The organism is Streptomyces longisporoflavus (assembly GCF_014649775.1).
In the GTDB taxonomy this organism is placed as follows: domain Bacteria; phylum Actinomycetota; class Actinomycetes; order Streptomycetales; family Streptomycetaceae; genus Streptomyces; species Streptomyces longisporoflavus.
In genome coordinates this window covers 169,393-224,744 of sequence record NZ_BMTR01000002.1, presented here as the reverse complement: position 1 = coordinate 224,744, position 55,352 = coordinate 169,393, and the positions used below count along the sequence as shown (strand labels likewise).

Annotated in this window: 52 protein-coding genes, 1 pseudogene and 1 riboswitch (2 of these 54 only partly in view); of the genes and pseudogenes, 23 read left to right on the top strand and 30 right to left on the bottom strand. The window is 70.5% G+C overall.

All coding sequences use genetic code 11. The features are described 5' to 3' along the window. A protein-coding gene (locus tag IE226_RS05045) for a cytochrome P450 family protein (protein ID WP_190079772.1) crosses the window boundary here: on the bottom strand, positions 1-406 show its start. It extends 827 nt beyond the left edge of the window; only the first 406 of its 1,233 coding nucleotides appear in the window; the start codon lies at positions 404-406; its stop codon lies beyond the left edge, outside the window. Between the two features lie 220 nt (positions 407-626). Here IE226_RS05045 and IE226_RS05040 point away from each other — a divergent pair, with 220 nt between their 5' ends. After that, positions 627-1,463, top strand: coding sequence for an LLM class flavin-dependent oxidoreductase (locus IE226_RS05040; RefSeq protein WP_190079771.1), 837 nt, complete (start codon positions 627-629; stop codon positions 1,461-1,463). 43 nt (positions 1,464-1,506) lie between these two features. Next, on the top strand, positions 1,507-2,058 hold the full coding sequence (locus IE226_RS05035; RefSeq protein WP_190079770.1) for a nucleoside deaminase: 552 nt from the start codon (positions 1,507-1,509) through the stop codon (positions 2,056-2,058). 91 nt (positions 2,059-2,149) lie between these two features. Here the strand turns inward: IE226_RS05035 and IE226_RS05030 are convergent, their stop codons facing one another. The 10 genes and pseudogenes from IE226_RS05030 to IE226_RS04990 form a co-directional block, all read right to left on the bottom strand. Beyond that, positions 2,150-2,602, bottom strand: a complete 453-nt coding sequence (locus IE226_RS05030) for a cupin domain-containing protein (protein WP_190079769.1) — start codon at positions 2,600-2,602, stop codon at positions 2,150-2,152. A gap of 63 nt (positions 2,603-2,665) precedes the next feature. After that, the gene (locus IE226_RS05025) at positions 2,666-3,931 is read right to left on the bottom strand and encodes an MFS transporter (protein WP_190079768.1); all 1,266 of its coding nucleotides are present in this window, start codon (positions 3,929-3,931) and stop codon (positions 2,666-2,668) included. A gap of 11 nt (positions 3,932-3,942) precedes the next feature. Further along, positions 3,943-5,238, bottom strand: coding sequence for an ATP-grasp domain-containing protein (locus tag IE226_RS05020; RefSeq protein WP_190079767.1), 1,296 nt, complete (start codon positions 5,236-5,238; stop codon positions 3,943-3,945). Then, complete coding sequence (locus tag IE226_RS05015) at positions 5,235-6,617, bottom strand: ATP-grasp domain-containing protein (RefSeq protein ID WP_190079766.1); 1,383 nt, start codon at positions 6,615-6,617, stop codon at positions 5,235-5,237. Before IE226_RS05015 ends, IE226_RS05020 begins: the two co-directional genes overlap by 4 nt. Continuing rightward, positions 6,614-7,888 (bottom strand): pyridoxal-phosphate dependent enzyme, encoded by a 1,275-nt coding sequence (locus IE226_RS43980; protein WP_373306891.1) that lies wholly within the window; start codon positions 7,886-7,888, stop codon positions 6,614-6,616. Before IE226_RS43980 ends, IE226_RS05015 begins: the two co-directional genes overlap by 4 nt. Positions 7,889-7,945: 57 nt before the next feature. Next, a pseudogene (locus tag IE226_RS43975) lies at positions 7,946-8,830 on the bottom strand (ATP-grasp domain-containing protein); the annotation flags it as partial. A gap of 82 nt (positions 8,831-8,912) precedes the next feature. Then, positions 8,913-9,512: a serine O-acetyltransferase EpsC gene (gene epsC, locus IE226_RS05005; RefSeq protein WP_190080078.1), complete on the bottom strand. Its 600-nt coding sequence runs from the start codon at positions 9,510-9,512 to the stop codon at positions 8,913-8,915. Positions 9,513-9,533: 21 nt separating this feature from the next. Then, on the bottom strand, positions 9,534-13,586 hold the full coding sequence (locus tag IE226_RS05000; protein WP_229870501.1) for an amino acid adenylation domain-containing protein: 4,053 nt from the start codon (positions 13,584-13,586) through the stop codon (positions 9,534-9,536). A gap of 1,247 nt (positions 13,587-14,833) precedes the next feature. After that, the gene (locus IE226_RS04995) at positions 14,834-16,792 is read right to left on the bottom strand and encodes an acyl-CoA dehydrogenase family protein (RefSeq protein WP_190079764.1); all 1,959 of its coding nucleotides are present in this window, start codon (positions 16,790-16,792) and stop codon (positions 14,834-14,836) included. Positions 16,793-16,886: 94 nt separating this feature from the next. Continuing rightward, positions 16,887-17,927: a helix-turn-helix domain-containing protein gene (locus IE226_RS04990; RefSeq protein WP_373306890.1), complete on the bottom strand. Its 1,041-nt coding sequence runs from the start codon at positions 17,925-17,927 to the stop codon at positions 16,887-16,889. Between the two features lie 290 nt (positions 17,928-18,217). On the opposite strand from IE226_RS04990, the gene IE226_RS04985 reads away from it, so the two are divergent. Continuing rightward, positions 18,218-18,556 (top strand): hypothetical protein, encoded by a 339-nt coding sequence (locus tag IE226_RS04985; protein WP_190079763.1) that lies wholly within the window; start codon positions 18,218-18,220, stop codon positions 18,554-18,556. Between the two features lie 126 nt (positions 18,557-18,682). Here IE226_RS04985 and IE226_RS04980 read toward each other — a convergent pair whose 3' ends face one another. Next, positions 18,683-19,468 (bottom strand): alpha/beta fold hydrolase, encoded by a 786-nt coding sequence (locus IE226_RS04980; protein WP_190079762.1) that lies wholly within the window; start codon positions 19,466-19,468, stop codon positions 18,683-18,685. A 134-nt stretch (positions 19,469-19,602) separates the two neighbouring features. Between IE226_RS04980 and IE226_RS04975 the strand changes: the two genes are divergently transcribed. After that, positions 19,603-20,217 (top strand): TetR/AcrR family transcriptional regulator, encoded by a 615-nt coding sequence (locus tag IE226_RS04975; protein ID WP_190079761.1) that lies wholly within the window; start codon positions 19,603-19,605, stop codon positions 20,215-20,217. A gap of 22 nt (positions 20,218-20,239) precedes the next feature. Here the strand turns inward: IE226_RS04975 and IE226_RS04970 are convergent, their stop codons facing one another. After that, a complete protein-coding gene (locus IE226_RS04970) occupies positions 20,240-21,187 on the bottom strand; it encodes an RNA polymerase sigma-70 factor (protein ID WP_190079760.1) in 948 nt (315 codons plus the stop codon). A gap of 238 nt (positions 21,188-21,425) precedes the next feature. On the opposite strand from IE226_RS04970, the gene IE226_RS04965 reads away from it, so the two are divergent. Both IE226_RS04965 and IE226_RS04960 read left to right on the top strand, forming a co-directional pair. Next, positions 21,426-22,190, top strand: a complete 765-nt coding sequence (locus IE226_RS04965) for an SDR family oxidoreductase (protein ID WP_190079759.1) — start codon at positions 21,426-21,428, stop codon at positions 22,188-22,190. A 140-nt stretch (positions 22,191-22,330) separates the two neighbouring features. Further along, positions 22,331-22,738 (top strand): hypothetical protein, encoded by a 408-nt coding sequence (locus tag IE226_RS04960; RefSeq protein ID WP_190079758.1) that lies wholly within the window; start codon positions 22,331-22,333, stop codon positions 22,736-22,738. Here IE226_RS04960 and IE226_RS04955 read toward each other — a convergent pair. Both IE226_RS04955 and IE226_RS04950 read right to left on the bottom strand, forming a co-directional pair. Further along, entirely contained in the window at positions 22,698-23,159 is a 462-nt protein-coding gene (locus tag IE226_RS04955) for an SRPBCC family protein (protein WP_190079757.1), read from the bottom strand. The two genes, IE226_RS04960 and IE226_RS04955, sit on opposite strands and share 41 nt — an antisense overlap. 184 nt (positions 23,160-23,343) lie before the next feature. Further along, the gene (locus IE226_RS04950) at positions 23,344-23,562 is read right to left on the bottom strand and encodes a hypothetical protein (RefSeq protein ID WP_190079756.1); all 219 of its coding nucleotides are present in this window, start codon (positions 23,560-23,562) and stop codon (positions 23,344-23,346) included. Positions 23,563-23,745: 183 nt separating this feature from the next. Between IE226_RS04950 and IE226_RS04945 the strand changes: the two genes are divergently transcribed. Together IE226_RS04945 and IE226_RS04940 are read left to right on the top strand one after the other, a co-directional pair. Further along, positions 23,746-24,492 carry a hypothetical protein gene (locus IE226_RS04945; RefSeq protein ID WP_190079755.1) on the top strand — a complete coding sequence of 249 codons (747 nt, stop codon included), beginning with the start codon at positions 23,746-23,748 and terminating at the stop codon, positions 24,490-24,492. Between the two features lie 85 nt (positions 24,493-24,577). Beyond that, entirely contained in the window at positions 24,578-24,781 is a 204-nt protein-coding gene (locus IE226_RS04940; protein WP_190079754.1) for a hypothetical protein, read from the top strand. 41 nt (positions 24,782-24,822) lie between these two features. Here the strand turns inward: IE226_RS04940 and map are convergent, their stop codons facing one another. Both map and IE226_RS04930 read right to left on the bottom strand, forming a co-directional pair. Next, complete coding sequence (map, locus tag IE226_RS04935) at positions 24,823-25,599, bottom strand: type I methionyl aminopeptidase (protein WP_190079753.1); 777 nt, start codon at positions 25,597-25,599, stop codon at positions 24,823-24,825. 65 nt (positions 25,600-25,664) lie between these two features. Further along, the gene (locus tag IE226_RS04930) at positions 25,665-26,630 is read right to left on the bottom strand and encodes a helix-turn-helix domain-containing protein (protein WP_190079752.1); all 966 of its coding nucleotides are present in this window, start codon (positions 26,628-26,630) and stop codon (positions 25,665-25,667) included. Positions 26,631-26,909: 279 nt separating this feature from the next. Between IE226_RS04930 and IE226_RS04925 the strand changes: the two genes are divergently transcribed. The 3 genes from IE226_RS04925 (at position 26,910) to IE226_RS04915 (ending at position 29,498) form a co-directional block, all read left to right on the top strand. Next, complete coding sequence (locus IE226_RS04925) at positions 26,910-27,734, top strand: alpha/beta fold hydrolase (RefSeq protein ID WP_190079751.1); 825 nt, start codon at positions 26,910-26,912, stop codon at positions 27,732-27,734. A gap of 115 nt (positions 27,735-27,849) precedes the next feature. After that, positions 27,850-28,692, top strand: coding sequence for an alpha/beta fold hydrolase (locus IE226_RS04920; protein ID WP_190079750.1), 843 nt, complete (start codon positions 27,850-27,852; stop codon positions 28,690-28,692). Between the two features lie 14 nt (positions 28,693-28,706). Continuing rightward, on the top strand, positions 28,707-29,498 hold the full coding sequence (locus IE226_RS04915) for an alpha/beta hydrolase (RefSeq protein ID WP_190079749.1): 792 nt from the start codon (positions 28,707-28,709) through the stop codon (positions 29,496-29,498). A 69-nt stretch (positions 29,499-29,567) separates the two neighbouring features. Here the strand turns inward: IE226_RS04915 and gdhA are convergent, their stop codons facing one another. Next, positions 29,568-30,926 (bottom strand): NADP-specific glutamate dehydrogenase, encoded by a 1,359-nt coding sequence (gdhA, locus tag IE226_RS04910; RefSeq protein WP_190079748.1) that lies wholly within the window; start codon positions 30,924-30,926, stop codon positions 29,568-29,570. Positions 30,927-31,080: 154 nt separating this feature from the next. Here gdhA and IE226_RS43970 point away from each other — a divergent pair, with 154 nt between their 5' ends. Further along, positions 31,081-31,278, top strand: coding sequence for a hypothetical protein (locus tag IE226_RS43970; protein WP_229870499.1), 198 nt, complete (start codon positions 31,081-31,083; stop codon positions 31,276-31,278). Positions 31,279-31,314: 36 nt separating this feature from the next. Here the strand turns inward: IE226_RS43970 and IE226_RS04900 are convergent, their stop codons facing one another. Further along, entirely contained in the window at positions 31,315-31,923 is a 609-nt protein-coding gene (locus IE226_RS04900; RefSeq protein ID WP_190079747.1) for a HutD/Ves family protein, read from the bottom strand. A 185-nt stretch (positions 31,924-32,108) separates the two neighbouring features. Continuing rightward, positions 32,109-32,786: a hypothetical protein gene (locus IE226_RS04895; protein WP_190079746.1), complete on the bottom strand. Its 678-nt coding sequence runs from the start codon at positions 32,784-32,786 to the stop codon at positions 32,109-32,111. 291 nt (positions 32,787-33,077) lie between these two features. Between IE226_RS04895 and IE226_RS04890 the strand changes: the two genes are divergently transcribed. The 3 genes from IE226_RS04890 to IE226_RS04880 are packed head-to-tail and all read left to right on the top strand — an operon-like array spanning position 33,078 to position 34,787. After that, entirely contained in the window at positions 33,078-33,323 is a 246-nt protein-coding gene (locus IE226_RS04890) for a hypothetical protein (RefSeq protein WP_190079745.1), read from the top strand. Beyond that, the gene (locus IE226_RS04885) at positions 33,320-33,889 is read left to right on the top strand and encodes an RNA polymerase sigma factor (protein ID WP_190079744.1); all 570 of its coding nucleotides are present in this window, start codon (positions 33,320-33,322) and stop codon (positions 33,887-33,889) included. The genes IE226_RS04890 and IE226_RS04885 overlap by 4 nt, the downstream gene beginning before the upstream one ends. Further along, complete coding sequence (locus IE226_RS04880) at positions 33,870-34,787, top strand: ANTAR domain-containing protein (protein ID WP_190079743.1); 918 nt, start codon at positions 33,870-33,872, stop codon at positions 34,785-34,787. The genes IE226_RS04885 and IE226_RS04880 overlap by 20 nt, the downstream gene beginning before the upstream one ends. Before the next feature lie 28 nt (positions 34,788-34,815). On the opposite strand, the gene IE226_RS04875 is transcribed toward IE226_RS04880, so the two are convergent. Continuing rightward, positions 34,816-35,376, bottom strand: a complete 561-nt coding sequence (locus tag IE226_RS04875) for a cysteine hydrolase family protein (RefSeq protein ID WP_190079742.1) — start codon at positions 35,374-35,376, stop codon at positions 34,816-34,818. Between the two features lie 205 nt (positions 35,377-35,581). On the opposite strand from IE226_RS04875, the gene IE226_RS04870 reads away from it, so the two are divergent. Both IE226_RS04870 and IE226_RS04865 read left to right on the top strand, forming a co-directional pair. Continuing rightward, positions 35,582-38,548 (top strand): helix-turn-helix transcriptional regulator, encoded by a 2,967-nt coding sequence (locus IE226_RS04870; RefSeq protein WP_373306877.1) that lies wholly within the window; start codon positions 35,582-35,584, stop codon positions 38,546-38,548. Next, on the top strand, positions 38,545-39,657 hold the full coding sequence (locus IE226_RS04865; RefSeq protein ID WP_190079740.1) for an ABC transporter substrate-binding protein: 1,113 nt from the start codon (positions 38,545-38,547) through the stop codon (positions 39,655-39,657). The genes IE226_RS04870 and IE226_RS04865 overlap by 4 nt, the downstream gene beginning before the upstream one ends. Positions 39,658-39,705: 48 nt before the next feature. Here IE226_RS04865 and IE226_RS04860 read toward each other — a convergent pair whose 3' ends face one another. The 6 genes from IE226_RS04860 to IE226_RS04835 form a co-directional block, all read right to left on the bottom strand. Continuing rightward, positions 39,706-40,632, bottom strand: coding sequence for a ferredoxin family protein (locus IE226_RS04860; protein WP_190079739.1), 927 nt, complete (start codon positions 40,630-40,632; stop codon positions 39,706-39,708). After that, positions 40,629-41,840, bottom strand: a complete 1,212-nt coding sequence (locus IE226_RS04855) for a cupin domain-containing protein (protein WP_190079738.1) — start codon at positions 41,838-41,840, stop codon at positions 40,629-40,631. The genes IE226_RS04860 and IE226_RS04855 overlap by 4 nt, the downstream gene beginning before the upstream one ends. Further along, entirely contained in the window at positions 41,837-42,169 is a 333-nt protein-coding gene (locus tag IE226_RS04850; protein WP_190079737.1) for a BatC protein, read from the bottom strand. Before IE226_RS04850 ends, IE226_RS04855 begins: the two co-directional genes overlap by 4 nt. Positions 42,170-42,321: 152 nt before the next feature. After that, complete coding sequence (locus IE226_RS04845) at positions 42,322-42,747, bottom strand: DUF6299 family protein (RefSeq protein WP_190079736.1); 426 nt, start codon at positions 42,745-42,747, stop codon at positions 42,322-42,324. Positions 42,748-43,107: 360 nt separating this feature from the next. After that, positions 43,108-43,515: a rodlin gene (locus tag IE226_RS04840; protein WP_229870496.1), complete on the bottom strand. Its 408-nt coding sequence runs from the start codon at positions 43,513-43,515 to the stop codon at positions 43,108-43,110. Positions 43,516-43,931: 416 nt separating this feature from the next. Continuing rightward, complete coding sequence (locus IE226_RS04835; protein WP_190079735.1) at positions 43,932-44,375, bottom strand: hypothetical protein; 444 nt, start codon at positions 44,373-44,375, stop codon at positions 43,932-43,934. Positions 44,376-44,820: 445 nt separating this feature from the next. On the opposite strand from IE226_RS04835, the gene proP reads away from it, so the two are divergent. Beyond that, positions 44,821-46,374 carry a glycine betaine/L-proline transporter ProP gene (proP, locus tag IE226_RS04830; RefSeq protein ID WP_190080074.1) on the top strand — a complete coding sequence of 518 codons (1,554 nt, stop codon included), beginning with the start codon at positions 44,821-44,823 and terminating at the stop codon, positions 46,372-46,374. A 16-nt stretch (positions 46,375-46,390) separates the two neighbouring features. Here the strand turns inward: proP and IE226_RS04825 are convergent, their stop codons facing one another. The 3 genes from IE226_RS04825 to IE226_RS04815 all read right to left on the bottom strand — a co-directional run bounded on the left by IE226_RS04825 (position 46,391) and on the right by IE226_RS04815 (position 49,033). After that, positions 46,391-46,942: a carboxymuconolactone decarboxylase family protein gene (locus IE226_RS04825; protein ID WP_190079734.1), complete on the bottom strand. Its 552-nt coding sequence runs from the start codon at positions 46,940-46,942 to the stop codon at positions 46,391-46,393. Between the two features lie 301 nt (positions 46,943-47,243). Continuing rightward, positions 47,244-47,843 carry a DinB family protein gene (locus tag IE226_RS04820; RefSeq protein WP_190079733.1) on the bottom strand — a complete coding sequence of 200 codons (600 nt, stop codon included), beginning with the start codon at positions 47,841-47,843 and terminating at the stop codon, positions 47,244-47,246. Between the two features lie 473 nt (positions 47,844-48,316). After that, complete coding sequence (locus IE226_RS04815; RefSeq protein ID WP_190079732.1) at positions 48,317-49,033, bottom strand: transglycosylase SLT domain-containing protein; 717 nt, start codon at positions 49,031-49,033, stop codon at positions 48,317-48,319. 2 nt (positions 49,034-49,035) lie between these two features. Further along, positions 49,036-49,192, bottom strand: a riboswitch (cyclic di-AMP (ydaO/yuaA leader). A 782-nt stretch (positions 49,193-49,974) separates the two neighbouring features. Between IE226_RS04815 and IE226_RS04810 the strand changes: the two genes are divergently transcribed. The 5 genes from IE226_RS04810 to IE226_RS04790 all read left to right on the top strand — a co-directional run. Then, a complete protein-coding gene (locus IE226_RS04810) occupies positions 49,975-51,840 on the top strand; it encodes a glycoside hydrolase family 15 protein (protein ID WP_190079731.1) in 1,866 nt (621 codons plus the stop codon). 181 nt (positions 51,841-52,021) lie between these two features. Continuing rightward, positions 52,022-52,999: an esterase/lipase family protein gene (locus tag IE226_RS04805; RefSeq protein WP_190079730.1), complete on the top strand. Its 978-nt coding sequence runs from the start codon at positions 52,022-52,024 to the stop codon at positions 52,997-52,999. Between the two features lie 39 nt (positions 53,000-53,038). Beyond that, positions 53,039-53,911 carry a helix-turn-helix domain-containing protein gene (locus tag IE226_RS04800; RefSeq protein ID WP_373306876.1) on the top strand — a complete coding sequence of 291 codons (873 nt, stop codon included), beginning with the start codon at positions 53,039-53,041 and terminating at the stop codon, positions 53,909-53,911. Between the two features lie 165 nt (positions 53,912-54,076). Further along, positions 54,077-54,940: an ABC transporter ATP-binding protein gene (locus tag IE226_RS04795; RefSeq protein WP_190079729.1), complete on the top strand. Its 864-nt coding sequence runs from the start codon at positions 54,077-54,079 to the stop codon at positions 54,938-54,940. A gap of 137 nt (positions 54,941-55,077) precedes the next feature. Then, positions 55,078-55,352, top strand: partial view of an iron-siderophore ABC transporter substrate-binding protein gene (locus tag IE226_RS04790; protein ID WP_190079728.1) — the 5' portion only. 787 nt of this gene lie beyond the right edge of the window; the window shows 275 of its 1,062 coding nt (coding positions 1-275); its start codon is at positions 55,078-55,080; its stop codon lies off the right edge, out of view.

Genomic DNA, 55,352 nt, shown 5'->3' with positions numbered 1-55,352 from the left:
CTCCGGCGGGAATGTCGGCGAACTCGTCGAGCAGCGTGCGGGATATCTCCTCGATGCGCGGCTGCAGGGCGGCGATGCGGCGCGCGGTGAACGCCGGGCTGACCAGACGCCGCAGCCGGCGGTGGTCGCCGCCGAACGCGGTGAACATGTTGTCGACGGCCACCCACAGCGCGAGCGGCCAGATGCCGAGGATCTTGTCGGGGAACATCGGCCAGTGCTGCCGGGGATCCTTGGAGACGCGCGGGTCGGTGAGGAGCTGTTTGAGCAGCGCCGGGTCGGTCACCGCCCACGCTTCGACGCCCAGGACGTCCACGCGGGCAGCGGGGCCGCGCGAGCGCAGCTCGGCGTCTTCGGCGTGCCGGTTGCTGCCGGCAGCGTCCAGGACAAGCATCTGCGGCTGGTTCATGCGAGGGCTCCTTGGTGCTGGAACGGACGTGGCCATGGCCCTCCGCCCGGTCAGAATGGGCGGAGGGGAACGGGGTGGTCGTGGGGCGCGACAGGACAAGGACAAGCACAGGTCACCCTAGTCGCCGACACCGCTCCTGCCAGGGACTTCAGTCATCGCGTGGACCAACTGGGCCGACAGATACGGGCGTTGCCGACCGCCCATTGCTAGGGTGGCGGCCATGCGGATCGGTGTGAACGTCCCCAACTTCGGGCCCGGGACGAACCCGGACAACCTCGCGCGCTGGGCCGAAACCGCGGAGGACCTCGGCTTCGATCTGCTGATGATGTCCGACCATGTGGCGATCACCCCGGATGTCGCGGCCCAATATCCCGCGCCCTTCTACGAACCGTTCACCACGCTTGCCTGGATGGCCGGCATCACCAGCCGGATCAAACTGGGGACGACCGTTCTCATCACTCCCTACCGGCACCCTTTGCTGGTCGCCCGCATGGCTGCCAACCTGCACGAGCTCAGCGGCGGCCGACTGGTGCTCGGTATGGGGGTCGGCTGGGCCCGCGAGGAGTTCGAGGCACTCGGTGTTCCCTTCGAACGGCGGGGCGCGCTGACCGACGACCATCTGCGGACGCTGCGCGCCGCATGGGAGAACGACGCCGACTACCGGTCCGGGCAGGTTCCGATCTGGATCGGCGGCAACAGTGACGCGGCGATGCGCCGCGCCGTGCGCTTCGGTGCTCCGTGGCATCCGCTGCGGTTCACGATGCCCTGGTTCAGGGATGCGCTGGTGCGGCTTGGGGAGGTGTCGGCCCAACTGGGCCTGCCCGTACCGGGACTGGCGCCGCGCATACGTCTCAGGCTCACGGACGAGCCGGTCGAGCATGCGGATCGCCGGGCCGGAGAGGGAACCGTCGAGCAGTTCCTCGATGACGTCGAGGAACTGCGCCTGGCCGGTGCCGAAAGCGTGCTGCTCGACCCGTATCACGGCGATCCGAACGAGACCCTGCGGCCCGAGGCGGCCTGGCAGGCGCTGACCACGGTGGCCGACCACCTGACGTAGTGCGGCAGGCATCTCTCCGGCACCCCTACGAGACGGAGCATCAGTGACACCTCACGAGTACGACCTCCCGGCACCCGACGGCGCGTCCGCCGCCGAAGTCGGCGAAGCCGACCTGCCCTACCTGCGCCGCTGCGTCGAACTGGCCGCCGAGGCGCTCGCGGCCGGGGACCTGCCGTTCGGGTCGGTGCTCGTCGACGCGGGCGGCAGCGTCAGGGCCGAGGACCGCAACCGCGAGATCACCACCAACGACCCGACGGCACACCCGGAGTTCGCCCTCGCCCGGTGGGCAGCGGCCCACCTGAAACCCGACGAGCGGGCCGCGGCGACCGTGTACACATCGGGCGAGCACTGCCCGATGTGCGCGGCAGCGCACGGGTGGGTCGGTCTGGGCCGCATCGTGTACGCGAGCTCGTCCCGCCAGGCCCGGGAGTGGAAGGCCGAGTGGGGTGTGCCCCTCACCTCGCCCCTGAGCCCGCTGACCGTCCAGGATGTCGTGCCCGGCCTGGAGGTGGCAGGACCGGTTCCCGAACTCGCCGCCCAGGTACGTGAGTTGCAGTGGCGGCGGCTGCGTGCGAAGCGGGCTGCGGGGGAGTGACGGCACACAGGTGCGGGGCCCGGCAGCAGATGTGCCGCCGGGCCCCGTTCGTTGCCGTACGTGCGTAGGCCGATGTTCGGGCCATGGGCACTCAGACCATGAACTGGTCGTACTTGGCCATGTGTTCGCGCAGCTCGTCCATGCTGGGGTTGCGCCCGTTGGCCGTCAGGCGTCCCAGGCCGCGGAAGTAGTCCTCACGGTCGTAGATCGGGTAGAACATGATCAGTAACGTGGCGTCCTCGGTGCCCCGGTTGGTGAAACCGTGCGGCTCGCCCTTGGGGATGTAGGCGAAGGCGCCCGGCTCGCCGACCACCTTGCGGTCGCCGATGGTGAACTCGATCTCGCCCTTGACCACGTAGAACATCTCGGTGGACTGCTTGTGGATGTGCGGGGACGCGCCCTTGGCCTCCGGGGCCATGTGATGCTCGAAGAAGCCGAACTCCCCGTTGGACTGGGGCGTGGTGAGCTTCAGGTACGTCCTCTTCGTGTCCCGGATGTCGACGTATTCGCCTTCACCGGCGGGCACATACAGCGGAACGGACATGGTTTCCTCCTGGGGTGACGTGCGAGTTGACGACCCGCTCACCGGTGCGGTGCGCGGGGGCGATCACGTGGCCTCGGCCAGGGCCGCATCCTGGTGCGGCCGGCGTTCGGCCTGTGCCCCGGCCCGCCGGCCGATGGCCGGAGCCGCCAGGCCGCAGAGCGAGAACAGCGCGGCCAGGACCACCCATCCGGCGGTGCCGGTGGTGATGATCAGGCCGATGACGAGCGGCGCGGCGATCTGCTGGACGGCCACGCCCAGCCAGAAGACCGAGAGGTAGACGCCCTCCTGGCCGGGCGCCGCGAGCAGATACGAACCGCCCCAGCCGCCGGCCGACTGGAACAGCTCCCCGGCGGTCAGCGCGACCATGGCAAGGAGCAGCACGCCGACGGCAAGGACGACGGGCGGCTTGGGCGCCGCGATCAGCAGCAGACAGCAGACCGTCAGGGAGATGCCGGCGCGCACCAGTGCCCGCGCCGAGCCGGCGATGGTCTCGGTGCCGCGGCTTGCACGTACCTGCAGGGCGACCGCGAGCACGGTGTTGACCGCCACCAGGGGCGAGATCACCGCGGCCGGGGCCTTGGTGTGCTCGACGATCCACAGCGGGATGCCGATGCTCAGCAGCGTCATGTGCATGGTGAGCACCGCGTTGATGCCGGTGAACGCCAGGAACGGCTTGTCCCGCAGCGCGGCGACCGAGAAGCGGCGGCGCAGGCTCTTGGCCGGCGTGCCGAGGAGCGGCAGCCGATGGGCCAGGGTCGCCAGAACGGCGAAAGAGGCGGCGTTGAGCAGCAGGATCGCGCCGTATCCGACGCGGGTGTCGATCAGCAGCCCGAGACCGCCAAGGAGGGCGCCGACGGTGAAGCCGACGTTGCGCAGCGAGCGCAGCACCGCGACCACCTTGACCCGGTCATCGCTGGCCGTCACCTGTCCGACCAGGGCCTGTTCCATCGGTGCCGCCGCCTTGTCGACCAGACCGAGCAGGCACACCACGGCCAGGAACTGCCACAGGTTCTGCACGAACGGGTAGAGCACGAAGCAGGCGCAGCGCCACAGGCTCACCCCGACCAGGACCTTCTTCGGTCCGATGCGGTCGGCCAGGATGCCGATCGGCACGGCGGTGGCCAGGGCGATCGCGGCAGACAGGGTCAGGCCCAGACTCAGCTCGCCCACCGACAGGCCGACGGAGCGGGTGATGAAGGGCACGGAGACGGCCAGGAAGGCGCCGGTGCCGACGGCGTCGATCATCGCCATCACGGACAGCCGCAAGCCGACCGGCCCGCCGGGGACGGACATGCGCCGGCCGCGGACGCGCTGCCAGAGAACAGACATCTGCTGCTTCCTCAATCCGTGGGGGTCTGGGGGGAGGTGGTGATGCGGATGGCGGCGTCCGCGTCCAGGACGCGCCTGCGGGTGGTCTCCGCGTCGGGGCCGATCGCGATGACGTGTCCGGCGCGGTTCCAGGAGGAGGCCCATGGCCGGACCTCGTGGCCGGCCTCGACATCGACCTCCGCGGCTTGGACGCCGGGCAGGGCGAGCGCCGTGTCCGTCCCGGCGACCTGCGTCACGGTGCCCGGCTCGGCGGCCAGGAACCGGATGGCCGAGGTCTGCCGGGCGGTACGGGGCAGGGCGACCGGGCGGCCGGCCAGCAGGTCGATGAGGCTCAGCCGGATGCGCGTGCCGTAGGCCAGGTCGTTCAGGTCGATCAGGTAGTCGCCGGGGCAGCGTCCCGCGCACTCCACCAGGGCCGGTCCTGACGAGGTCAGGATCCACTCGGCGTGCAGGATGCCGGTGCGGTAGCCGGTTGCCGCGATCAGGGCGCGCATGGCCGTCTCGAAGGCGGCCCGGGTGTCCGCGCCGAGCGGCGCGGGCAGCAGATGGCCCAGTTCCACCGGGTAGGGCCCGGGGACGACCGTCTTGGCCGTGATGTTGTGGAAGATGATCTCGCCCTGGCGCACCAGCGCCTCGACGCTGAACTCGGGCCCTCGCAGGCGTTCTTCGGCCAGGAAGCGCCACGTCAGATGCCGGTCGGGCACCTGCTCGTACTCGGCGGCGGAGGAGGTGCGCTCCCAGGCCAGGGCCGCGGAGGCCGCGTCGACCGAGTCGAGGAGCTGGACGCCGACACTGGCCTGCCGGTTGGCGGGCTTGACCACCACGGGGCCGTCGCCGGCGAAGTCGAGAAGGTCGCCGGGCCCGTGGATCTCGCGCCAGCGCGGGCCGCGGACGCCGCCGGCGTCGCAGGCCTCGCGCAGCCGGACCTTGTCCCGCAAGGCCTGCGCGGCCTGTTCGGTGGCGCCGGGAAGACCGAGCTTCTCGGCAAGGGCGGCCGCCGCGGGCACCGCGTACTCCAGACCGGGCACGACGGCGGCCACCGGACGCCGGGCCTCCAGGTCGGCCGCCAGATCGAGGGCGCCGGCGGACTGCTGGTAATCCACCGGAACGATCCGCTCCAGGCAGTCGAAGCGGGCCGCGGCGTCCCGCAGTTCGCGTTTGCGGATGATGTCGGGTTCTTCGAGTACCACGACGCTGCCGTCGGGAACAGTCCCGTCGATGGCGCGCAGGTAGGCCGCGTTGTAGCCGACGAACACCACCTGCGCGTCGGTGTCGGGGCTGGTCATGGCCCCGTTCTGGCGGGTCATGACGACCTCCTGGCGGTCGACGGGGAGTACTGCACGGCCGGGGCCTTTCTGCGGTGCGGGGAAGGGGTGACTGACGGCGCTCGTGCTGGTGCGGGCGCAGCGGAAGGTCCGCCGGTCCGGCCGTCCGCTCGTACGGGCGTCCCGTCGATGACAAGCTCGATGGCGGCGAGCGCCTGGTCGCACCGCCGGCGGGCCTGATCGGGTGTGGCGCCGGAGACGATGACGTGCCCGTGGCGGCCCTTGGAGTCGCGCACCTGGTGCACGGTGTCGCCGGGGTGCAGCCGCAGGGTCAACTCGTCGACATAAGGCAGCTTTCGTACCGTCTCCAGGCCGCGGATCGCGTCGATGCGACCGGGCGGGAAGGTGAAGAACCGCACGGCGGCCGTCGCCGTGGGCGCCGGCACTTCGGCGGGCGAGCCCGCGAGTCCGGCGAAGACGGCCCGCTCGATGTCGAGGCCGCAGGCCAGCTCGACGAGCCGGGGGATCCGGTCCCCGCCGAGGCGGGGCTGCGACTCCACGATGCGCGGGCCGCGCGTCGTCCAGATGACCTCGGTGTGCGCGGGGCCGGAACGGTATCCGCACAGGGTGAGGAAGCGCAGGGTCAGTTCCTCGACGGCGTGCTTGCGGTGCGGGGCGAGCGGCGCCGGATGGACGTGCCCCACCTCCACGAACAGCGGTGGCGCGCCGAGGAGTTTCTCGGTGATGCCGACGACGTGGTGCCTGCCGTCATGGCTCAGCGTCTCCACGCTGTACTCGGGGCCGCGCAGGTACTCCTCGACCAGGAACGGGCCGTCGTAGCCGTACGCGTCGACGAGGTCCGTCCAAGCCGCCTGGTCCTGCGCGCCTTGCCACAGGAACACGCCGCGGCTCCCGGCGAGTGCGGTCGGTTTGACGACGGCCGGAAGCCCCACCCGCCCGACCGCGGCCGGCACGTCCTGCCGGGCCGCCACGGCCTCGAAGGACACCGGGGACAGACCGTGGTGCGCCAGCAGATCCCGCATCGCGTGCTTGTCGGCCAGGAAACGGATCGCCGTTGCCGGGTTGACCTCGGCGTGCAGCTCCTCGGCGACCTCGTGGGCGGCGACCATCGTCTCCTCCCGGCCGATGTGGTAGATCACCGAGGCACGGTGCTCGCGGGCCACCTCGCGGATGGTGCGTCGCAGAAGTTCCGGATCACCGAAGTCCGCCGTCACGAACACGTCCGCCAGGGCGCGTACGTCGTCGAGATACTCCGGCGTCTGTAACTGCGGGTCCCAGATCGCACCGACCCAGAACCCCTCGGCCCGCGCCTTCTGTACGAACTGGCGGTAGGGCATCACCATCAGCAGGCGCGGACGGTCGTCGGGGGGCAGGCCCTTGTCGGGCGCGGGCGCCGTCATCGGGCACCGCCCGGCGTACTCTCGCGGCCCAGCAGGCTCAGATACCGCTCGCCGGTGTCGGGCAGCAGGGTCACGATGCGCCGGCCCCGGTACTGCGGGCGGGCGGCCAGGACGCCGGACGCGTGGACGACCGCGCCGCCCGAGACGCCGGCCAGCAGACCGGCGCGCGCTGCGAGCCGCCGGGTGGTGTCCAGGGCGTCCGTGTCGGAAACCGTGATCACCTCGTCGATGAGGCTTTGCTGCGTGGTCGGCGCGATGAAGCCGCCGTTGAAGCCCGGGATGCCGTGCGAGCCGGGCTTGCCGCCGGACAGCAGGGGCGAGCCGGCCGGCTCCACCGCCACGATCCGCACCGCGGGGTGACTTTCGCGCAGGTAACGCCCCGCGCCACTGAGCGTACCGCCGGTTCCCACTCCGCAGACGAACACGTCGATACGTCCGCCGGCGTCGTTCCAGATCTCGGGCCCGGTCGTCTCGTAGTGCGCCCGTGTGTTGTCCGGGTTGTCGTGCTGGCGGCAGAACCACGAGCCGGGGGTCCGCCGGTGCAGCTCCTCCGCCTTGTCGACCGCCGCCTGATAACCGCCGGAGTGCGGGGTGCGCACCACCTCCGCGCCCAGCGAGCACAGCATCGCCACCCGCTCGGGAGTCGCGTTGTCCGGCAGTACGATCACGCAGCGGTAGCCGCGGTCGGCCGCGAGGGCGGCCAGCGAGATGCCGGTGTTGCCCGAGGTCGCCTCGATCACGGTGCCGTTGCCGGGGGCGAGCAGCCCCTGTTTCTCCGCGCCGCGCAGCATCGCCAGGGCGGCCCGGTCCTTGCTGCTGGACCAGGGGTTGAACAGCTCCAGCTTCGCCAGGACCTCGGCATCGGCCGGGGCGCCGTCCACGACCTGCTCCATCGGCAGCCGCAGCAGCGGTGTGCCGCCGATCAGGTCGAGGAGGGAGTCCGCGACCGGGCGCCTGGAGACCGGCTCGGTGCGGATACCGATCTCCTGAGCCGCGGCCTCCGCGGTGCGGGCGGCGAGTTCGGCGGTCTCGGCCACCACGAGCACATGGCCCGCCCGGTCGCCGTTGCGGCGCAACTCCCGCACGACGGAGCCCGCCTGGGGCTTGACGACGACCTCCTCCACGCCGGGCAGCGCGGCGGCCCTCCGCTGTCCGGTGACCGACACCACCCGGCCTGGCTGTGCGGTCAGATAGCGGATGGCGGCGCCGGCGACCGGCCGCTGCGGAAGGGCAGGGACCGGCAGCGGCTGACCGAGGTACTGACGGGCCACCAGTTCCAGGGACTTGATGCCGAGGGCCCGGTCGACCAGGTAGGTGATCTTTCCGCCCGCGGGCCGCGGATTGATCTCGATGAGCTTGGGGCCGGACGCGGTCACCTTGACCTCGACGTGGGCCATGCCCAGGTCGAAGCCGACCGCGCGCAGCGCCTGGACGGCCACATCGCCGCACGCCCGCACGAGGGGTGCGGGCAGGGCGGAGGGGAAGGTGTGGGCCAGCTCGACGAAGTAGCCGAGGCCGACGACGGACTTGTCGGTGACCCCGAACACCTCGTAGCGATCGCCGTCGGCCAGGACCTCCACGCTGACCTCGGGGCCGGTGAGGTACTCCTCGACCATCAGCTCGTGGTAGCGGGCCTGGCCGCGGGTGTTCTCGGCGCGGGACCGGATCAGGGCGACGTGCTCGCCGGCCTGCTCGGCGGTGTCCACAAGGCGGACATCGGCACTGCTGGTCTCGTCGGCGGGCTTCACCACACAGGGCAGGCCGATCTCCGCGGCGGCCCGGGCGGCCTCGGCGGGTGTGCTCACGGTGCGGAACTCCGGTATGGGTACGCCCAGTTCGGCGCAGCGGCGGCGCATCAGCGCCTTGTTGCGGGCGGTGGCGACTCCGTCGACGCTGACGGTGGGCAGCCCCAGGTGGACCGCGATCTCGGCGGCCACGACCACGTCGTACTCGGCCAGGGTGAGGAAGGCGTCGAAGGGCTGCTCGGCTCCGGCCGCCTCGACGTGCGGCAGAAGCTCCTCGTAGACATTGGTCTCGCATCGGACGATGTCGTCGACGTAGCGGTCGAAGTAGTCCGGGCCGCCCGGTACGGCGAGGTAGCGGTCCAGGTCGCGGGTGAAGAAGGTGACGCGGCAGTCGAGTTCCTTGATGATCTGCAGGCCCTCGAAGCCGGAACCGGAGAGATTGCTCTCCAGGACTCCGACGTGAATCATCTGTGCCTCCGTTGCGATGCCGGCGCGTGGCCGGGTCGGGATGGATCGGTTGCGGGCGAACTGCGGGCGGGGCGGCGGCTGCTCACCAGCACCCGGAGGTGGCCAGGGTGCGCAGCAGTTGCTCGGACTGCGCGCGTTCGGCGGCCGACAGGGGTACGACGACACCGGCGGCGGGAGCCGACACCCGGGCGCGGGGCGGTACATCGCTCAGGACGAGCGAGCCGGCGCCGACCAGCGCGTCGTCGCCGACGGTGACGGGGCCGAGCACGATGGCGTTGGTGCCGAGCACCACCCGGTCACCGACGACGGGGTGCCGCCGGGCGCCGGGCGCGCGGCGTTCGTCGCGCCACCAGCCGACCGCGCCGAGCGTGACCTGGTGGAAGATCGTCACGTCGTCGCCGATCTCGGCGGTCTCCCCGATGACCACGGCGGCCCCGTGGTCGACGAACACGCGCCGGCCCAGGCGCGCACCGGGATGGATCTCGATGCCGCCGGTCACCGCGCGCGCCAGATAGGCCAGGAGCCGGGCGAGTTGGCGGTGGCCGCGGGTGTACAGGACGTGAGCGGTGCGGTGGGCCCACAGGGCCGGCAGGGCGGGGTGCAGCAGCGCCTCGGCGCGTGTGCGGATCGACGGATCGCGTGTGACGATCATGGCGAGGTCCTCCCGCACCCTGGTGATCATGTTGCGCATGGGTCCACCGCCTCAGTAGTCGGGACTCTTGACGAGATGGCCGGGGTCTTCGACGATCTCCGGGATGTAGACCCGCTCGTTCCACACGTCCTGCGCCACGGGCTCCAGGGCGATGGAGACGACCCCCTCGTCGACCGCGAAGGCGGTACGGACCGCGCTGGTGATCGCCTCCACCAGAGCCGAGATCCGGGTCTCCTCGAGGTTGTCGGGGAAGTGCTTGATGTTGACGTGGGGCACTTGGATGACCTTCCTGGTGAGTCGTGCGGCCCGGAGGGCAGTGACGAGTTCGTCCACGCCGTTCTCGCGCAGCAACGCGTAGTGATCGGCCCGTAGTCGGCTGGTCCGGGGAGGCGTGCGGGTCAGGGCGTGGCCCTGGTCGATGAAGGAGGGCCGGTCGCCCGCGGCCCGGAGCACCGTGACCGGGGCCGTGAGCCGGTGCCCGGTGTGCCCGGTCAGATCGTCGGGCGCGTACTCGAACAGGAACGTCTGACGCACGACGCCGACGATCCTGCGCACCAGCTCGCGTTCCAGATGCTCGAACTTGTCGCAGACGCAGGCGATGAAGGATTCCTCGTCGTGCGTCGATGCCAGGCATGCGGCGACGGCCGATGGCTCCAGGTCGGCGGCGAACACGGAGTAGAGGATCGAGACGAACGCGGGGTCGGTGAAGCCGGCCGTCGCCGCGGTGGGCGATGCTTTGCCTGCTTCCACGGGAGGTTTGCCGGGGGCGAGGAGGATCACCTCGTCGACCTTCTGGCCGGCCTGCTCCAGCTGCCGGGCCGTCTCGAAGGCGACCCGGGCCCCGAAGGAGTAGCCCCACAGGGTGTAGGGGCCGGCGGGCTGGATCTGCCGGATGAGTTCGAGGTCCCTGGCGACCATCTCGTCGAACGTCGGGTAGGCGATCTCGCCCGGGTTGATGCCGTGGGCCTGGACGCCGAGGAACGGCCGGTCGAGGTCGAGGCGGCCGGCAAGGAGCCGCAGGCTCATGGGGTAGCCGCCGAGACCCGGCCAGCAGAAGACGGGCCGGCCCTCCCTGCCGCGCAGCCGCACGAGGCGGGACAGCGCGGCGGCGGGCGTCCGGTCGACGAGCCGGGCCAGGCCGGCGACGGTCGGCGCGTCGAACAGGACCTGCAACGGCAGGGAACTGCCCAGTTCCCGGTTGATCCGGCCGATCAGGTTGACCGCGGTCAGCGAGTGGCCGCCGACGGCGAAGAAGTTGTCCCGGATCGAGACCCGCTCCTGGCGCAGTACCGTGCGCCACAGTGCGGCGACGGCCTCCTCGGTGGGGGTGCGCGGCGGGACGACCGGTGCGTCGGCGTCGTCCACGGCGGCCTTGTCGAGATCGCGCAGGGCCTGGTGGTCGATCTTGCCGTTGGGGGTGAGCGGGAAGGAGTCCACGACGGTGACCCGGTTGGGCACCATGTAGGGCGGCAGGTACTCGGCGAGGTTGTCCTTGACGATCTCGGCCGGGCCCCGCATGTGGACGGCGTCCTCCTTCATGCCCTCGCTGAGCCGCTGCTCCGCGCTGACCCGTCCGCCGACTGCGAAGTAGGAGGCACTGTCCGCACCGGCGGCGGCCGGCTCCGGGCCGGAGCACAGGAGGCCGGTGATGCGCCGGGCCGAGGCCAGCGGGTTGCCGGTTTCCGAGCTGTAGCCGGAGGACATCAGCCCCAGGCCGAGGTCGTTCAGCTGCAGGCGCTGCAGCTCCCGGCCGAGGTCGACGTAGCGCTGCCACGGTGCGGGCGCACTGCCGATCATGCTGATCCCGAAGCTCGACCGTTCGTAGACCTCCTGGTTGATGGCGATGACGTCCTGCTTGCGGATCAGGGAGTCGGACACCCGCTCCAGATCCCCGTCGCGGTAGCGGTACTGGCCCTCGGGCAGATCCGCGATCCGTCCGGGATGCGCCTGGACGTACAGGTCGACCGGGCCGGGCACAGGTGCCGCGGTGGCCGTCTCCACCTCGTAGGTCCCCAGGTAGTGGTCCTCGTCCGGGCAGTCCAGGGTCTTCTTGATGCCGGGCTCGTCCGCCGGGGCGCCCACGCGCAGTCCGTACTCGGGCAGTACGTGGTCGAACAGGCCGACCATGTGGCCCGCTTCGAACCGGAGGACTTCCTGGATGTTGTTCTGGTAGACCGGCTCGATGGCCGAGCGGCGCCCGACGAAGTGGAGGCGCAGCCTGTCGCGGCCGGCGGGAGCGGGGCTGATCAGCGTGAGCCGGTGGCTGACCGGCTGGTAGTAGTAGTGGCCCGCCTCCAGGCCTGCGATGCCGGAGAGTTCCAGGTAGAGCTGGGTGGCGTACAGGGAGCCGGGTGAGGCGTAGCCGTACTTGGGCAGCAGTCGCTCGCCGCTGGGGAACTGGCCGAAGTAGCGCAGCAGGGAGCCGAGTTCGTCCAGGGTGAGGGTGCCCGGGTCGCGGGGCGCGGCCGACAGCGTGGCCGGCCGGGCAAGCAGGGCCAGGAGGTCCTTCCGGGCGACGGGGCCGCCTTCGTAGAACCGGTAGGTCTTGCGGGCGAACACCGTGCGCCGCTGCCGGGTCGTCGGCGTGCGGCCGGGCAGCTCGATGGAGCCGAGCCCGTCGTCCTTGCGGGTCCCCAGATTGCCCAGCTGCGCCTTGAGTTGCAGCCTGCTCTGCTTGGACTGGTGATGGGTGCCGTGGTTGCCCTGGTCCATCAGCGCCGCCCGGGCGGGGTCGAGTTCGACGAAGGCGACGAGGTTGGCGCCGGTCCGCGTGTCGTCGCGGACCAGTACGACGGCGGACTTGACCCAGTCGTGCTTCTCGACGGACACCTTGATCTCGTCCAGCTCGACCCGGAAGCCGCGCAGTTTGACCTGGCTGTCGGTGCGGCCGAGGAACTGCACGGTGCCGTCGTCGTTCCAGCGCGCCAGGTCACCGGTGCGGTAGAGGCGCCTGGAGCGGGCATCGCCGCTGAAGGCCCTGGTCACGAACCGTTCGGCGGTCAGTTCGGCGTTGTTCAGATAGCCGCGGGCCAACTGCGGCCCTGCTATGTACAGTTCGCCGGACTCACCCGGCGCGACCGGCTGCCGGGCGGTGTCGAGTACGTGGAAGCTCATGCCGCGCACCGGCCGCCCGATGGAGATGTGGTCCGGCCCCTGCTGGACGGACTTCCGCTCCACGCGGTGGGACGACGCGTTGATGGTGCACTCGCTGGGGCCGTACAGGTTGATCAGTTCGCAGTCCGGCAGCGCGTCGAGGAGCTCGACGGAGAGGCTTTTGGTGAGCGCCTCACCGCCGCTGAAGACCTGGGTGAGCGAGGTGCAGTCGGACAGCCGTCCGGTGTCGGCGAGCGCCTGGAGCAGCGTGGGCACGCCCTGGAGGGTGGTCACGCCGTTGGCCAGGACCAGGTCGATGAGCCCGCCGGGGTCGGCGTAGACGCCCGGTTCGCTCATCACCACGCCGGCGCCGCAGGCCGGCGCGAGGATCTCCCACTGGGCGGCGTCGAAACTCAGCGGGGTCTTCTGCAGCACCGTCTTGCTCTGGTCCAGCCCTTGTTCATCGGCCAGCCAGCGCATCTGGTGGACGATGCCGCGGTGCTCGATCCCGATGCCCTTCGGGTTGCCCGTGCTGCCGGACGTGTAGATGACGTAGGCGAGGTCGTCGGCCCGTACAGGTGCGGCGGCCGGCGAACCACCCGCCCCGGCAGGGGTGTTCGCCGCTGCCACCTGCTCCGCCCCTGCCGGGGCGAGAGTGACGATCTTCGTGTCCGGCGGAGTCATCGCCGCGAGGCGGGAGACCAGGGACTCGTCCGTCAGGATGACCTTGGTCCGTGAGTCCGTGACCATGTAGCGCACGCGCTCGTCCGGATATTCGGGCGACAGCGGCAGATAGGCGGCGCCCGCGCGCAGGACGCCCCAGACGCTCACCATGAGGTCGACGGAGGGCGGCAGGAAAATACCGACCGGTTCATCCGCCGTCGTACCGAGGTGCCGCAGCCGGGCCGCCGTGTTCGCGCTCCGCTCACCGAGCTGCCGAAAAGTCAGTCTCTCCGCGCCGCAGGAGACGGCGACACGGTCGGGCCGGGCGGCGATGGCCGCGCTCAGCATGTCTGACAGGGACAAATCTTTGGGCCCCGTGGGGTTCGTCATCATTTCCTGACCTGGAATCCGTTAAATCGTCGGTCGGGCACATCACTGCAAAGTCTTCGAGGAAGCATCATGAAGCCGGACCGGAAATGGTCGTGCCGAAATGGCAGCGCAAATCATCCGCCGGTCATTGACTGCCGTACGAGGACAGTCAGGGAAGGCTGGAAAGAAAATGGGCGTGACGAATTACGGCGCTCGGGTTCCGTCCCAGCCGGAAGTCGCCCAGGGCGCGCCCAGAGCGCATGCCGTACGCGGCATGCGGAGACGGGCGGTCACCTGCGACGAAGGGGAACGCGCGACCGCGCGTTGCCCCTGTTAGCACTCAGAAGCTCTCAGCAACGTGGAACTATGAGCTGAGTCACCTCGAGAAGTTTCTCGAACATACCTTTACACTCTCCCCGTTTTGACCGGCCGGTCCGCGATCAAATAGTCCGGACCAATGGGCCCGGAGGTGAATTTCTGATACCGGCTGGTCGTCTCTTTCTAGGCGCTCACACTAAATGCTGAGAAGACGCCTTGTAAAACATTAATTCTGTTACAAAACCCGCGGGTTGGCCTGAGTGTGCAAGTTGCGGATGGTAGATCGGCATCCGGTTTGCCACCGCTCGACGGCCGGCGGTACGCGCGTACTGGCGAAACGGGCCGCCGGCTTTACAGACGTCACCTTCCGGCAAGTGGCGGCCGGTTGGCCGAAAAGGGGAGTTGACTCGTCGCTCGGCATCGTTCTCAACCGTCACTCCCGGCTCGGTGCACGCCTTGAGTACGTGTGTCCCCGGGCAGCGGAGAAGCGCCGCGCGGCAGGGCGGAGATCGGGGAGGGGGCCGGAGCCGACCGGCGGCCTGGTGCGGCGGGCGGTCGCACTCCGGCGGAGACACCGGGCCGACAGGGGGCGAGCGAGGCGCTGACCTAGGCGAATGGGGTTCTTCCTGCAACCTGTCTGCCGGGCCGGACGGTTGACCTGCCGGGAGGGGATGCCCTGGATGCCCCTTGCCGACCCCTCAGGCCGTGTCCGGCCGCACGTCATGACGTCACGCAGAGCTACTCTATGACCGGAGCCACCCGATCGAGCCAGCCCGAACCGGGTAGCGCGCCGCCCCGAACCGGGTAGTGCTCCGGCCCGACCCGGGTAGTGAGCCGACTGGTCCGGGGGAGGGCGCAGTGCCCCACGAACCAGTGGACACCGACCCGCCCGGGCCCCGCCCGGCAGGTCACCCCACCAGGTCGGGGGAGCGCAGCAGCTGCGGTGGGATGTTCCAGGCGTCGACGAAGTCGGCCGCGAGAGGGCGGACCTTGCGGCACAGGTCGTTGACCTCACGGCGGATCGCCTTGGAGCGTTGCAGCGTCAGCCGGCCGTGTTCCATGAACCAGGCGCGGTCCGCCTCGATGGTGGAGAGGGCGAAGAGGTCGCACAGCAGCCCCAGCGCGACCTTGTTGTCACCATCGGGCAGTTGGCGCATCTTGTCGACGAACGCCTCGAGCACCAGCCGCTCGACGTGGGCGTGGGCCACCGCGATGACATGGTCCTGCACCCGGGAGAAGACGACGCCGGGGTGGACCTTCTGGTCCATCCCGCGCTTGAGCCGGCGCGCGGCACCGGCGAGCATGTGCTCCTCGCGGTAGCGGAGCATGGCCAGCTGGTACTCCGAATCGAACAGGCCCGCTTCCTGATCCCATTCGTCCCCGCCGGGCAGCAAGTCGCGTACCCGCTCGAGCAGTTTGTGGGCCGAGGTCTTCTCGATGACCGTTTCGACGGCGAGGTTGGTGACGTAGCGGACCATGCCGAGCTGGTCCATGCTCTCGAACTCGCTCGCGTAGTGGGTGAGCAGGCCCTTGGCCACCAGCTGGAGCAGTACGTGATTGTCGCCCTCGAAGGTCGCGAAGACGTCGCTGTCGGCCTTCAGCGCGGCGAACCGGTTGACGGCGAGATAGCCGGCGCCCCCGCACGCCTCACGGCACTCCTGGATCGTGCGCGTGGCATGCCAGGTGCCGAGCGCCTTGGTGCCTGCGGCCCGTGCCTCCAGCTCACGGCGTGCGTGCTCGTCGTCCACGTCCCCCGAGAAGACCTCGTGCAGTTGTGTACGCAGGACGTCCTGGGCGAAATGCAGCGCGTAGGTGCGTGCGATCAGCGGGAGCAGGCGGCGCTGGTGCATGCCGTAGTCGAGCAGCACCTGCTCTTCGCCGTCCGATGCCGCCTCGAACTGCCGCCGCCGATCGGCGTACTTGGTGGCGATGGTCAGAGCGACCTTGCTGGCGTTGACGGCGCCGCCGGCGACGCTGACCCGCCCCTGCACCAGCGTGCCGAGCATGGTGAAGAAGCGGCGGCCGGGGTTGTCGATCGGGCTCTGGTAGACACCCTCGGGCGTGACGTCGGCGAACTTGTTGAGCAGCGCCTCGCGCGGCACCCGCACGCCGTCGAACCAGATGCGGCCGTTGTCCACGCCGTTGAGCCCCATCTTGCGGCCGTCGTCCTCGATCCGGACGCCGGGGGCCACCTCACCCCCGACGCGGACCGGCACGACGAATGCGTGCACGCCCTGGTGCTCGCCGCCCACCTCCAGCTGGGCGAAGACGACCGCCAGCTCGGCGTGCCGGGCCGCGTTGCCGATGTAGTCCTTGCGCGCCTGGTCTCCGCCGGTGGTGATCACGAACTCCTGGCTGTCGGCGTCATACCGGGCCACGGTGCCGAGCGCCTGGACGTTGGAGCCGTGCCCCGTCTCGGTCATCGCGAAGCAGCCCATCAGCTCCCCGGTGATCAGACGCGGCAGGTAGGCCTCGTGGTGGCGCTTGGTGCCCAGGTGCAGGATCGCGCCGCCGAAGAGTCCGAACTGCACGCCGACCTTCACCAGGACCGAGAGATCACCGAAGGCGAGCGTCTCGAACGCGGCGATCGACGCGCCGATGTCGCCGCCACCGCCGTACTCCTTGGGGAAGCCCATGCCGGTCTGGCCCGTGGCCGCCATCTCCACGACGAGCTCGCGCACGCGCTCCCGGAACTCGTCGAAGCCGAGCTGCTCCGCTTCCTCCAGAACGCCCGCGTACGTCGTCAGGTTGGTGCGGACGAGGTCGCGGACCTCGGCGTATTCGCCGTCGAGCAACTCGGCGAGGGCCTGGACGTCGATGACGGGCTGCACGTAGCCATTCGGGGAGGCGGCGCTTTCGGTGACCATGTCGCCCTGCTACCCGGCCGCGCGGTGATCAAATCGGTCCTTTGGTCCATCCAGCGGCGCGGCGCGGCCGGGCTGCCGGCCGCGGCAGGGGCCGTCAGCCCTTCTTGATGCGGAACTGCTGGTCCGCCGCGCCGGTACAGCGTTCCGCGATCGCCTCGGCGCCCGCGGAGGTGTCGTCGCCGGCGATGCCGATACACCTGTTGCCCGGGCTCGGGCGCAGCCGGACCTTCTCGGCGCCTTCGGTGGTAGCGGCTTCGACACGGAACAAAGTCGCCTGGCCGCACTTCTGCCGCGGCTCGAGCATGCCCTTCACCGGGCCGCTGCCCATGATCGCCAGGCAGCCTTTCCCGTGCTGGGGGTGGTGCCACTGGATGCGGTAGAGGCCCTCACCGGCCGGTTCCAGGTAGACGCGGGGTACGGGGGCCTGCGCGCAGGGGAGCTGCACGGCGACGGCGCTGTCGTAAGCGCCTTCGCGGTCACGTCCGTCGGTCAGACACAGGTCCGGCGTACCGGCGGGCCGGATGGTCACCCAGCCGCCGTCGAGAGGGACGGAGGTGGTGGCCGCGGCAGCCGGGGCGCCGGAATCACCGGAGCTGTCGGGGAGTAAAGCCCAGGCACCCAGTGCGAGCAGCGGGACGACGAGCAAGGTCGCGAGCAGGGCTGTGCGGCTCTTGAACCGGCGCGCCCGCACGCCCGCGGCTTCGTCGCCCTGACGCTGAACCCCCGCCTCCGGGCCGGGCGCCGCGACGGACATCTCGGCAGCGCTATCGGCCGCGGTCGCGGCGGTGACGGCAGCGGTGCCGGCCGTGGCGGCAGCAGTGTCCGTAGTGTCCGGCGCGGCGGCAGCGGCCTCCGCCGCGATCCGGCCCCTGGCATCGAGCCAGGAGGCGACGTCCTGTCCGTCCCCGCAGGCGCGGATGAACGCGGCCAGCACATCGGGCCTCGGCAGGCTCGTCCGTCGCAGTACGTCCGCCAGCGTGCTGCGTGCCAGCACGTCGCCGTTACGGGCGGCCCGCTCCTCCAACTCGCGATAGGTCAGCCCCGAACGTTCCTTGAGCTTCCGCATCAGCTGGATGAAGCCGGCAGTATCGCGGGCTTCGTACGGCGACAACTCCCCTGGATCTCTCACGAACATCATCCTGCTGCCGCGGGCGCATCGGGGGAACGGTGGATCTAGCCGGGTCCGGGCTGTCCGGGACGTAATCCGGACAAGGCCCTGACCAGCCCGGACAGTCGGCTCCCATCCGGGACAGCCGGATGCTGTTGCCCCGGCCGATCCGCCCGCAGCAGTCTCATGAGTGCCTGGTCGGCCCACCAGCCACTTCCGCACAGCGGGATGCCGCCGTCGGCCGGATCCGGGCGACTCCACCTTTCCCCGCGGCTCAGCAACCTGAGCCGCGCCGTATTCAACTGAAAGAGAGTCCCATGCGTATACGACAGGCCCTCGCGGTAGCCGTCACCGGAGCCGCCCTCTCCCTCGGCGCGTCCATGCCCGCACAGGCTGCCCCGTCCGCCCCGCAGAGCGCGGCAGGCATCCCGTCGTGGTGTGTCGGGGGTGCTCAATGGTCGGACCGCAGCACCTACGGGGCGTCCTGTGACGTGGCCTTCGCGTACTACGCGAAGGTGAAGTGCTCGAACGGAAGCACGACGAAGACGGCCAGGGGTGTGGTCACCAACGACGGCCGCACGTCCTACGCCTACTGCACCGCCTTCGGGACGAGCTACCGGGTGGTGCCTGGCTCCGGTGGTCCCGTCAAGGCCTGACGCCATGCCAAGGCCTGACGCCATGTAGAGCTCGTGCGCCGTCGTGATCGGCGAGGGGGGATCACGACGGCGGCACGTCTGCATCCGGGTAGGTACGTGTCCGGATGCAGACGTGCCGCGGGGCTCTCAGTTCCGTGCGAGGAAGTCGGTGATGAGCTTCTGCCACTCCCGGGGGTGTTCGGCGAACGGCAGGTGCCCGGAGGGCAGTTCGGCGACCTCGGCGGTGGAGATACCCGCGGCGAGATCCCGCTGCAGGGCCGGGGAGACGAGCGGGTCGTTGGTGGTGACGACCACGAGAGTCGGCACCGCGATCCCGGCCAGGTCGGCGCGTACGTCGATGCGGCGGACGAGGTCGACGTGGTCTCCGGTACCGATCGGGATGTCGTGTGCGAGCTGCTCGGCGGACGCCTGGACCCGGGCGGGGGTCAGCGAATTCAGGGCGCTCTCGCTGAGGGCCATCAGGTTCAGGTAGCGGGCCAGCAGAGTGTGCTCGCCGGATTCGTAGAGCCGCTGCCATATGGAGGCGGCGAGATCCGTGCGGGTGTCGGCGTGGGCGAATGTCGCGCTCAGGACGAGTGCGGAGACCCGCTCCGGGTGCCGTGCGGCGAGCCGGATCGCGATGGCCCCGCCCAGCGAGTAGCCGCTGACCGCGAAGGTGGCGAGCTCTTCGGCGTCGGCCGCGGCGACCAACTGGTCCGCCAACTCGTCGGCATCCAGAGGGGCCCGGGCTTTCGGCGTCTTGCCGGTCCCCGGGAAGTCGACTCCGACGACGGTGTGCTCCGCGGCAAGACCGTCCAGGATCGGTCCGTAGTTGGCCTCGATCCCGCCGCCCGCGCCATGAGCGAGCAGGAGGCCGGGACCGGTGCCTCGGGTGGTGCGGGCGAAGTCGGCGAGTGCGGGTGCGGTGGTCACGGGTGGCCCCTTTCGAGAAGGCGTGGGATGCGCAGCGACGCGAACGCTTCTTTAGTGATCGCTAAAGCTGTGACGTCCGGGACGTTAGCAGATCCGCTGTAGCGATCGCTACAGCTGCGGTAGGCTCTGTTTCCGTGAGCAGTGAGAAGAACGCCGCGCCGTCCGCGTCCCGGCGAGCCCGGCGCGCGTTCGACCGCGACAAAGCCCTGGCCATCGCACTTCAGGAGTTCTGGACGCACGGATACGACACGACGTCCGTCGCCTCGCTCACCAAGGCGATGGGCATCAACCCGCCGAGTCTGTACGCCGCCTTCGGCGACAAGAAGCAGCTGTTCGACGAGGCGGTCGGGCTGTACACACGCACCTACGCGACCGGCCCGCCACAGGGCCCCGACGCCCGCACGGCCATCACGCGGATGCTCCGCCACCTCGCCGCCGACTACACCGACCCGGGCCACCCGCCGGGCTGCCTCATCATCACCGGAGCGACCAACTGCGCCCCCGGCTCGCAGGACGTGAAGGACAAACTGCGCGCCATGCGCGAGGAGTCCAAGGCGGCCATCGCCGACTGCATCCGCGCCGACATCGACGCCGAGCGGCTTCCGGCGGACACGGACGCCGACGGTCTCGCGGCCTTCTACGCCGCGGTCATCCAGGGAATGAACCAACAGGCATGGGACGGGGTCGGACAAGCGATGCTGGAGCGAGTCGCCGACGCGGCGATGGCCGCGTGGCCGGCGACGCGATGACCCTCGGCTCGTGCTCTCGAGGTCAGCGGCTGATGGCTGTCTCGTGCGTCAGGTGCGACAGCTTCTCGGGGTTGCGGACGTGGTAGGCGCCGGTGACACAGCCGTTCTCGACGCGCACGGCCAGGACGCCGTCGACCTGTCCGTTGACCCGGACCAGAAGAGCCGGACCGCCGTTGATCTGCACCGGTTCGAGCGACCTCGCGGCATCGCGTTTCCACCAGCCGCCGGCCAGGAGGCGGGCGACCTTGTCCGCGCCCACGATCGGCCGTAGCAGGGCATGGCGGACTCCGCCGCCGTCGCTGAGGGCGACGACATCGGGGGCGAGAATGTCGAGCAGGCTCTGCAGTTCGCCGGTCTCGACCGCTTTCTGGAAGGCCTGGAGCGCGGCCCTGGTCTGAGCGGGCGACGCGGTGCCGCGCGGTCGGCGCGCGGCGACGTGCGCCCGGGCCCGGTAGGCGAGCTGGCGGACCGCGGCCGGGCTCTTGCCGACGGCGTCGGCGATCTCGTCGTAAGCGAGGTCGAACACCTCGCGGAGCACGAACACCGCCCGTTCCACCGGCGCGAGCGTCTCAAGGACCAGCAGCATCGCCATCGAGACGCTGTCGGCCAGTTCGATGTCCTCCGCCACGTCCGGCGCGGTCAGCAGCGGCTCGGGCAGCCACGGTCCCACATAGGACTCCTTGCGCCTGCCGAGTGCGCGCACCCGGTCCAGCGCCTGCCGGGTGGCGATCTGCACCAGGTACGCGCGTTCCTTGCGCACCATCGCCGGATCGACGGCCGTCCACCGCAGCCAGGTCTCCTGCAGGACGTCCTCGGCGTCGGCGGCCGAACCGAGGATCTCGTAGGCGACGGTGAACAGCAGGTTGCGGTGGGCCAGGAACACCTCGGTGGCGCCCTCCGGCCTCTCTGCCGGGGCGCCCTGATCCAGCGGCCCGGGTGTGTCCGCGATCCGTCCGCCGCGCTCGTTCATGTCCCGCTCCCGCCTGTTCGCTTGCCCGCAGTGCTCCGCCATGGTCCGTGCACTGGACGCCGGTCGGTCCCGTTGCGTAACGCCCTTGCCGCGTGGCCTGCATCACACGGCCGCGAGTGTTACGGGCGGCGGGGGGGCCGACGTCTCGTGAGCGTCAGGACGCCGCGCGTACGCACAGCCAGTTCCGTGCGCCGACGTCCCGCACGGACACCTCCGGCACCCGAGAAAAAGGTGGAGCATGAGCATCACGAAGTTCGCCGTGGCAGGAGCAACCGGACGCCTGGGGCGCCACGTTGTGGACGTCCTCACGGAACGCGAGTACCAAGTGGTGTCGATGTCACGTGCCACCGGTGTGGACGTGATCACCGGCGAGGGACTGGCCGACGCGCTCACCGGTGTCGACGTCATCATCGATGTCGCGTCATGGCACGCATCCGAGCAGGAGGCCGCCACGGAGTTCTTCCGTACCGCCACCGGCAACCTGCACGAGGCCGGCCGGCGTGCGGGAGCCGACCGGATCGTCGCCGTGTCGATCATCGGCGCGGACAAGGCCACCGCGGGTTTCGTCGCCGCCCAGCAGGTGCACGAGGAGGCCGCCCTCGCCGGGCCGCTCGACGCCCGCATCCTGCGGGCCGCGCAGTTCCACGAATTCGTCGGCCAGCTCCTGGACTGGCAGCAGGGCGAGGTCGCCTACATCCCCGCTCTGCCCACTCAGCTCGTGGCCTGCCGCACCGTGGCCGAGACGCTGGTGGACCTGGCCGCCGACCCCGACGCCGCGCAGCCGGGCCCCGGAGTGCCGATCCCCGAGATCGCCGGGCCCCGCAAGGAGAGCATGTTCGAGGCGGCCGGACTTCTCGGCGCCCGCCGGGGCATCAAGGTGGTCGAGGTCGACGGCTCCGGTATGCCCGACGCCGAGATCGCGGCGGCCGGCGGGTTCCTGCCCGGCCCGCACGCCAAGCTCGCCGGCCCCACGTTCCGGGAATGGCTCGACGCCCGGTCCTGATGAGCCAGGCACAGCTATTTACGGCAAGTCCGGCATCCCGTACGTGACGCGCCGCCAACCCGAAGAGAGAAAAGGGGACTTCGATGCACGACACCTCTTCCCGGGGGGAGCCCCGCCCTGCCGGGTCGGGCGCTGGGGGGATGACTGCCAGGGGCGTGAAAGGCGGGGGCGCGCTCGCGCTGTTGCGAGTGGTAGCCGCCCTCGCCTGTCTCGAGACGCTGGTGCAGGGCCTCCTCGCCGGAATGCTGCTGAACGGCGACGTTGCCTCCATCGACCCGCACGGCATCAACGCGTACGTCTTCGAGTTGCTGGTGTCCCTCCAGGTCGTGGCGGCTGTCCTGGTCTGGCGCGGCAACCGCCGGCTGACGTGGCCGCTGAAGGCCGCCGTCGGCATCCTGGCGGCCACGTTCACGCAGACCGCGCTGGGACTGGCGAGCTCGCTCGCCGCGCACGTCACCCTCGGCGTGGCGTTGTGCGCGATGGAGACGGTGTTGGTCGTGCGGGCCTTCACGCTCCGTTCGGACCACCCGGTGTCGATACCCGCCTGAATGCCCGTGGGGGTGGGGCCGAGTCCCTCGACCCCACCCCGCCGCGGACCAGGCGTCGCAGCGCACGCCTGGCCACGGGCGCGTAGACCACAACCACCGGCGTCGGGCCTTCGATGCGCAGCTCGGCGATCGTGCCGGACGGGTCGCGGGGGAGTACGGCGTGCCACAGGCGCATCCGCACCGGGCCAAGCCGCACCCGCCACTGCCAGGTGTGGGCTTCATGGTCGACCGCCTCGACGACGAAGGCGACGCCCGGCCCCACCACGGGGCGCACCCGGCCGCGCATTCCCGCCCGCAGGTTCCGCTCGGCCTCCACCGAGCGGATCTGCGGAGCCCACGTCGACCAGGCCGTCGTGTCCGCGTACCGCTGCCACACCGTTCGCACACTCGCCGCGCCCGCGGCCCGCACCGTCCGTCGCATCTGCCCAGCCTGTCCCTACGGGGCAAAAGGCGCACTCCGCATCGCAGGCGCCGGCACGCCCATCCGCTGTTTGGCGGCGGCAACCTATCCGCTGTCACGAGGCGCGAGGCGCGAGGCGGTCCGCGACGGCCACGGCGTGGTCCCGCGGGCCGGCGACCCTCCCGGGGCCTCCCGGGCCCGTATCTCAGGCGCGCGGTCGGCGTCCCGGCCAGTCAGGATCTTCCTCGGCCACCGGCAGATCCCGGTGGCCTTCGTCCCAGGGGTTCGTCCAGCCGCAAACCCCGCAGGCGTAGCGCCCGCTGATGCCCGAGACCTGGGTGCCGCAGCCGCGACAGTCCGTCGTGGTGATCTCCTGTGACTCCAGGAACGCCATGGCCAGCGTGAGGGGTTGCTCGGGCGTCATGGCCTCGACCCTACCCGTGCAGGCGGTTTTCACCCGGCCTGCGATCGGCCGTGCCCTCGCCGGGCCGGGAGCGCCGGACCCGCAGGGCGGGCCGGGTCCCGATGCGCCGACCTGCCGCGCGGCCGTCGCGGGCGATCGTCTAGCCTGCCGCGCAGGCAGGAACTACGGGGGAGCGAACAGCACATGAGCAGGAATACGACCGTGCGCCGATCGGCGCGGATCATGGCCGGCGCCATGGCTTTGGGCGTACTGGCGGCGTGCGGCGGCACTGAATCGGACGGCGATGCGGCGATGGCGAGTGCCAGCGCTCCGACCGGGACGTTGACCGCCGAGGAGATCGAAGCCGCCATGGTCGACGGCGGTGACGTGCCGGACCATCAGGTGGGCGCCCGCGAAAAGGCCGACCGGTACGAGGAATCCGAGGTGGGCGCGACCCAGCCGGAGTGCGTGGTGCAGGCCAGGATGGCGCTCGGCATGAGCATCGGTGACCCGGTGGCAACGGCGCAGCGCACCGCGATGGGCAATCCGCGGGGAGCGAAGACCGTGGGGGGTGACCTCGTCAAGACGACGGTGACCTTGGCGACGTACAAGGGAAAGGGCAAGGACGAGGCCCTGTACGACATGGGCACTGCCAGTACGGCGTGTCGGCAGGGCTTCATCCTGAAGCTCCGCGGCAAGCAGACCCCGTTGCAGTCGCCGCAGCAGCAGATCGACCCCGAACGGCTCGACTTCGCCGAGGAATTCGGGTGGTACGTGCTCACCGGCGGACCGGGATCGGACGTCCCCACGCGCAAGGTGCTGATCGTGGGCTCCGGTCATACGCTCGGCTTCTTCAGCCGCACGTATCCCGGCGCGGACGCAGGTCCGGAGATGATGCCCTTCCCGGTCGACGTGGCGCGGGCCCAGTGGAAGAAGCTCGCCGCCGGCTGACGGGCCATGCGGCCTCGGCTCTCGCGGGGTCACCTGTATGGCGGGGTCAGCGCAACTTGAGCACTGTGTGATCGTTCAGGTGGGCATGAGGAACGCCAAGCGCGCCGCCGCTGCCCTGACCCTTGCCGCCGCTGCCCTTGGCGTGGCCGGTCCCGCCAGTGCGGACGAGGCCCCCCGGGAGGGGGGCCAGATCAACCTGCCCGACGATCCCGGCGAGGTCGTCGACGGGGTGCGCACGGGTCTTGATGTGGCGGCCATGGCCTGGGAGACGGCTGCTCGGTCCCGCTGAGCGGCCGTGCCGCATCCTGCCGTGCTACGTCCTGCCGTGCTTCATCCTCGCTTCGGCAGGGTGAGGATCTCGGCTCCGTCGTCGGTGATGGCGATCGTATGCTCGCTGTGTGCGGTCCGGCAGCCTGTCGCGCTGCGGAGCGTCCACCCGTCGGCATCGGTGACGAGTCGGGCGGTGTCCGCCATGACCCACGGCTCCAGTGCCAGCAGCAGACCGGGGCGCAGTTTGTATCCACGGCCGGGCCGTCCGGTGTTCGAGACGTGAGGGTCCTGGTGCATCGTTGACCCGATGCCGTGGCCTCCGAACTCGGTGTTGATCGGGTATCCCGCCTCGCTGAGGACCGTGCCGATGGCGTGGGAGATGTCGCCGATGCGAGCGCCGGGGCCGGCGGCGGCGATCCCCGCGGCCAGCGCGCGTTCGGTCGTATCGATCAGCGTGACGCTCTCCGCGGGCCGTGCGTCGCCCACGATGAAGCTGATGGCGGCGTCCGCGGCGACTCCGCCCTTGGAGACGGCGAGATCGAGCGTCAGCAGGTCTCCGTCGGCAAGCGTGTAGTCGTGTGGCCGTCCGTGGAGCACGGCGTCGTTGACGGCCGTGCAGACGTAGTGGCCGAACGGGCCGCGTCCGAAGGACGGCGCGTAGTCGACGTAGCAGGACTGTGCCCCCGCCTCGGCGATCATTTTCTCGGTCCACCGGTCGATGTCCAGCAGGTTCGTGCCGATGGTGCTGCGGCTCTTCAGCGTCTGCAGGATGTCGGCGACCAAGGCGCCGGTGTCTTTCGCCCGTGCCAGTAGGGTGGGGTTCAAGATCTCGATCATGTGGCGCCCTTCTCACGCAACCAATAACTATACCGGTAATACTATACCGGCTGCGGGGCGCCTGTTCACGTACCGCCACCCGCCGAGTGGTGCATGCGCCGCCATTGGCGGGGCGTCGCGCCGTACGTCTCGCGGAAACGGCGGGAGAAGTAGGCGGGGTTGGTGAAGCCCTGGGACCGGGCGATGGCCTCGATCGTGCGGTGGGCATGCTCCAAGGCGGACAGGTCGTCGCGGGCGCCTTCCAGTCGCCGGCGGACGATCCATTTCTCCAGGCTCAGGCCGCCCTGCTCGCACAGCCGGTAGAGGGTTCGTACGGAGATGTTGTGAGCCGCGGCGATGCGGTGCGGGTTGAGACCGGGGTCGGTCAGATGCGCGCGGATGTAGGCGAGGACGCGGGTCAGGAGAGTGTCCTCCGCGACCTGGTGCCGGGTGCGTTCGCCGGCGGCCACCGAGACGATCAGGGCGCGGGTGAGTTCCAGGGTGGCGGAGGCGAGCGCCTCGGCGCCGGGTCCGGCGCTGAGCTCATCGGCGTGGTGGTGCAGATCCCGTATGTGGCGCAGGAGCAGCGGTGCGACGCTGCTGTGCCGCAGGAGGGGTATGGCGGCGCGGATCTGCTCCTCGGGCAGGCCGAGACGCTCGGTGTCGACCATGAAGGCGACGGACAGTCCGGTCCCGGACCAGGCGTACTCGTAACCGGCGGTCTTGTGGGCCAGTGCCAGGGCGTCGGCCCCCACATGCTGCTGATGGCCGTTCCAGGTGAAGGCCCCCGTCCCCTCGCTCTGGGTGATGATCGAGACGGTGTTCATCGAGTCGAAGCGTGCGTGCCGCGGGGTGCGCCAGACGCGCATGCCGGAGCCGCGCGTGGCGAACAGGGTCAGCGGACCGAAGTTCCAGACCTCCAGCTTCTTGCGGACACCGGCCTCCGGATGCTCCTGCTCCACCGAACAGCTGCCGCTCTCTCCCACGGCCGCGGCCTGGAAGGCCTCGATCCGGTCGGCGGCAGGCAAGTTCTCCGTGTCCAGAACCAGCATGGTCCCCCCCAGGGCGAGAGCAGCGGCCCGTCCGCTGCCGAGCGGTCGTCAGGATTCTTCAGCACCGCGGGCGGCTTGGACAGGCGGGTTCACGTTCCGCCGGGCCACCCGGGACCGGTCCGTCACCTCGCGCCACACCAGTCACGGCACGGGCGGCGTGGCGGGCAGGGAACAGTTCTCGGCGCGCACGGTACAGAACCCCGCCCGCGGCGCTGGCACGATTCCCCGCATCCGAGTCGGGCACCACGACCGACACCGGCCGCTGGAGGGAGCGCTCCCATGCGCAATTTCGTCACGACGCAGGACGGCACAGGGATCTACTACAAGGACTGGGGCACCGGCCGACCGGTGGTGTTCAGTCACGGCTGGCCGCTGAACGCCGATGCCTGGGACGACCAACTGCACCTGGTCGCCTCGCACGGCTACCGGGCGATCGCGCACGACCGGCGCGGCCACGGCCGCTCGGATCAGCCGTGGAACGGCAACGACATGGACACCTACGCCGATGATCTGGCCCAGCTGATCGAGCAACTCGACCTGCACGACGCGGTGCTGGTGGGCCACTCGACGGGCGGCGGCGAAGTGACCCGCTACATCGGCCGGCACGGTACATCCCGGGTCGCCAAGGTGGTCCTGCTGGGTGCGGTGCCGCCCCTCATGCTCAAAACCGACGCCAATCCGCAGGGCCTGCCGATCGAGGCGTTCGACGCCATCCGCTCGGGTGTCTCAGCCGACCGGTCGCAGTTCTACAGGGAACTGAGTCTGCCCTTCTACGGATTCAACCGGCCCGGCGCGACGGTGTCACAGGGCATGTCGGACGCGTTCTGGCTGCAGAGCATGCAGGTCGGGCTCAAGGGCGCCCTCGACTGCGTCCGCGCGTTCTCCGAGACCGACTTCACCGCGGACCTGGGACGCTTCGACGTCCCCACGTTCATCGCCCACGGCGACGACGACCAGATCGTGCCGATCGAGGCCGCGGGGCTGGAGTCGGCCAAAATCGTCAAGGATGCCGTGCTGAAGGTCTATCCGGGTGCTCCGCACGGCCTCGTGGGGGCGTTCAAGGACGAGTTCAACGCCGACCTGCTGAGGTTCCTCGCCACCTGACGGCGTTCCCCTCGCCATCTGGCGGCGTTCCTCGTACCTGAGGCGCAAGGCCTTCCTTCCGCACCATCCGCCGGTAGCTCAGCACCGTCCGACCCTCCGTCCGAAAGGGTTCGTCATGCGTGTTCCAGCACCGCGCCGTCTGCTGCCGGCACTGACCGCCGCGCTTCTCGTCGTCGGCGCGGCCTCCGCCGGGGCAACCTCCCCGGCGGCCTCCCGTGGGCCCGTACAGGCCGACAAGAAGGAGCCGAAGCCGACCGTCGTGCTCGTGCACGGAGCGTTCGCCGACGCCTCCGGGTTCGACGACACGATCGCTCTGCTGCAGAAGGCCGGCTTCCCGGTCATCGCGCCCGCCAACCCGCTGCGCGATGCCGCGGGCGATGCCGCCTACATCGCCGGCGTGGTGGACTCCTTCCCCGGCCCGGTCATCCTGGCGGCGCACTCCTACGGCGGCTTCGTCATCACCAACGCCGCCCGCGGCCACGACAACGTCAAGGCGCTGGTGTACATGGGGGCGTTCGCGCCGGACGAGGGTGAGAGCGCGCTGCAACTGGCGCAGCAGTTCCCCGGCAGTGAGCTGGGCGCCGCCCTGATCACCAGGGAGTACCCGGTGCCCGGTGGCGGCGATCCGGGCACCGACGGCTACATCGATCCCGCCAAGTTCCGGTCCGTCTTCGCCGCCGACCTGCCCGCGTCCCGGACCCGGCTCATGGCGGCCACCCAGCGCCCCGGCAGCGTGCAGGGCCTGAGCGGCGCCGGCGGGGCTCCCGCCTGGAAGACGATCCCGTCCTGGTATCTGATCCCGACGGCGGACAAGGTCATCCCGCCCGCCGCCCAGCGGTTCATGGCCAAGCGCGCCGGCAGCAAGGTCACCGAGATCCGGTCCTCGCACGTGGTCATGATCTCCCACCCGGACGCCGCCGCGAAAATCATCAAGTCGGCCTACACCGCGACCCGTTGAAGGGGCGAACGCTCATGAAACCGGACACCATCGTCCTCATCCACGGCTTCTGGGTGACGCCCCGCAGCTGGGAACACTGGATCACCCGCTACCAGTCCCAGGGCTTCCGGGTCCTCGCCCCGGCCTACCCCGGTTTCGAGGTGGAGGTGGAGGGGCTCAACGAGGACCCCACCCCGATCGAGGAACTCACCGTCCCCTCGATCATCGCGTCACTGGAGAAGCTGATCGACGGCCTGGGTACGCAGCCGATCATCATGGGCCACTCCGCCGGCGGCGTCTTCACCCAGATCCTGCTCGACCACGGCTACGGCCGGGCCGGAGTGGCCATCAACTCCGCGCCCACCGAGGGCGTGGCGACGATTCCGCTGTCACAGGTCAAGGCGGCGTTCCCGGTCCTGAAGAACCCGGCGAACCGGCACAGGGCGGTCGGCTTCACCTATGACCAGTGGCGCTACGCCTTCACCAACACCTTCCCCGAGGACGAGTCGCGCGCCCTGTACGAGCGCTATCACATCCCCGCCTCCGGCCATGTCTTCTGGGGCAGCGCCCTGGCCAACATCCACCCGGGGCACGCCGACTCGTACGTGAACTACCGCAACGACGACCGGGCTCCGCTCCTCTTCGTCTCGGGCGAGCACGACCACCTGATGCCGCCGAAGATCCAGCAGTCCAACGTCAAGCACTACAAGTCGGACACCGTCACCGAGATCGTCGAATATCCGGGGCGATCCCACCTGATGCCCGCCCAGGAAGGCTGGGAGGAGATCGCCGACCACGCCCTGGCCTGGGCTCTGGACCACACCTGACCGGCCGGCCGTGGTGCCCGGTCCGCCGGGCGCCACGGCACCAGAAGGCGCGTACGACGAAGGTGCGGTTCAGATGACGCCCTGGGCCAGCATCGCGTCCGCCACCCGCTCGAAGCCCGCGATGTTCGCGCCCGTCACGTAGTCGCCGGGGGCGCCGTAGCGCTCCGCGGTCTCGTGGCAGGTGGCGTGGATGTCGTTCATGATGTGCGTCAGCTCTTCCTCGACCCGCGCCGCCGTCCACGAAGTACGGGCGTGGTTCTGCGCCATCTCCAGTGCGCTGACCGCGACCCCGCCCGCGTTGGCCGCCTTGCCGGGCCCGAACGCGACACCCGCCTGCTGGAACAGGCGCACCGCCTCGGGGGTCGTGGGCATGTTGGCGCCTTCCGAGACCACCTTCACGCCGTTGCCGATCAGAGCGGCGGCGTCGGTGTCGTTCAGTTCGTTCTGGGTGGCCGAGGGCAGCGCGATGTCGGCCGGGACCTCCCAGACACGCCCGCCCGGCACGAAGCGGGCCGATGCGCCCCTGCGTTCGGCGTACGCGTCGACCCGGCCGCGCTCGACCTCCTTGATCTGCTTGAGGAGTTCGAGGTCGATGCCCTTCTCGTCGACCACGTAACCGGAGGAGTCCGAGCAGGTCACGGCGTTGGCGCCGAGGGCGGCCAGCTTCTCGATGGTGTAGATGGCGACGTTGCCGGAGCCGGAGACGACCGCGGTGCGCCCTTCCAGGTCCTCGCCGCGCTGGCGCAGCATCGCCGCCGCGAACAGGACGTTGCCGTACCCGGTTGCTTCGGGGCGGATCAGCGAGCCGCCCCAGCCCTGGCCCTTGCCGGTCAGGACGCCGGCCTCCCAGCGGTTGGTGATGCGGCGGTACTGGCCGAACAGGTAGCCGATCTCCCGGCCGCCGACGCCGATGTCACCCGCGGGCACGTCCGTGTGCTCGCCGATGTGCCGGTGCAGCTCCGTCATGAACGACTGGCAAAAACGCATGACCTCCGCGTCGCTGCGGCCGTGCGGCTGGAAGTCGCTGCCGCCCTTGCCGCCGCCGATGCCGAGGCCGGTCAGCGCGTTCTTGAAGATCTGCTCGAAGCCCAGGAACTTGATGACGCCGAGGTTGACCGACGGATGGAAGCGCAGGCCGCCCTTGTAGGGGCCCAGCGCGCTGTTGAACTCCACCCGGAAACCGCGGTTGACGTGGACGCGTCCCCGATCGTCCTGCCACGGCACCCGGAAGAGGACCTGCCGCTCCGGCTCGCACAGCCGCTCGATCAGTCCGGGCTCGGCATACTCGGGGCGCGCTGCGATGACCGGTGCGAGCGTCTCCAGGACCTCGTGGACGGCCTGGATGAACTCCGGCTGGGCCGGGTTGCGGTGCTCGATCTCGGTGAGCAGCTGAGCGAGCGTGGTCTTCGTCTCGGATCGCGTGGTCAATGGAGCCCTTTCTTGCACGGCTGGCACCGGGAATCCGGTACGGGGCGCGGCGCACTCCGGTACAGCCCGTTCGGGACGCTCGGCGCCGTTGCCGCGCGCGGGACACGCAAGTGTTACGCGCATGTAAACATACTGACCAGCATCGGGGTCCAGGGTGCGACCACTATCCGAGACCAACCTCATAGCCCGCTTGGCGGCGGACCCATCGGTGGCAGGGTGGTGCGACAGCTACGTCGTCGGCCTGTCGCTCGGACTTCCCGAGGCGAAGGCTGTCATGAGCAAGGCCATGCCCATGCTGACGGGGGAGTTCACCAAGCAGGAGGTGTCGGTCGCGGGCGGCCCGGGGCTCTGACGACCGGCTGGCCGGGCGGGCGCCGGCTCGTGGTCGTCAGTGCGGCGCGGTGATCCGGATTTCGGCCACCGTGCCCTCGCCGCGCAGGGCCAGTGCTCCCGGGCCGTGGTGACGTACGCAGTCGAGTCGGCCGAGGGCGCTCGCGCGTCCGTCCGTTGCACCGAGCGTGATCCCCTCGGTGGTGGCCATGACGAGCAGAATCTCGCCTGCGGCGCATGTCGGCTCCGGCTCCCTGGCGGCGGTGACGCGGAGGATCTGTACGCGGGCCGAGGCCCGGCCCCTGCGGGTCATCACGTTCATGTTGCGCACCGCGCCCGCATCGAGCCGGCAGTCCGTCGTCGCGTCGCCGGAGAAGGCGAAGGGGCTCAGCGGTGGGACCAGTTGCGCGGTGCCGTCGACGGTCAGCACCATGCCTTCGCCCTCTACCGGGGTGATCACACGGTCGATGCCGGGAAGCGGGGAGAAGGGGCCCGCCGCGGCCACGTCCGCGATGCTCACCCGCCAGTCGAAGCCGTCCGCGGACTGCGCCGGTGCCGGGACCGAGGGCGCTTGCACGGTGCCCGAGGCGACCTCCCGGGTCGTACCGCCGCCGTTCTTCCACGGCATGCTGCGGTACTGGCTCCAGCGCAGAACGTCTCCGCCCATCCGGTGCGGCCTCCTTCTTCCGTCGCCCGGACCGTTCGCGCGGGCCCGGACACATGATCACCGAGTCCGGGGTCAGCGTACGTGCCGACCGGACGCGCAGAGCGAGGTGCCGCACCCGACGGGCGGAGTCACGACGCCCGGCGCGAACCCGGGCGCCGGGCTTCGACGCGTCCTGCCGGGTCGGTTCAGTTCGCGGCCGCGGTCTCCGGCTGCGGTGCGTCGGACTGCTGCGACCGGTCGCCCGAGGTGTAGAAGACCGAGGAGCCCTGCTTGGTGCGCTGCACCCGGCCCCTGGCGACCAGGTTCTCCACGGTGGTGCGCACGACGGTGGTCTTGATGGAGCGGTCCGGGTGTGCCTGGCTGAGGGCGGCGGTGATCTCGGCGGCGGAGCGCGGCTCCTTCTGCTGTCCGAGGTGGGCGTCGATCAGTTCGACCAGCGTCGGCCCCGCTGCCGGTGCGTCCTGCTTCTTCGCCGCGGCCGCAGTTGTGCTCGCGGGGGCTGCCTTCGCGGCGGACTTGGGTGCGTTCTTGGTCGCTTTGCCCTTGGTGCCGGTGGCCGTGGACTTCTTGGCCCGGGCCGCACCGGCCTTGTCCGCACCCGCGCGTGGGACGGGCACATTCCTTCTGCTGCGGGAGGGTGCCTTGGCGGTGGCGGTCGCCGGTGAGCCGGAAGAGGAGCCCAGCGCCTGCTGCATGCTGAGCAACACCGCGTGGTCGTTCTCCAGCGTCTGCAACTGCTCCTGCAGTGCGGCCACTTCGGCTCGGACGTGTTCCTGCTCCTTGCGGTTGGTCTCCAGGTCCGCGGCGACTTGGGCGGCGTACTGGGTCTGCATTTCGGTGGTTCCAGGTTGTGTGTCTGACATGACGGTGGCCTTTCTTCGGTGCCCGCTTCGGCGCGGCTGGCGAATGGTGCTCAGGACCGAGCTCTTGTGCGTGGGGCCGTCGGCGCAGATTCGCCCGGACGGCAACTGCCCAACCTGCAACGGCAGCAACTCGCGGGCGGTTATGGGGAAAAGAGTACGAGATCGGCCGCCGATAGCACCGGGCAGAGGAAATGTTCCTTCCGGCCCAACCCGAGCGGCCGGTGATGACAGTTACCGGTAGCGACGTCGTAGATCATGCCCCCGCCCCCGATCGTAAAGGACAACCGGAACATGGGGAGTACTGCGATTACCCTGATCAGCACATTGACCGCGCTGCAATTGGGCCGTGCCGTCCTGCGCATTGTGCGGAACACCCTGTACGAGCGCTCGCGCCGTGCGACGCTGACGGCGGTACTGGGCCTTGCCCGCGAGGACGCGGTCCGGCTGCTGGTCCACCACGATCCGGTGAACTGCGACGTCCGGGTTGTGCAGGCCCGTCCGTCCGCCACTCTTCCCGAGCACACGACGGGATCATGACCGAACCAGCCGCTGAACCACCGGCCCCCTCGACGGACGAATCCTTTGATGAGTTGTTCGAAAACGGATTCACGCGGTTAGTGCGCTCGTTGGTGCTCCTGGGAGCCGGTCGGGCCACAGCGGAAGACCTCACACAGGATGCCTTTGGCGCCGCCTACGAGAAGTGGGCCGAGGTCGCCCACTACGGCCATCCGATTGCCTGGGTAGCAAGGACCGCGCTCAACATGTGGCGCCAGCACTGCCGCACCGCGCAACGCCGCGATGCCCTGCTCGCGAGAGCGGACCCCCGGCAACTGGTCAAGGAGTACAAGGACTTTTCCGAGGTGGACAGACGCCTCGACATCCAGCGCACCCTGGCCCGACTTCCCCTGCGACAGCGCGAGGTGGTGGTTCTGCACTACATCCTGGACCAGCCCGTCAGTGCTGTTGCCCGTACCCTGGAAGTGGCCGAGGGCACGGTCAAGTCGCAGCTGTACGACGCCCGCCGCACCTTGGCCGGTCTGCTGGCCGGAGAGGACGCGGAACGCGATCGGGAAGGGGGCTCCAGTGGACCGGACCGAGTGTGACACGGAAGACGACCAGGTCGCGCGTGCCCTTGCGGAGCCCGTGCGGGACATCGCCCACACGCCGCGGGAACTTGCGTCTCGCCTGGCAGAGCTGAAGTCGGGGTCCGCCGGTTCATCCCCGGCCTCCACCGAGGACGAGCAGGACCATCTCGCCCGCGTGCTGCGTGCGGCACGCGAGGTGTTCGGCGAGCGGGGCTACGGCGCGCCGATGGAGGATGTGGCCCGGCGGGCCCGGGTCGGTGCGGGCACCGTCTACCGCCGATTCCCCACCAAGGACGCGCTGGTGCGCAGCGTGGCCCTGAAGGAGACCGTCCTGCTGGCCGAGCAGGCCCGGGAGGCCCTCGCATGGGAGCACGAGCCGGGCAAGGCACTGGCGAGGTTCGTGCGCGTGGCGGTGGAAAGCGGCTCCGGCCGCCTCGTTCATCCCGACGCGATGGCCGGCCCGCCGTCGGAGGAGCCCGCTGTCGTCGTACTGACGCAGCACACGGAGGAACTGCTCAATGAGGCGGTTGCGGCCGGCGAAGCGCGGGCCGACATCACGGTGCAGCACGTCCTGGCGCTGATCGGCAGCTCTCCGCCCGCGCATCCCGATCCCGGCGTCCGGGCGGCGTCGTCCGCTCGATTCCTCGACATCATGCTGACCGGCCTGCGCGATGAGCAGAGGTCGGCCCGCACCGTATCTGACCAGCTGTCAGCCGCACTGCGGAGCCGGGTGCCCATCGAGCAGGCCAAGGGCCGCCTGGCCGAGCGGTTCGGCATCGACGACGGTCAGGCTTTCGACCTGCTGCGCCGCCACGCTCGCAGGCATCGGCGGAAGTTGTCCGACGTGGCCTCGGAGGTCATCGAGGGGACGTCCGACATCGGATCCCTTGCCGGGCCTCGCCCCGAGCGTCACTGAGCCAGTGTGCCGCTGCTCCCACCTGCCGCTACCGGGATACGAGCGACTTGACCCAGTCGTCGGCGGTGAGCACGTCCGCCCACTGCGGGAACAGCCGCTCGGTGAGGACGCGGTGTACCTCCGGGTCGGGGTCCAGGCAGGCGTCGGAAAGGACGGTGAGGCCGAAGTCCAGGTCGTTCGCCCGGCACAGGGTGGACAGGACCACGGCGCTGGTGGCGATGCCGGTCAGTACGAGGCTGTCGATACCGCGCGCCCTCAGCACCATGTCGAGATCGCTGCCCGAGAAAGCGCTCGCCCGCTTCTTGGTGACCACGACGTCGCCCGGCCGGGGCGCGACGTCGGGGTGGATCTCGGTGCCGGGGGCGCCCTCGACGTAGAGGCCGGCTTGTGCGATGGCGGCGAGAGGCCTGTTGCGCGTGCCGACCTCGGGAAAGCCGGGGCGCAGGGCGATGACCACGTAGATCACGGGTATGTCTGCCGCACGGGCCCCGTCGATCGCCCTGCGCAGGCGTGGCAGGTATCCGGAGCCGTCGTCGACGGCGGCCACGATGTCGCGTTGGACGTCCATCACGAGTAGTGCGCTGCTCATGTCGCCTCCAGGAACGTTGTCGGTACGGCGCCGGGGACTTGCGGGGTCGGACGGTGGTTTGAGCCTACGCGGGCACATTCCGGTGCCGGTTACCGCAGTTGCCGCGGTTGGCGTGCCCGGCGGCTTGCGTTCGGTGCGATGGTGCTCCGTTCGCGGCACCTCTGGTCCGGCAGGCGTACCGAACCCATGTGCCAGGATGTGGCTTGTGCCGCACACCAACTCCCTGTTCACCGGCCAACTCGTCGGCCGGGAAGACGAACTCGACCGGCTTTCCGGGGTGCTGGAGCGTGTCCGCGCCGGCGAGGCCCGTGCGGTATTGGTCTCCGGGGACGCCGGAGTGGGCAAGACGCGCGCGCTGGACGAGCTGGCCGGGCGGGCGGCCGCCTCCGGGATGACCGTGCTCATCGGACACTGCGTCGACCTGGGCGATGTGGGGCTGCCGTATCTGCCGTTCACCGAAATCCTCGGCACGCTGGCCGCGGACGAGCGGTTCGCCCCGGTCCTGGCCGGTCACCCGGTGACCGAGCGCCTGCTCGGCGGCGGTACGGACGCCGCGGGGGACGTGAACAGGCGATTGCGGCTCTTCGAGGACGTGGCCGCTCTGCTGGCGGAACTCGCCGACATCGCGCCACTGCTGCTGGTCCTGGAGGACCTGCACTGGGCCGATCAGTCCTCACGGGACCTGCTGCGGTTCCTGCTCAGCCGCAATGTCCTGCAGCGGTCGACCGGCGGCCCGCACGACCACCGGCTCGCGGTGTTCGCCTCGTACCGGGCGGACGACCTGCACCGCCGTCACCCCCTGCGCCCCCTGCTGGCCGAGCTGGTGCGACTGCCCGCCGTGGAACGCCTTGAACTCCAGCCGCTGCCCGACGCGGATGTGGCCCGCCTCGTGCGCTCCCTGCGGGATCAGCCCCTGTCCGACGCCGCCGTGCACCGGATCGTCGAGCGCGCCGAGGGCAACGCCTTCTACGCGGAGGAGCTGGTCGCGGCCACGGACGCGCCGGCCGGCAGTGTGCCCAGCGGTCTGGCCGACGTACTGCTCATCCGTTTCGAGCAACTGTCCGAGACGGCCCAGCAGGTGCTGCGCACCGCGGCGGTCGCCGGGCGCAGCGTCGGGCACGAGCTGCTGCGCGACGCTGTCGGGCTGCCCGAGGAGGGGCTGGAGGCCGTGCTGCGCGAGGCCGTGGGACGGCAACTGCTCGTGCCCCGGGACGGCGACACGTACTCCTTCCGGCACGCGCTCGCCCGGGAGGCGGTCTACGCCGATCTCCTGCCCGGTGAACGGTCCCGGTTGCACGGCATGTTCGCCCGCCTGCTCGCCGGGCGGGACCGTCAGTCGGCCAGCGCGGCCGAGCGCGCCCATCACTACCGCGAGAGCCATGACCTGCCCGAGGCCCTCGCCGCTTCGCTGGAGGCCGCCGATCACGCCCAGCGCGTCGGCGCGCCCGCCGAGGAACTGCGGCACATCGAGGCGGCCCTCGATCTGTGGTCGGCGGTCGAGGCCGCAGGCCGGCCTGCCGGGACCGATGCCGTGACACTCACGCTGCGCGCCTCGGCGGCGGCCGCTCATGCCGGGGAATCGCACCGGGCCGTCTCTCTCACTCGGTCCGCGCTCGCCGGTCTCGGTCAGGACGCCGACCTGGAGCTTGCCACCCGGGTCCGCTACACGCTCGCCGGGAACCTGCTGAACGTCGACAACCTCCCGGCCGCCCTCGCCCACAGCCGGGAAGCCCTCGATCTGATCCCCGCCGACCCCCCTTCGGCGACATGGGTGTGGGCGGCAGCCACCTACGTGATGGTCGCCGCCCGCATGGCGGACGGGGACGAGGACGAGGGCGCGCTGCGGGTCGGCACACAAGCGCTGCACGCCGCGGCCGAACTGGGCGTCGACGACGCGCGAGCCGACCTCCTGATCTCGATGACGTTCCACGGGGGAGAGTGCAATCGCCGCACCCCCGAGGGCAGGGAGCAGCTGCGTAAGGCACGGGAGCTGGCGCAGCGGTCGGGCAGCGCTCCCGTGGAGATGCGCGCCCTGTTCAACCTGGCCGTTGGCGCCATCGAATCCGGTGACCTGGAGGGTTGCCTGCGATGGGCGGCGGAGGGGTTGGACCGGGCCCGTCGCTCAGGCCTGCTGTCCTCGCCGTATCCGCGGGAGATGCGGTACTTGCGGCTGCTGGTGCAGTACACGCTCGGCCACTGGGACGAGTGCGCGCGTGACGCGGCCGAGGACGCCGAGGCGTTGTTCAGCGCGGGCGGCGCCGGCCCCGGCCTGTTCGTGGCGCTGGCACGCGGCGATTTCACCGCGGTCGAGCGCGCCAGGGCGCTGCTCGAAGAGCCGTTCGACTGGATGAACACGCTGGTCGCGGGAATCGTGCGGACCGACGCGGCTGCCTGGCGGGGGGACGCGGAGGAGGCCGTGCGGGCGATGCGTTACACCCTGGAGGCGCTCACCGGCGACGCGAGCACGCCACCCGACGTCACGGTCCGGCTGGCGGCTCTGGCCCTGTCCGCGGTCGCCGACTCGGCGGTCGGGCTGCGCACGCGCGGGGACGAGCGGGAGGCGAAGCGTCTTGCGGACACGGCGGGTGAACTCGTGCAGCAGGCGCGGGCGTCGGCAGGCCGTGGCGAGGACGGCACTCCGCAGGGTCCGGAGGGGCAGGCGTGGCTGGCTCGCGCCGAAGCCGAATGGGCGCGAGCCGTCTCCGGGCCGGACGCGGCGGCCTGGGAGAAGGCGGTGAGCGCCTTCGCGTACGGCAATGTGTACGAGCGCACGCGTTGCCGGCTGCGTCTCGCGGAGGCGTTGCTGGCGGCCGATCGCCGCGAGGAAGCGGCCGCCGAGGCCGATGCGGTGCGCCAGGAGGCCGACCGTCTGGGTGCCACCCTCCTGCGTGAACAGCTGGACGCGCTGGTGCGCCGGGGGCGGCTGACGGTGCCCGCCAAGGACGGCGGCGCCGTACTGACCTCCCGCGAGCAGGACGTGTTGCGGCTCCTCGCCCTGGGACGCAGCAACCGGCAGATCGGCGAGGAGCTGTTCATCAGCCCCAAGACGGCAAGTGTCCACGTCTCCAACATCCTCGCCAAGCTGGAAGCGGCGAGCCGCACGGAGGCGGTCAGCGTGGCCTACCGGCAGGGACTGATCACCGCGGAATCGATGGGAGACACGAGCGCATGAGTACGTCGCCGTCGTTGCCGAACGCCGCGCAGTATGACGGGCCGTCAGTTCGGGTCGGGGCCCTCGTTCCGTTGAGCCGGCCTGGCTGGGTCGAGGCGGGCGAGCAGCTGGCTGCCGGTCTCGCGCTGGGTGTGCGCGAGGTCAACGAGGCCGGTGGCATCGGCGGACAGCCACTTGAGCTGGTGATCCGGGACACGGCGGCTGATCCGCGGCGGGCGGTGGCGGCCGTGGATGAGCTGGCCGGTCTGGGGGTGGCCGCCGTGGCGGGGGAATATCACAGCGTCGTGGCCCGCGCCGCCGCGGGCCGGGCCGACGCCCTCGGCCTGCCGTTCCTGTGTTCGTCGTCGGTTCTCGACGCGCTCACCGAACAGCCCACGAAGTGGGTTGCGCGCCTGCCCCCGCCGCAGTCGCGCGGCTGGCGGGTCTATGCGGACTTCCTCCTCGGAGCGGGCCACGACCGTATCGCCGTGGCGACCCAGCCGAGTGTCTATTGGGCCTCCGGCACCCGCATCCTGCGGGACCACCTGGCCGCACGCGGCGGCACCGTCAGCGAAATCGACATGAGCGCGCTCACCCCCGAGACGGTGTGCCAGGAACTCGTCCGCAGTGGCGCGACGGCCCTTCTTCTCTTGCTGGGCCACCCGGATCCTGCCGTGCCGGTCGTCAGGGCCGTCCGCGGCGATCGGCGCCTGGCCGGGCTGCTGATCGGCGCTCCGGCAGGGCAGCCGGAGTTCGCCGAATGGGCGGCGCTGCTGGGCGGCGACGGCGCCGGGATCCCCTTCCTGCGCTATCTGCCCGAGCGTCTGACCGCGCTCGGCGCACGTGTCGGGGCGGCCCTTCGCGCGGAGCCGGCTGTGGAGCCCTCCTTCGTGGCCTACGAGGGCTACGACACCGTCGCGGTCCTCGCGGAGGCGCTGCGTCACGGCGGCGCGGACCGGGCGCGCACGGCCGCAGCCTGGTCGCGAGTCGCGGTCGAGGGCACCCGCGGGCGGATCGGATTCTCCCGCGTACCGGACAGCAACGTCTGGCAATGGGCCGGGGCTCCGATCCAGGTCGTCGACCGGGATCCGGCACAGCCCGGCCGCTTCCGGGTCCTGCACACCGGGTGAGAAGGTCCGGCATCCGGCTCCTGGCCGGCCGGCTGGTCACGAGTGGTGTCAGCGGGTGTGGATGGCTGTGGCGGTGTAGATGACGGTGGAGCTGGGGGAGGGGCCGTTGCAGGTGAGTTGATTGCGCGGCGTGTGGTGGGAGCGCACCTCGACCTCAAGGGTGGCCGACTGCGGCGGCGGGGCGCTGATGTGGATCCGCCAGTGGTTGTCGGCGAGGCGGGTGGTGTCGGTGACGGTGTAGTGGTGGCGGCCCGCGGGGCCGAAGCGGGCCAGCAGGGCGGTGACGGCGACTTGTTGGGGTGGGTAGAGATCGGTGTAGCCGCGGAGGTGTTCCGCGCGGATGCGGTCGGCCAGGTGTGCTTCGACGGCTGTCACGGAGGTGGCGGGGTCGAGTTGGCCGTAGTGGACGCCGTCGGGGGCGACGAGGATGTTGGGGGCGAAACGGTCGCCGCCGGTGTGGCTCGACTCCCAGACGAGATCGGGCCAGCGGCGGGCGAGGGCCTGGGCGACGGGGCGGCCTCGCAGGGCGCAGCAGGTGTCGTGACGGCCGTGCGTGCAGACCAGGATGACGGGCCGGTGGCCGAGTTGGCGGGGGGAGCACGGGTCGGCGGTGAGGGCCTCGGTGATGTGTCGGAGGTCGCGATCGTGTGTCCAGGTGCCCCACTCCTGGCGGTGGGCGCCGGTGGTGTCGTGGCGCAGGACGGCCCAGCGGCGGGGGCCGCGGGTAGTGCGGCGTCCGGTGCGTCTGATCAGCAGGATGCGCGCTCGGATGGCCTGGGCGGCGGTGTAGACCAGGTTCTTGGTGTGGGCGTCGAGGTCGAGGCCGTCGAAGCCGTTGGGGGGCCAGCCGCCGGGGTGCTCGATGAGGATCCAGGTCAGCGTGTGGGGTGCGGTGCCGGGAAGCGGGTCGCCGCGGGTGCGGGCGGCCTCCGCGCACAGGAAGCGTCCGCCCGCGCCTGCCGGGGGCGTCGTCATGGCGGGGCGGGGACCAGAATGCCCGCGCGCAACAGTCGGGCGGCGAGGTTGAGGCCGATGTCGTCGGCGGTGCGGGTCTGGCCGTCCAGGAGGCGGGTGAGGGCGGGCAGGTCGGCGGAGGTGCAGTCGAGGAAGCCCGCGCGGCTGGACAGGCGCGTGCCGTCGAGTCGTGCCGCCAGCGCGGGGCGCAGCATGAGCGGGGTCTCGGGGGCCAGGGTGTGCAGCGCCGTGTGCTGGGCCAGCGGTCCCAGGGGCGCGGGGCGGGCCTGGCTGCGGCGGGCGCGGTTGAACAGCGGCGTGCTGTCGGCGCGGCCGAGGGCGGCGATGAGGTGTTCGCGGACGGTGTCGATCTCGTCCTTGTCGGCAGGTCCGTCGGTGCCCGGGGGCAGGGATTGGCGCATGCCGGGGTCCTCGCGCAGCACCGCGAGGGCAGCTTGGGCGAGCTGTTCGGCAAGGGTGTAGCGGGTGTGGGTGTGGATGCCCAGCGTCAGGTGGATGGAGACCTGGCCCTGGGCGCGGGCGGCGTGCAGCCAGCCGCGCGGCAGGTAGAGGACGTCGCCGGGCTCTAGGACGGTGTCGATACGTGGTGTGCCGCGGGCGGCGCTGGTGACGGCGGCGCGGTGGTCGGTCCAGGGCTCGTTGCGCAACGGGTCGGGGTGTACGGGTTCATGGATGACCCAGCGCTTGGAGCCGTGGATCTGCAGCACGAAGACGTCGTGCACGTCGTAGTGGGCGTCGAAACCGCGGTTCTGCGGCGGGGTGATGTAGGCGTTGGCCTGGACCGGATGCCCCAGCTCGGTGCCAAGGCGGGTACTGAAGTCGGCGACGGGTTCCCAAGTACGGTGCAGCGCCTGCAGGACGAGGGTGGCGCCGTCGGCGAACGCGCGCCACACGGCGGTGTCGTCGATCTGGTCGGCGATGGTGGCGCCGACACCGCCGGGCGCGGTGAAGGACGCCTCGTCAAGGGTGGCGCCGTCCTTGGCCAGGCGCAGGAAGGGCGTGCGCAGCCCGCGCCGGGAGATCAGTTCGTCTGCGGCCCCCGCGGAGAACAGGTCGTCGAAGTCGCTCGCGCGTCGGGTGAGCAGCGCGGTGCGCGCCCAGACGTCGCGGGCGAAGTCCTGCGGGCTCAGACCGGTCAGCCGCGACTGCAGGATGTCGGCACCCGCTGTGGCGCCGGCATCCCGCAGCTGGGCCGGGGGGCCACTCAAACGCCGCTGCCCGACTCGTCGGCGCCTCCGTCGGCTCCGCCGTCGTGGACGCCGGGCGTGCCCGCCGCGCCGCCGTCCGCGGGCCCTTCGGCGCCTCCGTCGGCTCCGCCGTCATGGACACCCGGGGTGCCCGCCGCGCCGCCGTCCGCGGGCCCTTCAGCGCCTCCGTCGGCTCCGCCGTCGTGGACGCCGGGCGTACCGGCCGCGCCGCCGTCCGCGGGGCCTTCGGCGCCTCCGTCGGCTCCGCCGTCATGGACACCCGGGGTGCCCGCCGCGCCGCCGTCCGCGGGGCCTTCCTGCTGGTTCGGGTCCTGCTGGGGGTCGGTCATCTGTCCTCCTGGGGATCGGACGGCCGGATTCGGGAACACCCGCGGTGCCCCTGCCGCCTGCTTCCACCAAGCTCGCTCACGGGTTTGCGCTCGGCAACCTGAACGGATCACAGGGGTGTGCCCGGCGTCCTCGTCGCCCCGGACCGCCGCTGTCAGCCCCGGGCGAGTGTGACGTCCTGGCGGTGCATGGCGTGGAAGCGGGGCAGGGGGAGGCCGCTGCGCAGGTCCAGTTCCATCACGGTGGCTTCGACGTTGGCGGTGCCCGGCTTGGGGGTCGCGAGGGAGGGGCGCCCGGTGTTGGTCCAGGCGTGCTCCTGACCGTCGCAGGTGGCGCGGGTGCCGCCGATGCCGTGGCGGACGTTCTTGTTGCCCTGGGAGAGGGACGAGGAGATGAAGACGGGACCGGTGCTCTTCGTGCACCGGTAGGTGCCCGACAGGGTGATGGTGCCGTCCGAGGCGACGCGGCCGGTGGGATTGACGGTGACACTCTCGCCCGGTCCGACGGCCGCTGCGGCGGCCGGGGCGGTGCACAGGAGCAGAGAAGCGGCGAGGACCGTGGTGGCCTTGCGCAGTGACATGAGGGCCTCTTGGGTCAGGAGAGACGGAATACGAGGTTCCATCTATAGCGGGCTCGGTGGGCGGAGCGGGCCCGACACGTCGCGGGCCCGCCCGCGAGCCTGCCGCTGCCGTAGTGCGACAGTGGCGCGACCGTGGCGAGGGTGGGCGTACCGCCTCGGTGCCGCGTTCGCTGTCCGTCGCGAAGAACCGGCTGCACAGGGCCGTGCATCGGCGACGCCGGGCAATCCCGCACCCCGCGCGGCTGTCAGGAGTTGCCTCGGGGCAGGCAGGCAGGCAGGCAGGCAGGCAGGCGGGGTGCGGGTGGACAACAGGCCCGGCGGGCGCCACTACCGAGAGGCAGTGGCAGCCGGGCGCGCGGGTCATTCGTTGGCGGTGCCGTTTCCGGAGAGAACCGGGATGTCGTTGACGAGGTGGGAGAGGGGCTCGTCGCCCTTGGCCTGCGTGGAGTTCTCGGTGCACTGCTGGTTCTGCGGTGCGGAGAGAACCGGGATGTCCTGCACGGCGACCGGCACGAGGATGCCGACGAGAGCTCCCACGTTGGCCTTGACCGGGATGCCGGCGCAGACCTTGTTCAACGAGCCCTGGACCGCGGAGAGCTGCGGGCTCTGCCGACCATCGGTGCTGCTGTTGCCGTAGGACTGCTCGGCGTTGTTGCCGCTGGCGCTGGCGGTGCTTTCGTCGTCGGCGGCGGCGGCCGCGTTCCCGGCGGTGCCCGCCAGGGCGAGGGCGGCGAGGCTGAGGGCCAGCGGGAAGGCAGGGATGCGCATGTCACTCCAGGTGCGGAAACGTTGGTCGGTGCCATGCATCAGTACCGCGTCCGGGGCCCGTGACCGGGCATATTCGCCCATTGGCAGGGTGTCGGAGGAGCAGAGCTGACGGCGACCGGCTGCTCGCGGGGGGAGCGGAACTGGTGCGGGGGCTGACCGCGCGGCCGGACGGGCCCCGCGGCGGGCTGCCGTCGGACGCCGGACGAGGCCGCCGGCCCCACCCGCCCGGCCGGGGTGCGGGGCCGGCGGCCGGGGCTCGGCTGGGAGGCTGCGCCTGCTCCTCCCGGCGGTTCGCCGTCCTTTCGAGAAGCGCGCGTCCCGAGGCGGCTCGCGGTCCGCGCTGTCCGCCTGGTGAGCCTGGTGCACGCTGCCGCGTGCTCACAACAGTGGCCCCGCGGCACCCGTATGACGGTGTGTCAGGCGCTGAGAACCACCTGGCTGCGCGGGTCGGGGCTGTCCGCGCGCGCCGCTTCTTCCAGCGCCCGCAAGAGCAGCCGGAACGTGTCCCGGTCGACGGCCCCCATGACGTGTCGGAGCTCTATGGCGCCCGAGCCCAGAAGCGAGCAGGCGAATTCGAGGACGGCCAGATCGCCTGTGGAGGCGCGGCGCGACCAGCCCAGGGACAGTCTGAGCTTCCTGACCGCGGCCCAGTCGACGACGGGACAGGCGCCGGTGCGGTCGATCAGGGGCCGTCCGGCGGCGGCCGCGAGGTCCGGGTCCCCGGTGAAGCGTCGCAGCCACACTCCGTCGTGGTGCGCGCCGAGGAGGCGGGTGGCGGCCTGCTCGCGCTCGTCGCCTACGTCCTTGAGCAGGCTCTGCGCCAACTGCGCGCCCGTCGTCGTGTCGGTCATGACCGTCATCGGTTTCTCCGTTTCGCAGGGGCGGAAGGGTGCCCGTCTGCCGCGTTGCCGTACGTGCCGGGTGGTCGCACGGCTTTGGTCTGTCGCCCTGCGGGGCGGCCGGAGGCCGGTCGCGACCTTGGTCACGTCCTCCGGCGCGCCCTCTTGTCACCCGCGCGACGCGTGGCAAACCTGCCGGGCCGAAGCCGGCCGCACCCCGCCGGGCGGCCCGCTGGCTAGGCCCCCTGGCCGCACCCCCGGGGGCGGGTGCCCGGCCCTACGCCGGTTGCCTGCGCGCAGGGCGGACAAGTTGCCCATCTCTCATGATCAGCCTAATTTTGCGGCGACTCAGCTTTTTCTCAGGCACGAGGAGAAAAGCTTCATGGTGAGAGGCCTTCCGCACCGTACGCCCCGGCGCCCCCGGGGACCGGACCCCGATGTGACCCGCTCGGCGGCGACCGACCGTATGGCGCGCACGTTGCTGCGCCGTCGGAAGAAGGCGCTCAGTGCCGAGGACGTGATGGTCTCGGACCGCCCCAAGGTGCGCCGCGCGGTGACGGCTGCCGCCCTCGGCAACACCATGGAGTGGTTCGACTTCGGCGTTTACGCCTATCTGGCGGGCACGATCGGGAAGGTCTTCTTTCCCTCGAGTTCGCCCGGCGCGCAGGTGGTCGCCACGTTCGCCACGTTCGCGGCGGCCTTCCTGGTGCGGCCACTGGGCGGCCTGGTGTTCGGCCCGCTGGGGGACCGCATCGGCCGTCAGAAGGTCCTTGCCGCCACCATGATCATGATGGCGGCCAGTACGTTCGCGGTCGGTCTGCTGCCGACGTACGCCTCCATCGGGTTCGCCGCCCCGCTGCTGTTGCTGGCGTGCAGGCTGGTCCAGGGGTTCTCCACGGGCGGCGAGTACGCCGGTGCCACCACCTACATCGCCGAGTACGCACCGGACCGGCGGCGCGGGTTTCTGGGCAGCTGGCTCGACTTCGGGACCTTCGTGGGCTACTCCCTGGGGTCGGGCCTGGTGACGGTGCTGACGCTGACCCTGGGGTCGGACGGAATGGAGAGCTGGGGTTGGCGCATCCCCTTCTTCATCGCGGGCCCGCTCGGGCTGATCGGCCTGTACATGCGGCTGAAGCTGGAGGAGACCCCGGCCTTCCAGCAGGAGACCGCCTCCGCGCAGGCACAGGCGCAATCGGAGGCGGAGGGCGGGCAGGGGGAGGACGAGGACCCCGTCGAGCAGGCCCGTCAGTCCGGTCATGGGCGCCTGAAAGAGATCTTCTCCCGGCACTGGCAGGCCCTGCTGATCTGTATGGGGCTTGTGCTGCTCTACAACGTCACGAACTACATGGTGACGTCGTACCTGCCCACCTTCATGACGGCGACCCTGGGCGAGAGCGATACGACGGCGCAGTTGCTGGTCCTCGGCACCATGCTGCTGGTGGCCGTGACCATCACGGTGGTGGGCCGCAGTTCCGACCGGTGGGGCCGGCGCCCGATGTTCATGGGCGGCAGCATCGCGCTGATCGTGCTCGCCGTTCCCGCGTTCCTGCTGATCCGCAAGGGCGGCATTCTGCTTCCCGCGTTCGGCTGCGTGATTCTGGGACTGCTGCTGGTCGTCTTCGCGGGCACGGCGGCGGCGACGCTGCCGGCCCTGTTCCCCACCCGCCTGCGCTACGGCGCCCTGTCGATCGCCTACAACGTGTCCGTCTCCCTCTTCGGCGGTACTACCCCGCTGCTGGCCTCCTTCCTGGTGGAGAAGACCGGCAACACCCTGGTGCCGGCCTTCTATCTGATGGTCGCCGGAGCGATCGGCCTCGTGGCGACGTTCTTCCTGCACGAGACGGCCGGCAAGCCGCTGCGGGGCTCCGGCCCGATGGTCGAGACAGCGGCCCAGGCCCGCCAGGTGGTGGCGCGCAGCCGTACGGAGGCGGGGCGTCACGCGAGGGACGTGTGGCTGCGATTGTGGCATCCACGCGGGGGCCGCGACCAGTCCACGAAGCCCGGCAAACGCGACGACTGAACCCCGGGCGGCAGCTTTACGCGGACGCCGCGTCTCCGGCCGGCGACGCTTGGTCGTAGGGCGCGGGGGGTTCGCCTTCCGTCGTTACCTCGAACGTATTGAGGAAGTTGCAGATGAGTTGGTAGAAGCCGACGGTGACGACGAGATCCGCGAGCTGGTTGGCCGTCAGGAATGCGAGGAGTTCGGCTCGCGCGGACTCATCAAGGGTGTGCCGCTCCAGGAGTTGGTCCGTGGCGGCCAGGACGGCGGCTTCGGGGCCGGCGAGTTTTGCCGCGGAGCCGGTTTCGGCGGCGGCGAGTGCTTCGGGGGTCAGCCCCACCAGTTGCGCGATCTTCTCGTGGTGGTGGATCTCGTAGGCCGCTTTGTAAGCATGGCCGACCCGCACGATGGCGAGTTCGCGCAGAGTGTCCGGCAGTGAGTTGCGCTGCAGGATCGCGTCTCCGAGCCCCAGTACGCCCGGTGCCAGGTCGGGTGAGTGCGTCAGCATCCAGAAGACGTTGAGCGAGCCGTGCGCGACGATGGCCTCCCGCAGATTCGCGGGCACTGCGGAGGGGTCCGGATACTCCATGTCGGCTCCGTTCGAGAAGGATCTGCCTGCGGGCGGTGCGGGATGTGACCGGGCGTACCTGTATGCCGGGCGTCCGGCCGAGCCGTTCGCGCGCTTGAGCCTAGGGGAGCGAGAAGTGCGCCGCCTCCTTGCCGGGAGACGGATTCCGGCGCCGCTTTTGCTCACAGGGAGAACTGGCGCCGCCCCTTGGACTTGTGCCACGGCTGCACGGTGGCGGCCGGGGAACAGGGGAGAGGCGAGCGTCTTGGAAGGTGCTGCCCGCGCCGACCCCGGACTGGCAGGGCCGGCGGCGGGAAGAGCGTCAACCCTTGTCGGCTTCCCGCGCCACGTGCTCCAGTCTGCTGCGGTAGTCCTGCCACCATGCCTGGTCGTCCGTCGGCAGGCTGTCGTTGTTCTGCAAGTACCCCACGGACCCGTCGATGAGCTCCCGCAGGATGTCGGCGTGACCGGCATGCCGCTGCGTATCGGTTATCACGCGCACCAGGATGTGATGCAGCGTCACCTCGCTGCGCTCCTCGGGCCACCACGGCACGTGGCCGGTCGCATCGAGCGGCAGCATCGCGATCGTGCGATCGGAGTGTTCCCACGCCTGGTGGTACAGCCGCACGATGTCTTCTCGTGACTCGTCCGCAGTTGCCCACATGTCCGAGTTGAGTTCCGGGTCCTGGCTGTACCACCAGGCCGGCGGCTCCTCCTCGAAGAACGGCCGCCCGAACGTGTCGCCGAAGTAGCCCAGTTCCACACTGGCGACGTGTTTGACCAGCCCCAGCAGGTTCGTGCCCGTGGGGGTCAGCGGGCGCCGGATGTCGTACTCCGAGAGTCCGTCGAGCTTCCACAGCAGGGTATTGCGTCCGTCTTGCAGGTATCGGAGAAGGTCCGCTTTCGGACTCGATTCGGTCATGCGGGGCAGTCTCGCAGCCACCACTGACAACCGGGCCCTGTACGACGCCTCAGCCTCTGCCGGTCCTGACGCGCCGTCACCTTGACACGCAGTCAGGCCTGCTGGGGAGTTGGCTTTTTTGCCGGCAATCCAATCGCATCGCGCCCGGCACAGCCGACGCCGAGCTCTGCGCCGACGCGATCGAGTGGGACCTGATCAGGCAGCGGCCGAAGTCCTGGAGGAAGTTTCCCGACGCACCGCTGGGTCAGGTCGTCGCGAGGGCGATGGAGCGGCGGTTCCGCGCCGGCGGGGAAGGAGGCCAGCGGGGGCAGACGCCGGGTGCGCGGCTGCGCCGGTGACGCGAGTGCTCCGAGCCGCTGGGGTGGCGGACGCGCCCGGCGCTCCTTCAGCTGACGCGGTGCTCTGCCTCACAACGACCGGAGCCCCGGACACGTGGCGTGCCGGGGCTCACAGCGGACGGAGGCGGGGTCGGTCTAGTACGGGCCGTTGACGTTGTCGATCGAGCCGTACCGGTCGGCCGCGTAGTTGCAGGCAGCGGTGATGTTGGCGACGGGGTCGAAGCTGTCCGTCGACGTGCCGGGCACGTGGTAGGCGGCGAAGGTGGGGTCGATGACCTGCAGGAGCCCCTTGGACGGCGTGCCGGCGGCAGCGTTGGAGTCCCAGTCGTTGACGACCTGGGGGTTGCCGGAGGACTCACGCATGATGTTGCGGTGGATGCCCTCGTAGGTGCCGGGGATGCCGTGCTGGGCCAGGACGTCGAGCGACTCCTTGATCCAGCCGTCGAGGTCGTTGGTGTAGGTCTTCTTCGCCGGGGCGGCGGCGGGCTTGACGGCAGCCGCGTCCGAACGCTCGGAGCGGTCCGCCCGCTGTGCCGGGGCCTTCTCGCCGAGGGTGAGCTTGACGCCGGGCTGGATCAGCTTCGGGTCATCGCCGAGGGCGCCGCGGTTGTCCTCGTACAGCTTCTTCCAGCCGCCGGTCAGGGAGTGCTCACGGGCGATCTTGGCGAGGGAATCGCCTGCTGCGACGACGTAGGTCTTGGGCGCCGCGGCGGGCTTGGCGGCCGGCGCCGCGCTCGCGGTGGTCGCGCCAAGGACCGGAAGCACGAGCACGGCCCCGCCCGCGCCTGCGGCGGCGATGTTGCGGTTGAGCGTGCTGGACTTGGGGCGGCGGTGCTTTCCCTTTGCAGACATGACGAATTCCTCTCCGTCGCCTGCGAGGTGAGCTGTCGGGTTCGGACGGGAGATGTCCGGCCGCACCGTGAATGCGACTTCACCCCGAGCCGATCCGGTTTCCGGATCGGCGGCTTACCTGGGTCCCCCGCTCCTGCCGTGCGTGAGTGTGTGTGAGTGGGAAGGGTTTCCGGACAGCGGCAGGATTCGGCGTTCCGTCCGGATTGACTTTGACGTTAAGCGAGAAAGCCAGGAGGGAACAAGACCCGAATTCGCATAGGCAATGCATGAGGTCTCTACTCGTTGATCAAATTCTCTCCTCCTCGTTGATCGAAAAGGCCAACTTTCCCATCGCGTAACGGAAGTATGCGCAGCGGCTTCCTGGGTACGGCGGCCGATGGCGTGACCCAATTCACTGAATACGAGGCGGATGGCGATGCGGATTGAGGGCACTCCGCATCACCCCGGGCAGTGTAAATATTTAGCAAAAGTGGGCACTAATGACCGTTTACCCTTAATGGGGCGCGAAGGTAACTAGTGCACCAAAAGGGACATCTAGCTAGATCATTTAAGGTGACAGAACGGGCATTTTGCATCCCGTGTCGACGTGGCTGAGTGCCGGCCTCTCGCGCGACGGCCCCCTGGCGGCACAGGTCGGCAGAAGTCTGCGGCGTAGGGAATCGGCAGACGCGGCGCCGGTTGTTCCGGATTCGCCGCAGCCTCTCGAACCGGGCCGAAGCCGAGCCGCAGGAGTTCCGAACCGAGCCGAACCGAGCCGGACCGAGCCCCAGGAGTCTCGGTCCGCATTTCGCATGTGACGGTATATCAACACCCATCAACGCACTGTGCACCAGCAATTCATGCCCGCATTGGTGGTGTGACGCACCGCCAGCCTCCGCAGTTACGCCAAGTCCGGGCTGTACGGTGGCCGCCCGGTTCCAACGCGGGCGGAAGGCTTAGGCGTGGACGACCAGGACGCGAAAGAGCGCCCGTATCTGCCCATCGCCGAACACGGCCTGATCGGGGATCTGCGCGGCGCTGCCCTGGTGGGGACCGACGGGCGCATCGACTGGTTCTGCGCGCCGCGGTTCGATTCCCCCAGCATTTTCGGTGCGCTCCTGGACGCGGAGCGAGGCGGCGTCTGGGAACTGTCGCCGCTCTGTGCGACGGCGTCCCGCCAGCAGTTCTACGTTCCTGACAGCGCGATCCTCATCACGCGCTTCCTCACCGAGGAGGGCATGGTGGAGGTGCAGGACTTCATGCCGGTCCTGCGCCCCCACGACGCACAACACCGCCAGCGGCTGGTGCGGCGGGTGGTGGCCGTGCGCGGCACCATGCGCATGCGGGCCCGCATCGCTCCGCGCCTTGACTACGGGCGTGCCCGCCACCGGACCCGGGCAGGCCGGGGCGAGGTCCGGTTCATCTCCGAGCAGCTGACGCTGGTGCTGCGCAGCGATGTCCCCCTGTCCGCCCGGGGCGGTGAGGCACACGGCGAAGTCGAACTCGGCGAAGGAGAGCAGGCCCTGTTCGTCCTGGACGTCGACGGGAGCACGGGGGGCGACACACAAGCCGGCCCGCTGGATCCCGGGGAGGCCGAGGAACTGTTCGACGGTACGGTCGCCTTCTGGCGGGCCTGGCTGAAGCGGTCGACGTATCAAGGGCGATGGCGCGAGATGGTGCACCGCTCCGCGCTGACCCTCAAGCTCCTCACCCACGAGCCCACCGGCGCGATCATCGCGGCACCCACCCTGGGACTGCCGGAACGCATCGGCGGCGGACGCAACTGGGACTATCGCTATGTGTGGATCCGCGATGCCGCCTTCTCGCTCTACGCGCTCCAGCGACTGGGCTTCACCGACGAGGCCGAAGCCTTCGTCGGGTGGCTGACGCGGTGTCTGGCCCGGACCGGCACGGACGAGGAGACGGGGCCGCTGCGCGCGATGTACACCATCGACGGTGACGCGGAGCTGCCGGAGCGCGAACTCGCCCACCTCGAGGGGTACTGCGGCTCGGCCCCCGTGCGGGCCGGCAATGCCGCCGCCTGCCAACTGCAGCTCGACGTCTACGGCGAACTGGTCGACTCCATCTACCTGTTCAACAAGTACGGGACAGGCATCTCCCATACGGCATGGCGCGACCTGACCCAGATCATCGACTGGCTTCTCGAGCACTGGGACAGTAAGGACGAGTCGATCTGGGAGACCCGCGCCGGCCGCCAGCGCCACACTTACTCGCGGCTCATGTCCTGGGTGGCCGTCGAGCGCATGGTGCGCATGGCGCGCCAGCGTGGTCTGCCGGCCGACCTCGTCCGGTGGATCGAGGCCCGCGACGCCATGTACCGCCAGATCATGGAAGAGGGGTGGAACGCGGAACGCGGGAGTTTCGTGCAGCGCCTCAGCGGCAAGGACGGGCCGGCCTGCGATGTGCTCGACGCGTCACTTCTGATCATGCCCATGATCAAGTTTGTCGCACCGCGGGACCCGCTCTTCCTCTCCACCATGGATGCCATCCAGGACTCCCTGGTCGTGGACTCGCTCGTGTTCCGCTACGACCCGGCCGAGGCTCCCGACGGCCTGGACGGCACCGAGGGGACGTTCTCGATCTGCTCGTTCTGGTGGGTGGAGGCTCTCACCCGCAGCGGCCGGATCGAGGAGGCGCGGCTGGCACTGGAGAAGACGTTCACCTTCGCCAACCACGTCGGTCTTTACGCCGAGCAGATCGGTGCCACCGGTGAGCAGCTGGGCAACTTCCCGCAGGCGTTCACCCACCTGGCGCTGATCAGCGCGGCGGTCAACCTGGACCGCTCCGTGGACGCCGCCGGGGCTTGAACCACCGCAGCTGGGCGTCGACGGGGCCCGCCGGCCGGCGCGGCGTTCGCTGACGGGGATGCACCCGGGTGATGCGCCGTTACCCCGGAGCGCTCACGGCGTTGCCGGTGCGGTGCCCGATTTCGCTTGCTGCGGACCGGGCCCCCGTCCGCCCTGGCCCGCCTGCCGGAAAGGTAACCCCATGCTTTCGCGTTTCGCCGCGACGGCCGCCGTCGTCTGCTCTCTTGCTGCCCTCACCGGCCCGGCCTCGCCCGCCGCGGCGAGCGCGCCTGCTGAGCCGCGCCCTCATCACGAGACCGCCCTCGGCGCCATCGTGCCCACCCTGCTGTCACCCGCGCCGGCCAACTCCAGCCCGCCCGGCGCCCGGACGGACCCCACGATTCCCTGCCCGGCCGGTACGGACCGACGGGCGCACCCCCGGCCGGTCGTGCTGGTCCACGGAACGGCCATGAACGCGTACAACACCTGGAACGCCATGGCGCCCGCGCTCGCCGACGCCGGGTACTGCGTCTACGCCCTGAACCACGGCGCCCACGGCAGCCCCCTCAACGCGCTGGGCGCCAAGGGCACCGGCCGGATCGAGGACTCCGCCCGGGAACTGGCCGCCTACGTCGAGCGTGTGCTGCACACCAACCGGGCCCGCACGGTGGACCTGGTGGGCCATTCGCTGGGCGGGCTCATGCCGCGCCAGTACATGAAGTTCGAGGGCGGCGCGTCGAAGGTGCACCGGCTGGTCGGACTGGCCCCGGACAACCACGGGACGACGGTGAACGGGCTGGACACGCTCGTCAGGGCGATCGCCCCGGCGGCCGACACGGCGGTGGGCCCGTCAGTCCGGCAACAGCTGTCGGGCTCGCCCTTCCTGACCCGCCTCAACGAGGGCGGTGACACCCTGCCCGGGGTCTCCTACACGGTGGTCGCCACCACCCACGACAAGATGGTCACCCCGTACACCTCAGGATTCCTCACCGCTCCCGCCGACCGCCCCGGGCAAGTCGACAACATCACCCTCCAGCAGGTGTGCCCCGGTGACAGGTCGAGCCACCTCGGCGTCCCGTACTCGCCCAACGTCATCAACCTGACCCTGGACGCCCTCGCCCCCGCCCACCGCTCCACCTGGAGCTGCCAGAACGTCACGCCGCTCTTGCCCCTGCCCTGAGGGGCATGCCCCGGTACGGCCCCGGCTAGACTCCTGCGCATGGTCATATCGTCCCGTGGCGACGCCGGCCCCGGGATGTGGCGGCAGGAGGCGGGCGCCGTGGTGCGCCGGGTCGCGCCGTTCCCCGAGCAGGCGATCGCGCCTTACGCCATCTTCGCCGGGCTGCAGATCCCGCGTGTTCCCACGGAGTGGGCGCCGCACTCGCACCCCCGGCACGAACTGGTCTGGGTCCGCGGCGGAACGCTGACCTCCCGGGTGGCGGACCGTGTCTTCACCGTGTCCGAGGGGTACGGCCTTTGGATGCCCGCCGAAGTGGTGCACGGGGGCCGGGCGACGGCGGGCGCGGAGTTCCACGAGGCTTTCTTCGCCCCTGACCGCACGCCCTTCGCGTTCGAGGAGCCGGTCGCGGTGGAGATGACGCCGCTGCTGGAGTCGCTGCTGACTCATCTGTCCCGGACGGATCTCGACGCGGCGGCCAGGGCGCGGGCGGAGTCGGTCGTCTTCGACGTACTCCACCCCTCGCAACGCCAGTTCGCGCTGCAGTTGCCCGGCGACCCCCGCATCGACACGATCGCCGAAGCCCTGCTGGACGATCCCGCCGACTCCCGCTCGCTGGAGGAGTGGGCGCGCTCGCTGGGGGTCAGCGACCGCACGATCACTCGCGCGTTCCGCCATGCGACAGGCCTGTCCTTCGCGCAGTGGCGGCAGGCGCTGCGCGTGCACCGGGCGCTGACGTTCCTCTCCGAAGGGCTGGACGTGACGACCATCTCCGAGGAACTCGGCTACGCGCAGCCCAGCACCTTCATCGCCGCTTTCCGGCGGATCACGGGGACCACACCGGGCGCGTTCCTCGACGCCCGTGACACCCCCGAGGGTGTCCGGAATCCCGTATCGGATGTCCAGAACTCCTGATTGTCGACATGCCGGGCGATATATAAGCTCCTCGGAGTTAGGTAACCCTTAGTTGTTGCTCGCCGCGAACGGTGCTTTCCGTGCGCGGCGAGTCCGCTGCCCTGCCGACCAGGCCGGACGGAGGGTGCCGCACCCCTCGCCCCTCCGAGCCACCCGGACCCACTGATGTTCACAAGCCCCTCCCGGCCTGCGGATCGCCCCGTCGCCGACCCCGCCACGCCGGTGGCCGCCCTCCACGGGCACGATCTGCTGCTGCGGTACGGCGGCACACCGGTTGTCCACGGCGTCTCGCTGAAGCTGGAACCCGGCCGCGCGACCGCCCTGGTGGGGCCGAACGGCAGCGGGAAATCCACGCTGCTGCGCGCGCTCTCCCGACTGCACCGGACGGACGGCGGCCGGGTGACGCTCGGCGCCCCCGACAAGGGAGGCGAGCGCGACGCGGCCCTGCTCAGTGCCCGTCAGTTCGCCCGCGAAGTCACGCTGTTCTCCCAGTCGAGGCCCGCGCCCGGCGGGCTGACGGTCAAGGAGGTCGTGGCGTTCGGGCGCCACCCGTACCGGCGCGGCTTCGCCGGACTGACCGCAGGGGACCGGAGCGCCATCGACCGCGCGATGGGCGTCACCGGCGTGCGGGACATGGCCGACCGGCCGGCCGGGGAGCTCTCCGGCGGGGAACTGCAGCGCGTCTGGCTCGCGGCCTGCCTGGCCCAGGACACCGGCGTCGTGCTCCTCGACGAACCGACCAACCACCTGGACCTGCGCTACCAGATCGAGACGCTCGACCTGGTGCGCGATCTGGTCGTGGAGCACGGCATCGCGGTCGGAATCGTGCTGCACGACCTCGACCAGGCATCCCGCGTCGCGGACACGCTGGTCTTGATGCGCTCCGGCCGCGTGCACGCGGCCGGAGCACCCGTCGACGTCCTCACCGAGCAGAACATCGCCGAGGTCTACGACATCCGCGTCGAGGTCGGCGTCGACCCGCGCACGGGCCGCCTTCGTATCGACCCCATCGGGCGCCACCCCGCCTGAAGCAGTCGTACGCCACCACTGCCGGACTGCCCCTGCCTGAAGCGGCGCGGACGGCCCCACCCCAAAAACGGCACATACGCCGCCGCACCGCGTCGCGAGCAAGACGCGCTGCCGGAAAACACGAAAGAGGAACGTTCATGAACCGTGCCCATCGCCTGGCGGCGTCCGCCTCCACCGGGCTCCTCCTCCTGGCCACAACGGCCTGCGGCACGACCACCGTCGACAAGCCCGAGGCCGGTGGCAAGGCCGGCGCCTCGCCCGCCTCGAAGGACTGCGCCAAGGACACCACGACCACCTCGACGAAGCCGGTCTCCTTCAAGGACGGCGTCGGACGAACCGTGAAGCTGGACAAGCCCGCCAAGCGGATCGCGGTCCTGGAATGGCAGCAGGTCGAGGACGCGCTGACCCTGTG

What these genes read in the sequence shown, in the direction of transcription:
- IE226_RS05040 (WP_190079771.1), top strand. Translation starts at nt 627, where the DNA reads ATGCGGATCGGTGTGAACGTCCCCAACTTCGGGCCCGGGACGAACCCG.
- IE226_RS05030 (WP_190079769.1), bottom strand. Translation starts at nt 2,602, where the DNA reads ATGTCCGTTCCGCTGTATGTGCCCGCCGGTGAAGGCGAATACGTCGAC.
- IE226_RS05025 (WP_190079768.1), bottom strand. Translation starts at nt 3,931, where the DNA reads ATGTCTGTTCTCTGGCAGCGCGTCCGCGGCCGGCGCATGTCCGTCCCC.
- IE226_RS05020 (WP_190079767.1), bottom strand. Translation starts at nt 5,238, where the DNA reads ATGACCCGCCAGAACGGGGCCATGACCAGCCCCGACACCGACGCGCAG.
- IE226_RS05015 (WP_190079766.1), bottom strand. Translation starts at nt 6,617, where the DNA reads ATGACGGCGCCCGCGCCCGACAAGGGCCTGCCCCCCGACGACCGTCCG.
- epsC (WP_190080078.1), bottom strand. Translation starts at nt 9,512, where the DNA reads ATGATCACCAGGGTGCGGGAGGACCTCGCCATGATCGTCACACGCGAT.
- IE226_RS05000 (WP_229870501.1), bottom strand. Translation starts at nt 13,586, where the DNA reads ATGCTGAGCGCGGCCATCGCCGCCCGGCCCGACCGTGTCGCCGTCTCC.
- IE226_RS04995 (WP_190079764.1), bottom strand. Translation starts at nt 16,792, where the DNA reads ATGGTCACCGAAAGCGCCGCCTCCCCGAATGGCTACGTGCAGCCCGTC.
- IE226_RS04990 (WP_373306890.1), bottom strand. Translation starts at nt 17,927, where the DNA reads ATGTTCGTGAGAGATCCAGGGGAGTTGTCGCCGTACGAAGCCCGCGAT.
- IE226_RS04985 (WP_190079763.1), top strand. Translation starts at nt 18,218, where the DNA reads ATGCGTATACGACAGGCCCTCGCGGTAGCCGTCACCGGAGCCGCCCTC.
- IE226_RS04970 (WP_190079760.1), bottom strand. Translation starts at nt 21,187, where the DNA reads ATGAACGAGCGCGGCGGACGGATCGCGGACACACCCGGGCCGCTGGAT.
- IE226_RS04965 (WP_190079759.1), top strand. Translation starts at nt 21,426, where the DNA reads ATGAGCATCACGAAGTTCGCCGTGGCAGGAGCAACCGGACGCCTGGGG.
- IE226_RS04960 (WP_190079758.1), top strand. Translation starts at nt 22,331, where the DNA reads ATGACTGCCAGGGGCGTGAAAGGCGGGGGCGCGCTCGCGCTGTTGCGA.
- IE226_RS04955 (WP_190079757.1), bottom strand. Translation starts at nt 23,159, where the DNA reads ATGCGACGGACGGTGCGGGCCGCGGGCGCGGCGAGTGTGCGAACGGTG.
- IE226_RS04950 (WP_190079756.1), bottom strand. Translation starts at nt 23,562, where the DNA reads ATGACGCCCGAGCAACCCCTCACGCTGGCCATGGCGTTCCTGGAGTCA.
- IE226_RS04945 (WP_190079755.1), top strand. Translation starts at nt 23,746, where the DNA reads ATGAGCAGGAATACGACCGTGCGCCGATCGGCGCGGATCATGGCCGGC.
- IE226_RS04940 (WP_190079754.1), top strand. Translation starts at nt 24,578, where the DNA reads ATGAGGAACGCCAAGCGCGCCGCCGCTGCCCTGACCCTTGCCGCCGCT.
- map (WP_190079753.1), bottom strand. Translation starts at nt 25,599, where the DNA reads ATGATCGAGATCTTGAACCCCACCCTACTGGCACGGGCGAAAGACACC.
- IE226_RS04930 (WP_190079752.1), bottom strand. Translation starts at nt 26,630, where the DNA reads ATGCTGGTTCTGGACACGGAGAACTTGCCTGCCGCCGACCGGATCGAG.
- IE226_RS04925 (WP_190079751.1), top strand. Translation starts at nt 26,910, where the DNA reads ATGCGCAATTTCGTCACGACGCAGGACGGCACAGGGATCTACTACAAG.
- IE226_RS04920 (WP_190079750.1), top strand. Translation starts at nt 27,850, where the DNA reads ATGCGTGTTCCAGCACCGCGCCGTCTGCTGCCGGCACTGACCGCCGCG.
- IE226_RS04915 (WP_190079749.1), top strand. Translation starts at nt 28,707, where the DNA reads ATGAAACCGGACACCATCGTCCTCATCCACGGCTTCTGGGTGACGCCC.
- IE226_RS04900 (WP_190079747.1), bottom strand. Translation starts at nt 31,923, where the DNA reads ATGGGCGGAGACGTTCTGCGCTGGAGCCAGTACCGCAGCATGCCGTGG.
- IE226_RS04895 (WP_190079746.1), bottom strand. Translation starts at nt 32,786, where the DNA reads ATGTCAGACACACAACCTGGAACCACCGAAATGCAGACCCAGTACGCC.
- IE226_RS04890 (WP_190079745.1), top strand. Translation starts at nt 33,078, where the DNA reads ATGGGGAGTACTGCGATTACCCTGATCAGCACATTGACCGCGCTGCAA.
- IE226_RS04885 (WP_190079744.1), top strand. Translation starts at nt 33,320, where the DNA reads ATGACCGAACCAGCCGCTGAACCACCGGCCCCCTCGACGGACGAATCC.
- IE226_RS04875 (WP_190079742.1), bottom strand. Translation starts at nt 35,376, where the DNA reads ATGAGCAGCGCACTACTCGTGATGGACGTCCAACGCGACATCGTGGCC.
- IE226_RS04865 (WP_190079740.1), top strand. Translation starts at nt 38,545, where the DNA reads ATGAGTACGTCGCCGTCGTTGCCGAACGCCGCGCAGTATGACGGGCCG.
- IE226_RS04860 (WP_190079739.1), bottom strand. Translation starts at nt 40,632, where the DNA reads ATGACGACGCCCCCGGCAGGCGCGGGCGGACGCTTCCTGTGCGCGGAG.
- IE226_RS04850 (WP_190079737.1), bottom strand. Translation starts at nt 42,169, where the DNA reads ATGACCGACCCCCAGCAGGACCCGAACCAGCAGGAAGGCCCCGCGGAC.
- IE226_RS04845 (WP_190079736.1), bottom strand. Translation starts at nt 42,747, where the DNA reads ATGTCACTGCGCAAGGCCACCACGGTCCTCGCCGCTTCTCTGCTCCTG.
- IE226_RS04840 (WP_229870496.1), bottom strand. Translation starts at nt 43,515, where the DNA reads ATGCGCATCCCTGCCTTCCCGCTGGCCCTCAGCCTCGCCGCCCTCGCC.
- IE226_RS04835 (WP_190079735.1), bottom strand. Translation starts at nt 44,375, where the DNA reads ATGACGGTCATGACCGACACGACGACGGGCGCGCAGTTGGCGCAGAGC.
- proP (WP_190080074.1), top strand. Translation starts at nt 44,821, where the DNA reads ATGGCGCGCACGTTGCTGCGCCGTCGGAAGAAGGCGCTCAGTGCCGAG.
- IE226_RS04825 (WP_190079734.1), bottom strand. Translation starts at nt 46,942, where the DNA reads ATGGAGTATCCGGACCCCTCCGCAGTGCCCGCGAATCTGCGGGAGGCC.
- IE226_RS04820 (WP_190079733.1), bottom strand. Translation starts at nt 47,843, where the DNA reads ATGACCGAATCGAGTCCGAAAGCGGACCTTCTCCGATACCTGCAAGAC.
- IE226_RS04815 (WP_190079732.1), bottom strand. Translation starts at nt 49,033, where the DNA reads ATGTCTGCAAAGGGAAAGCACCGCCGCCCCAAGTCCAGCACGCTCAAC.
- IE226_RS04805 (WP_190079730.1), top strand. Translation starts at nt 52,022, where the DNA reads ATGCTTTCGCGTTTCGCCGCGACGGCCGCCGTCGTCTGCTCTCTTGCT.
- IE226_RS04800 (WP_373306876.1), top strand. Translation starts at nt 53,039, where the DNA reads ATGGTCATATCGTCCCGTGGCGACGCCGGCCCCGGGATGTGGCGGCAG.
- IE226_RS04795 (WP_190079729.1), top strand. Translation starts at nt 54,077, where the DNA reads ATGTTCACAAGCCCCTCCCGGCCTGCGGATCGCCCCGTCGCCGACCCC.